The following is a 55,879-nucleotide window of genomic DNA, read 5'->3' on the forward strand; positions in this document are numbered from 1 at the left end:
CCTTTGATCCTGGCGGAAAGATGCCCGGCCCTTCGGGTTGGCTGAAACGGGCCGGCTGATCGACCGGCCGGCTTGGCCGTAGAGCCGGGCTACGACGCGCGCCGGCCGGTCGACCATCCGACTCCGTTTGAGCCAACAGAATGCTTCAATCTAACCCGGAAAGGCTCTATTGCATGTCGCCCAAAAGTGTGCAGCGGTTTTGGGAGAACGACATGCACAAAAGGAAACATTGAAAGACGCCGCATCGATCAGGTCGATGCGGCGTCTTTCAAGCTCTATTTCGCAAGCTTGCCGATTGCCTCGATCTCGTTCGTCCATATGCCCGCCGCATAGTTTGGCTGCAGCCGCGCCAGTTGCGCGGGGTCATCGATGCCGGTGGAAAAATCGCTGCCGCGATAGGGGCCGAGCACGAAGACCTCGGTCCCGGCATCCGCCATCCGGTTGAGAAAACGGTCCGGCCAGCCCCAGAGCCACGGGGCGATATTGATCGGCACCAGCATCATCGCATGTTTGCATTCGTCCGGCAGCAGGCCGGTCCAGCCATAGCCGATATAGCCGAACAGGCAGCCCTTCAGGCTCTTGCGCGAGGCGGTCTTGATATCGGGTGCCATCCGGCGCAGCACGTCGATCGGCTCGTCACCGCCATAGACAATGATCTCGGCCCGTCTTTCCTGGGAAAGTCCGTTGAGCACGGTGGCGAGCTTTTCGCCCTCGGAAGGATCGCGGCTCTTGACGTTGATGAGGAAGCGCCGATCCGGAAAGGTCGACAGCACCTCGGCAAGGGTCGGCATCATGCCGATGCCCCTGCCGCGAAAGGGAAAGGTCTTGCCGCCATCGGCGGTATAGCCATAGCCGATGTCGAGCCTCTTCATGTCAGCCATCGAATGCTCACGGGTGACGCCATGCCCGTCGGTGCGGCAGTCGAGCGTCCAGTCGTGAAAGACGGCGAACTGCCCGTCCGTTGTCGGATGTACGTCGATCTCCACAATATCGGCGCCGGCCGCAAAGCCTGCCTGCATCGAGCGGATGGTGTTTTCGAGATAATCGTGTTTTGGCGGCAGCATGCGGCTCGCCGTGCAGGTGTCGTTCTTGAGATCGGTTTCGTCGAAGCGCTGGGCGATGCCGCGATGGGCGAGCAGCACCGGTTTTCCCGGTCGGTGTTCGGCAATCAGGCTGGTATTGTTGAGGTAGATACCCGCCGCGACGACCGCGATTGCCGCCGCACAATAGAAAAACTTCCTGCCCAATGCTGATCCCCCTGGTTGCATCGCAAGGGCTAGAAAGCGATTCTGGTTGTTCTTGGGCTGTTTTCCGGCTTTTCTATGCCATCGGTCTATTCGCCGGACGGGAGTCTCATCGCTATGGAACCACAAGACGACGAGCTCATCCATTTCGAGACGCATGGCGGCGCCCCATTGCCGCCGGCAGCAGTTGAAGGGCATGTCGCGCGCGACGGTGCCCGCATCTGGTATGCGTCCTACGGTGCAGGTTCCCCTGTCATTCTGCTGCATGGCGGCCTTGGTCACAGCGGCAACTGGGGCTATCAGGTCCCGGCACTGTTGCGCCGCGGCCGCCGCGTCGTGCTGATCGACAGCCGTGGCCATGGAAGAAGCACCCGCGATGCCCGTCCCTATAGCTATGAGCTCATGGCCTCCGACGTGCTCGCCGTCATGGACGCGCTGCATCTCGACAAGGCGGCCGTCGTCGGCTGGAGCGACGGCGCCTGCATCGCCCTGATTCTCGCCATGACGGCGCCGTCACGTGTCGAGGGGGTCTTCTTTTTCGCCTGCAACATGGATCCGAGCGGCACGCTGGAATTTGTTCCGAGCCCGGTCATCGACCGATGCTTCAGCCGGCACGCCAAGGACTATGCCGCATTGTCCACCACGCCTGACGATTTTAATCCATTCGTCGAGGCGGTCAGCCTGATGATGCGGACGGAGCCGAATTATCAGGCCGCCGACTTGGGCCTGATCCGGGTGCCGGTCGCAATCGTCCTCGGCGAGCGCGACGAATTCATCAAGCCCGACCATGCCGAATATCTTGCTCGCAGCATTCCGAACGCTGAGATGATCTATCTCACAGGCGTCAGTCATTTCGCGCCGCTGCAGCGGCCGGGTGAGTTTAATGTCGCTGTGGTCAACTTTCTCGACGGGATAGGGTCATGACATTGCAGTCGTTGAGCCGCGCCCCATTCCATAGTCCGTTCTTCCCGCCCTCTGGCCTCGCGTCCATTTCCCGCTATCTCTCGTTTCATGAGACCTGATGCGCTGCTTTATCCCGCCCCGGAGGGGCTCTATTGCCCCGAGGGCGGCTTCTATGTCGATCCGGTGCGGCCGGTCCAGCAGGCGCTCGTCACCCACGGCCATTCGGATCATGCCCGCCCGGGCCATGTAAACGTGCTTGCCACCCGCCAGACGCTCGACATCATGCGCCTGCGTTACGGCGACGGCTTTTGCGCCAGCGAGCAGGCCGCAGCCTTCGGCGAGGAACTGCTGGTCAACCGCGTCAAGGTAAGCTTTCATCCCGCCGGCCATGTGCTCGGCTCCGCCCAGATCGCCATTGAGAAGAACGGCACACGCATCGTCGTCTCCGGCGACTACAAGCGCCGACCCGATCCGACCTGCGCCGCCTATGTGCCGGTTGCCTGCGATGTCTTCATCACCGAGGCGACCTTCGGCCTGCCGGTCTTCCATCATCCCGATCCAATGGAGGAGATAGCCAAGCTGCTGGCGTCGCTGCGGCAATTTCCCGAGCGCACCCATCTCGTCGGCGCCTATGCGCTGGGGAAGGCCCAGCGCGTCATCCGGCTGCTGCGAGATGCCGGTTATGCCGAACCGATCTATATCCACGGCGCCATGGAAAAACTCTGCGACTATTACATCGAGCAGGGCATCGATCTCGGCGAGCTGCTGCCGGCGACGATCGAAAGCCGCGACAAATCAGTCTTCAAGGGTGCGGTCGTCATCGGCCCGTCATCGGCCTTCGCCGACCGCTGGGCCAGGCGCTTCAACGAGCCGCTGCCGGCCTTCGCCTCCGGCTGGATGATGGTGCGCCAGCGCGCCAAACAGCTCGGCGTCGAACTGCCGCTTGTCATCTCCGATCATTGCGACTGGCCGGAGCTGACCGAAACGATCCGGGAACTGCGCCCGGCCGAGGTCTGGGTGACACATGGCCGCGAGGAGGCCCTGGTGCGCTGGTGCCAATTGCAGGGCATCAAGGCGAAGCCGCTGCATCTGGTGGGTTATGAGGATGAGGCCGATTGAGGAGATGAGCAATATCCCGCGTCAAAACCCCTCCGAAGTCGGGAGGCGCCCATGAAAGCCTTCGCCGACCTCCTCGACCGCCTGGTGCTCACACCCAGCCGCAATGGCAAGCTGAAGCTGCTGACCGACTATTTCCGCGACACGCCCGATCCTGACCGTGGCTATGGCCTTGCCGCCATCGCCGGCACGCTGGAGGTGCGCAACGTCAAGCCCGCCATGCTGCGCGAGCTGGTGCTCGAGCGCATGGACGAGGTGCTGTTCCGCTATTCCTATGATTATGTCGGCGATCTCGCCGAAACCATCTCGCTTGTCTGGGACAATGAGAGGGATATCGACCGCTCGGCGCTCGCCCAGCCGCGTCTCGGCGAGGTCGTCACCGGCATGAACGCACTCGGCCGCACAGAAGTGCGCAGCTTCGTCCGTGACCTGCTCGACCGGCTGGATTCGTCCGGCCGTTTCGCCTTCATCAAGCTGGCGACCGGCGCCATGCGCATCGGCGTTTCCGCTCGCCTTGCCAAGCAGGCGCTGGCCGATCTCGGCGACAAGGACGTCACCGAGATCGAAACCCTCTGGCACGGTCTGCAGCCGCCCTATGAGACGCTGTTTGAATGGCTGGCGAATGGCGGCGAAAAACCGGTGCTGGCCACACCGGCGATCTTTCACTCCGTCATGCTCGCCAATGCGGTGGAGGAGGGCGATCTCACTGGTCTCGATCCGGCCGACTATGTCGCCGAATGGAAATGGGACGGCATCCGCGTGCAGCTCTCCCGCTCCGGCGACAGGCGCAAGATCTATTCCCGTTCCGGCGACGACATATCAGGCGCCTTTCCCGATATTCTCGACGCGATCAGTTTTTCCGGCGTCGTCGATGGCGAGCTGCTGGTCGGCGGCACCGCCCGCTCCAACAGCCCGACCCGGACCTTCTCCGACCTGCAGCAGCGCCTGAACCGCAAGACGGTGACGGCGAAGATGCTCGGCGACTATCCCGCCTTCATCCGCACCTATGACCTGCTCTTCGACGACGAGGAGGATGTCCGCGGCCGGACCTATATCGATCGCCGCGACCGGTTGACCGAGATCATCGACCGCGCCCCCCATGACCGTTTCGATCTCTCGCCGCTTGTGCCGTTCTCGTCGTGGGAAGAGCTCGACCGTCTCCGCGCCGCGCCGCCCGATCCGGTCATCGAAGGCGTGATGATCAAGCGCCGCGACAGCATCTACCAGGCCGGCCGCATGAAGGGCCCCTGGTTCAAGTGGAAGCGCAACCCCTATAATGTCGATGCGGTGCTGATGTATGCCCAGCGCGGCCACGGCAAGCGCTCCAGTTACTATTCTGATTTCACCTTCGGCGTCTGGGCCGATGACGAGGACGGCGAACAGCTGGTGCCTGTCGGCAAGGCCTATTTCGGCTTCACCGATGCCGAACTCGAGGTGCTCGACAAGTTCGTGCGTGACAATACCACTGAGCGCTTCGGCCCGGTGCGCGCCGTGCGCGCCGACAAGGATTTTGGCTTCGTCGTCGAAGTGGCCTTCGAGGGCATCAACCGCTCGACCCGGCACAAATCGGGGGTCGCCATGCGTTTCCCCCGCATCGCCCGCCTTCGCCCCGACAAGCCCTCCTACGAGGCCGACCGGCTGCGCACGCTGATCGCCATGATCGACGCCAAGCCGGAATGAGGTTGCATGCCCTGCGCAACAATGACGCAGGGCAATATTTTCAACATCATGTGTATTGGCGGCAACGATCTTCCGGTGCAGATTCTGCGTGCCGGGGAAATGATGGGTGCGTTATGAGCTCGCTTGAACAAAATTCCTTTTTCCGTCAACGCCGTGCCGTTCTGGCGGGTCTTGCCGGTGCACTCATCCTGCCGCGCATGGCAGCCGCGTTTGATGTCCCGGACGAGCCGCGCCTCGCCAAGCACGACTATGCCAAGGTCCGCCACCATTTCCGCACCAAGCTGTTGCAGAAAGGCCCGGCGCCCGACAAATACGAACCGCTGAATGCGCCTGCCGATGCCGACAGGATCTTCTACCGCTCCGGCTACGGCGAGCTGGAACTGGCGGCCTGGGTTTCCAAATACAAGCGCGAGCGCGCCGCCAAACCGGCCGTGCTCTTCCTGCACGGCGGCAATGCCATGGGCATCGGCCACTGGCAGCTGATGAAGCCCTATATGGATGCCGGTTATGTCGTGATGATGCCGTCGCTGCGCGGCGAAAACGGCCAGATGGGCAATTTCTCCGGCTTCTACGACGAGGTCGACGACGTGCTGGCCGCCACCGAGCGCCTGGCGCATCTGCCGGGCGTCGACCCCGAACGGCTGTTCATCGCCGGCCACAGCATCGGCGGCACATTGACCATGCTGACGGCGATGACCACCCACAAGTTCCGCGCCGCCGCGCCGATTTCGGGCAACCCCAACGCCTTCCGCTTTTTCAGCCGCTATCCCCAGGATATCCGCTTCGACGACAGCAATGAGCATGAATTCGAGGTGCGCTCTGCTCTGTGTTACGCCCAGAGCTTCAAATGCCCGGTGCGTGTCGTCCACGGCACCGAGGAGCCGCATTTCAACGATCGCGCCGATCTGCTTGCCCGTCGCGCCCGCGCCGCCGGCATTCATATCGAGACCGAAACCGTCGCCGGCAATCATACCTCGGCGCTGCCGGCCGAGATCGAACAGAGCATCCGTTTCTTCCACGGGGTGGCGGCCTGAGTTTCGCCGCCACCGGCAATTGCGATTAAGTGCCCTGGACGATTGATCCGCGATCCCGCCACCGATGGCGGCGGGCTGGTCGTTTCCTGACCTTGTGCCTTTTCCACCCCAACGCCAGCCTCGCGCCAGCCGCGGATGCCATCGTCCCGGCAGATGTCGTTGTCTGCCGATCGTTGATAAGGGTGGTTCCATGAATTTTCTGCGCCGGGTCTTCCCGATTGCCGGGCTCGTGATTGCGGTTGCGTCGCTGAGCGGGTGCAACATCCTCATTCCCGATGTCGCCGCCGATTCGCCCGCCCGCTTCGTCCAGGAAACCTCGCCGGTCTTCTATCAGCCGCCCGGTGTCGATCCGCGCCGGGTGCGGCCGATCCCCGATCAGCCGGTGCCGCAGACGCGCGAACTCTACAAGACCCAGTTCCACCAGACCTATGGCCTGCCGGTGACCAATCCCGTGCATATGGCGATGTATGGTGAGCTTCGCGACGCGGATTTCACCCTGCCGGCGATCCCGGTCAGCCGCGTACAGCCGCAGTTCCTGCGCCAGGAGGTCGATTATCAGACGACCGAGCGTGCCGGCACCGTGGTCGTCGATACCAAGGCGCATTTCCTTTATTTCGTCGAGGGCAACGGCAAGGCGATGCGTTACGGCGTCGGCCTCGGCCGCGACGGTTATGCCTGGTCCGGCCGCGGCGTCATCCAGTGGAAGCAGAAATGGCCGCGCTGGACACCGTCGGTCGAAATGGTCTCGCGCCAGCCTGAGGTTCGCCCGTTCGGGGCGGAGAATGGCGGCATGAATCCGGGGCTGATGAACCCGCTCGGCGCGCGCGCCATGTATATCTTCAAGGACGGGCAGGATACGCTCTATCGCATCCACGGCACGCCCGACTGGCAATCGATCGGCAAGGCCACATCGTCGGGCTGCGTGCGCATGCTGAACCAGGACGTCATCGATCTTTACGACCGCGTTCCTGCCAGGGCCGAGATCGTTGTGATGTAGCGCTGCAACAGCGCTGCTCATATCGTCCGCTTCAGGCCGGACACGTCTACGTGAAGCTATGGTTTATTTGGCGCAAGCCGATAGATCTTCTCTAGTTGTTATCGGCATCGGGCGAATCGCTGGTTTATCAGCCCTTTCGTCCGGCTTCCCGCATCAGAGGAAATCAGTCCCGCGTCATGAGCTTCGATAGACATCTTTCCCGCCGCAGCTTTCTTTCCTTTTCGGCATTGACCGCAGCCTCCGCGCTCACCGGCTGCGCCTCCTCAGCCAATACGGTAACATCGGGCGATACGTCGATCATCTATCGTTCGCCCATGCGCCTGTTCCAGTCCCCGGCCGCGTCAAGCGTGCCGAGCGGGCCCGAGCTTGCCGTCATGTATGGCCCGGTTGAGGATGGCGGCTTTCTCATTCCGGCCGTTCCCTACGAGCAGATCGATCCGCGCTATTATCGCCAGCGCGTCGTCGATCCCACTGGCCAGCCGCCCGGCACCATCGTCGTCGATACGCCGTCGCGTTTCCTTTATCTCGTCCAGGGCGACGGCATGGCGATGCGCTACGGCGTCGGCATCGGCCGCGAGGGTTTCGCCTGGCAGGGCTCGGGCGTCATCCAGTGGCGTCAGAAATGGCCGCGCTGGAAACCGCCGAACGAGATGGTCGCCCGCCAGCCGGAACTCGTCAAATATTCGATCGACAACGGCGGCATGGAGCCTGGCCTGAAAAACCCGCTCGGCGCCCGCGCGCTCTACATCTTCTCGAATGGAGAGGACACGCTTTATCGCCTGCACGGCAATCCCGATTGGCGCTCGATCGGCAAGGCCGTCTCATCGGGCTGCGTGCGGCTGCTGAACCAGGATATCATCGATCTCTACGATCGCGTTCCGACAAAGGCGCCGATCGTCGTCTGGCAGTAATTTTCACCCAGGCGGCCGCGATCCGGCCGCCTCGGACCGATCCCTTTGTCCCCGGGCAAGCAGGTTGCTTTCCCCTGGACAAGAGCTTCATATTGCGCCCGCAAGAGAATTATTTTCCGAAATACCATTGCTTAATTCGGTAAATATCCTACATGGTGCGTATCGAATTGCTTGCGACCTTTGTCCACGCGCTTGAGCGCACCGTCAGATATCCTCTCAACATCGATACGGCTTGTCGGATATCTCTCCGCAGGCGAACACAAACGGTTGAAAAGGAGATCGTTATGAATTCAGGCGTCGTCAAGTGGTTCAATGGCACCAAGGGTTTTGGCTTCATTCAGCCGGATGATGGTTCTACGGACGTTTTCGTCCATATTTCAGCGGTTGAACGCGCCGGCATGCGCGAACTCGTTGAAGGTCAGAAGATCCGCTACGATCTCGTCCGCGACAAGAAGTCCGGCAAGAATTCGGCTGATAATCTTCAGGCCGCATGATTTGTCATTCGCCTCTGCTGACCATGAATATGGCAGCGGGCTGGCCATGTGCTGGCGGCAAGCCGACCACGGATGTACTGGCAGCGAGCTGACCAGGGGTGGCGGTGAGCTGACCATACGGGCAGCGGGCTGAGTGACTGGAAGAGGTCGGGTCCGAGCCCGGCCTTTTTGCTTTGATCGCAGGCTTTTCCGGAATGGCCCTCGGTCGTACCTGAATGGCCCCTGGTCGTTCTGATTGACCGATTGAGCAGCCGAAGAGTCGAAGGGACGCTGAAATGGGCAGACCAAACTATAAAGTCGGCGACATGATCGTGCTGAAGTCCGGCCTCACCCGCACGGCGAAAGCCGACAAGCGGTGCCGGATCTCCAGCATCCTGCCCAACGACCATGGGCATGTGCAATACCGCGTCCAGTTCGACGCAGAGAATTTCGAACGCCGCATCACTGAGGCCGACATCGATACCGGGGAAACGCCATCCAGGGTTTCCCCCCAAGCGGCGGCCAAGTCCGATGGCGCCGAGCCCTGGCTGAAGTTTTCGAGCATCAAAATCGGGAAGTAGTTCCGGGTTTTTTATTTTGGACAGTGCGGCCTCGCCGCCGCAACAGGAAGGATATCGTTTTGCAGGTACTCGTCAGGGACAACAATGTCGATCAGGCGCTCCGCGTGCTCAAGAAAAAGATGCAGCGGGAAGGCCTGTTCCGGGAAATGAAGGCGCGCAGCGCCTTTGAAAAGCCGTCCGAGAAGCGCGCCCGCGAAAAGGCCGAGGCCATTCGCCGCCAGCGCAAGCTTGCCCGCAAGAAGCTGCAGCGCGAAGGTCTGCTGCCGGCACCGAAGAAAGTTCTCCGCACCCGCTGATCCCGGCCGGGGAGTCGCGGTCCGGCTGTGGCAGCACGGTCCGACCGCGGAATCATGGTTTCAGCCGTGAGATCACGGCTTTCAGCCGCGGATTCATGGCTTGCGGCGCTGCGCGTCTTTTGAGACGCGCAATGGACGCTGTAACACTTTGAATTTCTGCATAATTCCTTGAGCCAATTCCGATTTAAGGAATTATGCTGTAGCGCCGCCATCACCTGGGAAAGGGGCACATGACCGCCACCAAGGGAGAATTCTTCAATCCCGCCAAGCTCTCGTCTCGCGACAAGGCGGAAGCGACCGATCACACGGCGCGTGCCATCATCGCCGCCGAGGCGTCGGCCCGTGACAAGAAGACGGAGAAGCTGAAGGCGCTGCGTTTGCAGCAGGAGGCCGAGGCCGAACCTAAGGCGGCTCCTGCAAAGAAGCGTCGGTCGCCGGCTAAGCCGCGGCCCTGATCTCTCGGCGCGCACGCTGATGACGGGTGGACGCGTTCAGCCTCCGTCCGCGCCGGCCCGCCCGAGATTACCCCGCAGCCGATGCAGCATGTCGCGCATCTCGGCCATTTCCTTAAGCGTGCAGCCTGCGGCTTGCCCGATCGCCATCATGATCGTATCGATCTCCCCCTTCATAGCCTCACCTCTAGGGGTCAGCGACACAATCACCTGCCGTTCGTCGCGCAGGTCGCGGATGCGCTTGATCAGCCCGCTCTGTTCCAGCCGTTTCAACAGCGGCGACAGCGTGCCGGAATCGAGATCCAACTGCTCGCCGATCGTCTTGACCGGCAATTCGCCGCGTTCCCAGAGCACCAGCATCACCAGATATTGCGGATAGGTCAGGCCGACCTTGTCGAGGATCGGCTTGTAGGCGCGGGTGAAAGCATGCGCCGTCGCATAGACCGCGAAGCACAGCTGTTTTTCCAGCCGCTTCTCCTCTTGCGGTATCTCCATCGTCTTCGTCGTGTGCGCTTTCATATCCATCATCCCTAGAGCATTCCCGTTTTTCTTCGAATCACGAAATGCTCTATCCCTTTGTTTTCACGCAATTCCGGGCGCAAAACCGCTGCGCACTTTTGCTGGAATTGCTCTAGAACATGATGCCGAAAAGTGTCAGCGATTTTCGGGCGACATCATGCTCTAACTCTTTAATTTAGAACAGGATTCAGATTTTAGGCCGGCGCGGCTAAGATCATCCTGTTCTAAGGCCTGATTGTCCTCCTTTCGAATTCGAAATGCAATTTGCAAAATTCACTTGCGTACAATTTAATTGTGCGATACTAAAAAACCAACCCCATCGAAGGGCCAACCAAAGGAGATCGTCATGCCTATTCTCTATACGACCAAAGCCTCTGCCACCGGCGGCCGCGCAGGCCGCGCCGTTTCCGAAAACGGCGTTCTGGACGTGACCCTGACCGTCCCCAAGGAACTCGGCGGCGACGGTGCGACCGGCACCAATCCCGAACAGCTCTTCGCTGCCGGCTACTCCGCCTGCTTCCTCGGTGCATTGAAATTTGTCGCGGGCCAGCAGAAGGTCAAGATTCCGGAAGACACGACGGTCTCCGCCAAGGTCGGCATCGGCCCGCGGGAAGATGGCGGCGGCTTCGGCATCGAAGTGGCACTGACGGTTGACATTCCGGGTCTCGACCGCGAAACGGCTGAAAAGCTCGCAGCCGCAGCCCATATCGTCTGCCCCTACAGCCACGCCATGCGCACCTCGACCGAGGTTCCGGTCACCGTCGCCTGATCGATTTTAAAAAAGTTGGCAGCCGTATCGGCTGCCACCATCTGCCGGCCGGGTAGGGTGCTATCCGGCCGGCTTCGGCGTTTCGGCCGCCATTCATGACAACGCCTGCAGATCCTGCCGCAGCCTTGCGACGCTGCCATCCGGCAGCTTTCCGTCGATCATCGCATGCGTGCTTTCCCAGATCGGCAGCGCTCTCACCAACACCGCCTTGCCCTCAGTGGTGAGGCTCAGCAGCCGGCCGCGCCTGTCCCTCGGGTTCTCCATCACCGTCACCCAGCCCTTGCGCTGTAACGGCTTCAGTGCCGCCGTCAGCGTCGTCTGGTCCATGGCGAGCAGGGCGGCGACCGGCCCCATTGGCGGTGGCTCCGGCCGGTTCAGCGACATCATCAGCGAAAACTGTCCATTGGTCAGCCCGGCCGGCCTCAGTGCGTCGTCGAACAGCCGGGCAAGCGCGCGCGCTGCCCGCTGCACATGCAGGCAGAGGCAGGTGTCGCGCACCATCAGCGTCGTGGAAAAGGGAATCTCGATCGAATTTGACATGCTTCATTTCTATTGATATCAATGTATTTAGTCAAGGAGAAGGAGATGAGCCGGCTTCACCGGCAAGCGCCGGAGGAGGGCGCACTCCATGCAGAATGAGGTTGTTTCCCGCGAAGAGTGGCTGGAGGCCCGCCGTGCCCTGCTGGCAAAGGAGAAAGAGGCGACGCGGCTGCGCGACAGCGTCAACGCCGCCCGTCTGGCGCTGCCCTGGGTAAAGGTCGACAAGGATTATGTCTTCGAAACGCCCGAGGGCAGGAAGTCGCTCGCCGATCTCTTCGACGGTCGCAGCCAGTTGCTGATCTACCATTTCATGCTCGGCCCGGATTGGGATGCCGGCTGCACTGGCTGCTCCTTCCTATCGGATCATGTCGATGGCGCCCTGCCGCATCTGAACCATCATGACGTTACCTGGGTCGCTGTTTCGCGCGCGCCGCTTGACAAGATCGCCGCCTACAAACGGCGCATGGGTTGGAAATTTCCCTGGGTCTCTTCCTTCGGCAGCGATTTCAATTTCGATTATCACGTTTCTTTTAGCCCCGAGGATCTTGCCAAAGATAAGGTCTTCTACAATTTCACGCCTATGCAGCCGGCTGATGCCAATGACGAACTGCCGGGCCTCAGCGCTTTCTACCGCAACAACAAGGGTGAGATCTTCCATACCTATTCGAGCTATGCTCGCGGGCCGGAAGAACTGATCGGCACCCTGATGATCCTCGACCGCGCGCCGAAGGGCCGCAACGAGGACAGCACGATGAATTTCGTGCGCCGCCACGACGAATATGAGGAGGCCGCCAAGGCGCCATCCTGCTGTCACTGAGCCGGAGCATGATGCCGAAAAGTGTAAGCGGTTTTGCGTCCGGAATGCGGAAAACAAGCGCCACCATCACTCAAGGGAGAAGAGGATGATGAAGACCGCTGAAGTGCTGAAGGAACATTCCTTTCTGGAAAGACTGATCGGCGACTGGACCGTCACCGCACCCGACATGAGTGGCGGTGGGCCCTGGACCGAGACCGTCCGCTCGCTGCATGGGATCTGGTTCGTCGCCGAAGGGACCGGCCGCATGCCGGATGGTAAGGAGGCCACCAGCATCCTGACGCTCGGCTACAACGCCGCAAAGGGCAAGTACGTCGGCAGCTGGATCGGCAGCATGATGGACTATATGTGGGTCTATGAGGGCGAGGTCGACGCGTCAGGCAATGTGCTGGACCTTTATACGACAGGGCCCGACTTCAACGGCGAGGGACTTGCCGAGTACCGCGAGCAGATCATCTTCGTCGATGCCGATCACCGCACCTTCGTCTCCAGCGCCAAGCAGCCGGATGGCTCCTGGAAGCAGTTCATGGAAGCGCATTACGCCCGCAGGATCTGACAATCACGGCGCTCACCCTCGAAATAGAGGCCTTGCAAAGAGGCTTCCGAAGAGGAGCGTCGAAAAAGGGAGAGTATGATGTCTGAGACGCATGGAAAGTTCATCTGGTGCGAGTTGATGACCCCCGACACATCAGCTGCCGCGAAATTCTACAGCTCGGTCGTCGGCTGGACGACCTCCGAAATGAAAATGGAGGGCATGCCGACCTACACGATCTTCGAGGCGAACGGCATCGGTGTCGCCGGCCTGATGGAATTTCCGGCCGAACTCGAGGGCAAGGGCATTCCACCGAACTGGACAGGTTATGTCGACGTTGACGACGTCGACCAGTCGGCCAAGGATTTTGCCGCCAATGGCGGTTCGGTCCGCCGTCCGCCGGAAGACATCCCGACCATCGGCCGCTTCGCCGTCGTCGCCGATCCGCATGGCGCGGTGCTCTGCATCATGACGCCGGCGCCGATGGAAAATCCCATGCCGGAACTGGCCTTCGACGCGCCCGGCAATATCGGCTGGCGCGAACTCTATGCTGCCAATGGCGAGGAAGCGCTGGCCTTCTATTCCAAGCGGTTCGGCTGGACGAAGCACAGCGAATTCGACATGGGTCCGATGGGCGTCTATTATCTCTTCGCCCATAACGGCAGGCAGATCGGCGGCATGATGACCAAGCCGGAAAACCTTCCGATGCCCTTCTGGTGCTATTATTTCATCGTGCCGACCCTCGACGCCGCAACCGAACGCCTCACATCGGGCGGCGGCAAGGTCGTCCACGGCCCGATGGAAGTCCCTGGCGGCAGCTGGATCGTCCAGGCCACGGACCCGCAAGGCGCCTTCTTCTGTCTGGTCGCACCGAAGCGGTAGGTTTGGGAGCGACGTTGGCGGTGTGCCGTGCAGCCCCCTCATCCGCCCTACGGGCACCTTCTCCCCGAGGGGAGAAGGGGGGGAATCGAGACGTCGCCACGAGTCTCTTCTCCCCAGCGGGGAGAAGGTGGCGGCAGCCGGATGAGGGGGCCTCACGGCACACCGTCAACAACAATTACGCTCCGGATCCCACCATCCATCACCCTCCAACCGAAGCAAAGAACCCTTCCGGGCTTTCCACCTCTACCAGCCGCTTCTTCTCGATCAGCCAGAACCGGTTTCCCACCGCCCGCACGAAACTGCGGTCATGCGATACCAGCAGGCAGCTCGCCTCGTGCGCCATCAACTCGCTCTCCAGCGCCTCCTGGCCCTCGATGTCGAGGTGGTTGGTCGGCTCGTCGAGCAGGTAGAAGTTCGGCTCCGCAAGTCTCAGTACCAGCATGCCGAGCCGCGCTTTCTGGCCACCGGAGAGCTGGCCGATCGGTTTTGCTTGCATGTCGATCGTCATGCCGGCGCCTGCCAGCAAGGCCCGCGCCCGCTGGTCGCCGACATCGAAGCGGCGGATGATCGTGCCGATCGGCGTATCGCTGTCGGCAAGATCGGCAAGCGCCTGGTCGCCATAGCCGAGCACGAGCGAGGGTGTCGCCTTGATGCTGTCGCGCGCCGTCTCAGGTCTTTCGATCGCCTGTTTCAGCATCGACACCAGCCGCGACTTGCCGGCGCCGTTGAGGCCGAGCAGCACGATTCGGTCGCCCTGGCAGATGAACTGCCGGCCCGTCTTGAACAGCAGCGTTCCATCCGGCGTCGTCACCGCCGCATCCTCCAGCGTCACCAGTACCTTGGCATGGGTGCCGCGGTTGGCGAGCCGGATGGCGCCGGCCGAGCGCTCCAGATGCGCCGGTTTTGCCGCGTCCTCCAGCTTCTCCGCCCGTTGCCTGAGCTGCTTCGTCTTGACGACGAGCAAGTCGCTGCCGGAATTGATGCCGATATTGTTGAGCTTCGCCGCCTGCTTGCGCAGTTGCTCCGCCACCTTCATGTCGCGCTCGTAGCGCCGGGCTTCGGAAGCGTCGGCCTCGTCAAGGGCGGCGCGTGCCCTGGTATAGGGCAGGGCGAAGACCGGCGATTGCTCCGGCCGCAGGAACAGCGTCCGGTTGGTCGTCGCATCGAGGAAGGCGCGGTCGTGGCTGGACAGGATAACCGGCACGTCGCGCGGCAGCGCATTCAGCCAGCCCTCCAGCTGCGCGATCTTTTCAAGGTCGAGATGGTTGGTCGGCTCGTCGAGCAGAAGCACGTCGGGCTCGCTCACCCAGGTGCGGGCAAGCATGGCAAGCCGCTGCCAGCCGCCGCTCAATTGCTTCAGCGGCCGGCTCCGCATGAGCTCCGGCACGTCGAGCGATTCCAGCACGACGTCGACGCGCCAGCTCTCGCTTTCGGCCTGATCGGCCGGCAGCGCCTGCAGCACCGCATCGTAGAACGGCGTGTCGAAAAGGGCAGGCGGCACATTTTGCGCGACATGGCCGAAGGTCAGCCCGCGCGCCTTGGTGATCTCGCCCTCGCTCGGCTCCAGCGTACCGGTGATGCAGGCAAGCAGCGTCGATTTCCCCCGCCCGTTCGCAGCGACGAGGCCGATACGGTCGCCGGCATTGACGACGAGATTGAGCTTGGAAAACAACGGATTGCCCAGCGTCACGCCGAGATTGCGGATATTGATGAGTGTCATGATCGTTCTCTGGTCTTGACCGGGTGGTCGGCACGATCCGGGGCATTCAGCCATCACGGGATTGCGCGGTTCGAGCCCGGGAAATGAGAGGAATGCGCGCTGTCATCTACGGCGCCACATTGGCCACGAAGGGCAGACCAGGAAGAGATGTCGAGAAACGGTCTCTGGTCAGCCCTGCAAACGCATTTGCAGGGCGTTGACGGGACCACGCTGGCGATTAAACCGAAAATAATATTGCATTGCGTGATCCTCCTTTCTCGATAGAGTTGCAGTGTTGAAATACCATTGCCGGCAAAATGAGGCAAGGGCGCCACGGAGCCCAAGGGAGCCTCATCCTGAGGTGCCCCGCAGGGGCCCCGAAGTACGAGGCGGGTGCGCTGGCGGTTGATGACGCAAGACGCGGCGGTGGAGCGTGTCCTTCGAGGCTTCGGCCTTTGGCCTGCACGCGGGATAAGGGAGGTTTGGAGGAGGCCGCGCTCTCATAGGCGGGTAGGGAATGGGAGGTGTCGGTGGCGGAGGGCACGGCTGCTCCCCTGAAATCACCCGCCCGCATCGCCGCCCGCCTCGACCGCTGATATCGAGCCGATGTCGAGATGGTTGGTAGGCTCGTCGAGGATCAGGAGCGTCATCGTGACCAGAAGTGTCGCAATGGCTCACCATATCTGCACCAGCATTGGGCCGTTCAGAAGTCATTGGCGGCAAAGGTTACTTATTGCTCCAACCTTTTGCTGCAGGTCCGCAAGGGCTTTGGCAGCCAGTTCAGTGCCCAATTGTTTGTACGTCGTGGTTTCGGCCATCTTCTCGGTAAAACAGGTGCAATAGGTTTGGATTTGCTGCTGGGTAATAGCTTGGTTGAGTGAGGCCTGCTTCTGAACGCACGCAAACTGGGTGTCAGCTATGAATGATTTTCGAGCTTCGCCACCGATTGCTTCGTCGCGAGAGAACACAAACTCTCCGTAGGTAAAAAGGCCGACGAAAATTGTGACAAAGAGCGCCGCGAACGTGATTGCCCCCCGAATGCCACTTGCGTTCGACTTAGCTTGCGCCCTTATAAAAACGTTTCGTATGGCCGCAATCACAACAAATAATAGTGGTGCGGCGAGAACCTGCCCACCTAAAGCGCTAATCGTTTCCGCACTCCGAGTGTGGGCGTAGTTTGCTAGTTCAAAGCCTCGACCGGTCGCGACCTGAAGTAACAAGGTGACAGCGCTAACGCTAACGCCAAAATTGGCGCTTCTCCAAAGGCTCCATTTTTGAGCTGCAGGATGCTCGATCGCCTCTTCCATAGTCATGCCCTTCTCCACCAAGCCGCCGCGGTGACTGTCATAGGTTGAATGCGTTATATCTTCCAAGTATGGTATCGCTTTCGAACTAGCGGCAGGAAGCCTTTTCATGGCGAAACGGGCTAGTGGAGCAATCGAGATTGAGCGAAGACTTGATGGCAGGCCGAAAGGCAAAATACCCCAGGGCAGCCGTCAGAGCGTCGCTGGCGGGAGGCACCGATGCTCCCCCTAAAATCACTCAACCCCATCGCCCGGTAATTCCAGCCGCCGCTCTATCCCGATACTCTCGAGAAACGTCTCGTCATGGCTGACGACCACGAGCGCGCCGTCGTAAGCGCGCAATCCGGCCTCAACGGCGGCAATCGAGTCGATATCGAGATGGTTGGTCGGCTCGTCGAGGATCAACAGTGGCGGCGGCGCTGAGCCGAGCACACAGGCCAGGCCCGCTCGCAGCAATTGCCCGCCGCTCAGCGTCGATACGGTCTGCAGCGCCGCATCCGCCCTGAACATGAAGCGGGCAAGGGCCGCCCGGCAGGTATTTTCATCGGAAAGTGGATTGATCCGGCGGAAATTGTCGCGGATCGAGGCCGACGGATCGAGAAGGCTGACCGTCTGATCGAGCATCGAGAAGGCAGTCATGACGCTGACCGCGCCGGCCCAGGGTTTTAGATCGCCGGTGATAAGCGCCAGCAAGGTCGTTTTGCCCGAGCCGTTGCGGCCGGTGACGGCGATACGCTCCGGTCCCGTCACATCGAAGGAGAGATCGCGGATGACGGGATCACCCGGCTGGTAGCCCGATGTCACGCCATCCACCCTCAGCACGATCTTGCTGGCGGGCAGCCCGGTCGGCGGCAAGGTGACCGACAAGGGCAGCAGGATCTCGATCTTCTCGCGCGCTGCCCTTGCCTCTTCCAGGGCCTGGGCGCGCCGGCGCTCGGCGAGGCGGGCGTTGTCGCCGCCCGTCGTTTCGCTCCGCTCCTTCATGCCGCCGAGCATGATGCGCGGTATGCCGCCCTTGGCGGCCATCTTCCGCCCGGTGCTGTCCCTCTGCGCCTGGCGCTCCACCGTTGCCTGCGCCTTCTTTGCCACCTCGGCCATGCGTTTTTCGGCTTCAGTGAGATCATGCTGTGCCGCCACGAGCTCGAGGGCCTTGCGCTCGCGATAATGGCTCCAGTTGCCGCCGAAGCGCGTGGCGCCGAGCGAGGTCAGCTCGACGATCGCGTCGACGCTTTCGAGCAGTTCCCGGTCATGGCTGACGATGATGGCGCCGGCCCGCCAGCCTGACATCAGCGCGATCACCGCCTCGCGGCCTTCGCGATCGAGATTGTTTGTGGGTTCGTCGAGCAGCAGGAAATCCGGTTCGGTAAAGATCAGCGCCGCCAGCCCGGCACGTGTGCGCTGCCCGCCGGAGAGTGCCGCAAGCGGGGTTTCCGGTGACGCGTCGAGCCCGGTCCGATGGAGGGCTGCGGCAATGCGCGCCTCCAGCATCCAGTCCGCGGATGCCAGCTCGTCGGCCGTTGCCGCGCCGGCTTCGGCGCGGCGAAGAACAGCGAGCGCATCGGTGACGCCGAAGAGATCGGCAACCGTTTCGTCAGATGCTACCTGAACGCTCTGCCGCAGCACGCCAAGGCTGCCGTTGACGGATACGGTGCCCGAATGCGGCTGGACTTCACCGGAGACGAGCTGCAGCAGCGTCGTCTTGCCGACGCCGTTGCGCCCGACGAGACCGGTACGCTCGGCTCCGAAACTCAGGTCGAGATTCGAAAAAAGCGGCCGCCCGTCAGGCGCGGACCACGAAACTTGGGAGAGGGTGATGGAGGTAGGCATGGATATGGATTTCCCGGTTGGCAAGGCGAACTGGCGTTGCGATCGGGTTAAAATCCATTGCGGCACACATCCTGTTGAAATGGTCGATGGCAGGCAATTTAGGGAATAAAGGCTTTCGGTTCAAGGCGACACAGCCAATTGGGCGGCAGGCAGCGATCCTGCCACCCCTTTTCTGCCTGCCGACAGTCCGCAATCCTATCGCTTCAAGCTACCCAAGATCCCGCGCACCAGCGCCCGGCCGACTTGCGTCGCCACCGTGCGCGCCACGCTCTTCATTGCCGCTTCCACCACTGTTTCGCGCTGGTAGCCGGAAGTCCTGCCGCGCGATTGGCCGCGGCCCTGGTTGTCGTCGTCATTGCCGCCGCCGAAGCCCGGCAGGTTCCAGCCGGAGGTCGTGCCGCCCTGTTGCTGAGGCGCTTCTTCCTGGGCTCGCTTGGCGGCTTCGGCATCGGCCGCCTTCTTCGCCCGTGCGGCCAGCAGCTCGAAGGCGGATTCGCGGTCGATATCCTCGTCATAGATGCCGAGAACCGGGCTCCTGTCCATGATCTGCCGGCGCTCGTCATCCGTCACCGGGCCGACGCGGCCGGATGGCGGGCGGATCAGCGTGCGCTCGACGATCGAAGGCGCGCCTTTGGCCTCCAGCGTCGAGACCAGCGCCTCGCCGGTGCCGAGATTGGTGATGACCGTGGCGCAATCGAAGGCCGGGTTCGCACGGAATGTATCGGCCGCCGTCCTCACCGCCTTCTGCTCGCGTGGCGAATAGGCGCGCAGTGCATGCTGTGCGCGGTTGCCGAGCTGGGCGAGCACCGTTTCCGGCACGTCGAGCGGGTTCTGCGTCACGAAATAGACGCCGACGCCCTTGGAGCGGATCAGCCGCACCACCTGCTCGACGCGTTCGGTCAGCACCTTTGGCGCATCGTTGAAGAGCAGGTGCGCCTCGTCGAAGAAGAAGACGAGCTTCGGCTTGTCGGGGTCGCCCACCTCGGGCAATTCCTCGAACAGCTCCGAGAGCAGCCAGAGCAGGAAAGTGGCGTAAAGCCGCGGGTTCATCATCAGCTTGTCGGCGGCCAGCACCGAGATCTGGCCGTAGCCACTATTGCTGGTGCGCATGATGTCGGTGATCTTCAGCGCCGGTTCGCCGAAGAAGTGCTCGGCGCCCTGCTGTTCGAGAACGAGCAGCGCCCGCTGGATCGAGCCGACCGAGGCCTTGGAGATCAGCCCGTACTGGTTGGAAAGTTGGCTGGCATTCTCGCCCATGTAGTTGAGCAGCGAGCTGAAATCCTTGAGGTCGAGCAGCGGCAGCCCGCCCTGGTCGGCGATCTTGAAGGCGATGTTGATGACGCCTTCCTGCGGTTCGGAGGCATCCATCAGGCGGGCGAGCAGCAGCGGTCCCATCTCGGCGATGGTGGTGCGCACCCGATGGCCCTTCTCGCCGAACAGATCCCAGAAAATCACCGGAAACTGGTCGAATTCGTAATCGGCAAAGCCGATCTGCTCGGCGCGCTTCGTCAGGAAATCCCTGGGCTCGCCCTTGGCGGCGATGCCGGAAAGGTCGCCCTTGATATCGGCCGCAAACACCGGAACGCCGGCCCGGGAGAAACCTTCGGCCAGCACCTGCAGCGTCACCGTCTTGCCGGTGCCGGTAGCGCCGGTGACGAGGCCGTGGCGATTGCCGAATTTCAGGTCGAGATATTCCGGCTTGTTGATGCTGTCATCGGGATTGCGGCTCGCGCCGATGAAAATCTTGCCTTCCTCGATCATTCGGAATGCTCCCTTGGGGCTCTGCCGCCATTTATGAGAAGGCTTGCTTCAGCTACCTTCATCGAACCATCGTTTCCCTGTTATAAGCAGGCAGGCGCATGCGGACAACTGTTTGCATTGAAAGCAAAACCGGACAAAGCGCCGCCCGGGGAGGGCCGGCTTGAGTTGCTGTGGAATTTCGAATAACGTTGACGTTAACGTCAAAAAAACAGGAGGCTGACGATGAATGAAATTGTGACCCAGATCGCCGATCGTGTGGGTATTGCGCCTGATTTGGCCGAAAAGGCGCTCGGCATGATGCTCGGCTTCCTGCAGCGCGAGGCCGCCGATGGCCCGGTTGCCAAGATGATCGAAGCGATCCCCGGTGGCGCCGATCTCGTCGCCCAGTTCAACGGCGCAGGTGCCGGCGGCGGCGGTCTGCTCGGCGGGCTGATGAGCTCGCTCGGCGGCGGCGGCATCATGGGGCTCGGCCAGCAACTGATGGGCGAAGGCCTCGGCATGGGCGAGATCACCTCGCTTGCCAAGGAAACCATCGCGATCGCCAGGCAATATGCTGGCGAGGAAGTCGTCGACGAGGTCGTCGCTTCCGTCCCGGGCCTCAGCCAGTTCGTCTGAGATGAGAGATCAGGAGCCCCGCATTTTGCGGGGCTCATTGTTCTCGCTTCGGAAGCACCGGAGTGAAGAGCATCCGCGGTCCCTTGGATGGAAGGAGAGCCCATGACCATCTGGCGTCCATCGCAGCAGATCAGGGTGAAGGTGATCGGCCTCGCCTGGCGCAATGACCGGCTGCTCGCCGCCGAAGTGGAGGATGACAGTGGTCGCATCAAGGGCGTTCGCCCGCTTGGCGGCGCCATTGAATTCGGCGAGAGCCGCGAAGAAGCCTTGCAGCGCGAATTCCAGGAGGAACTCGAGACCGATATCCGCATCGTCGGCCCCTGGCATCTGCTCGAAAACATCTACGAGCATCACGGCGCGACCGGTCACGAATACATCTTTGCCGCTGATATCGAACTGGCCGATGCGTCGCTCTATGAGCGCGATGAAATCCGCTATTCCGAACTCGACGAGACGGCGGCGACGGCGCGCTGGTTCGGCCGCGACAGGCTGCGCGACGCCGGCATCGATCTCTATCCGACAGGTCTCGACAAACTCCTGGCGCGCTGGCGCGATTGAGCCTGATATCCCCCGCTTTGAGGTGGCTTCGGCCGATCGCCAAACTTTGATCGTCTGCGGCCCGCTTCCGGGGGAACAATGAGCTGGCATGCCTGTTGCTAGAGCAATTCCAGCAAAAGTGTGCAGCGGTTTTGCGTCCGGAATTGCGTGAAACAAAAACGATCGCTGAAACCAGAAGGAATAGCATCATGCGCAGGTTTATTGCAGCAACTTCGATCGCTCTCCTCAGCCTCTCCGCCCCGGTTCTTGCCCAGTCGAACATGGGCATGGATGCCAGCGGCCGGATCGACGGCACGCCGCCGCTCGGCACCGCGCCGGGAGTTGAAACGCAAAGCGGGCTGATAATCCCGCTCGACTCGATCGAAACCGGCAGCATCGACAACGAGCCTCTAAGCGGTCCGGTCGACTGGGCGCGCTGCCCGCCGCGCAAGGCGCGCGGAGCGCTTGCCACCGAAGGCGGCAAGAGCGGCGCCTCGGTCAGCGCCGCATGCCGTGATAACGGAAACCAGTAACACCAGGGGAGGGCGCTATTTGCCGTCCTTCTTGTCGCGATGCAGGATGACGCCGAGTTCATGCCACTGCCGCCTGTCGCGCTGGATCAGTTCGTCGGCTGAGGCCGGTCCCATGCTGCCCGGCGCGTAAGCGTCAGGCACGCTCTGATCCCCGGCCCAGATATCGAGGAAGGGCTGCACCGCCGCCCAGCCGGCCTCGATGCCGTCGGCGCGCTGGAACAGCGTCTGGTCGCCGATGAAGAGATCGTAGAGCAGCGATTCATAGCCGGTCGTCTTGGCGATATCGAATTTGTCGGCATAGCGGAAATCGAGAGAGACCGGCACGGTATCGACGGAAAGCCCAGGCGACTTGATTGAGATTTCCATGCTCATGCCCTCGTCCGGCTGTACCTGGATCACCAGCCGGTTCGGCGGCAGGCGGCTCTTGACATCGGTCTCGCGAAACTGTGCGAAGGGCACCGGCTGGAAGGTGATGACGATCTCGGTGTCGCGCGCCGTCAGCGCCTTGCCAGTTCTGAGATAGAAGGGCACGCCGGCCCAGCGCCAGGTATCGGCATAGAGCTTCAGCGCCACGAAAGTCTCAGTCCTGCTGTCGGGCGAAACGTCCTTGGTGTCGCGATAGGCGGGAAGCTGAGCCCCATTGAGCGGGCCTGCGCCATAGGCGCCGCGCACGCCGTGCGTCTTGGCCTCATCAGGCGTATAGATGCGCAGCGCCTTCAGCACTTTGCTTTTCTCGTTGCGGATTGCCTCGGCATCGAAGCTGTTCGGCGGCTCCATGGCGATCATCGCCAGCAGCTGGAAAAGATGGTTCGGCACCATGTCGCGCAGCGCACCTGTCGCATCGTAGAATTTGCCGCGGCTGCCGACATCGACGATCTCGGCGGCGGTGATCTGCACATGGTCGATGTAGCGGCTGTTCCACAAGGACTCGATCATCATGTTGGCGAAACGCGCCGTCATCAGGTTCTGCACCGTCTCCTTGCCGAGGAAATGGTCGAGCCGGTAGACTTGGCTTTCCCCGACCTGCGCGAGAATCTGCGCATTGAGCGCCTGCGCCGAGGTGAGATCGGTGCCGAACGGTTTTTCGATCGCGACACGGCGGAAGACGCCATTGCTTTCATCGGTCAGCCCGTGGGCGGCGAGCTTCTCGACGATCGTCCCGAAGAAGGATGGCGGCACCGCGAGATAGAAGGCGGCATTGGCATTCGGCCCCAGCCGCTTGCCGATCTCGATGAAAATATCGTCCTTGGTGAAATCGCCTGACGTATAGGAAATACGCCGGCGCAGGCTTTCCCAGGCTTCGTCCTTCACCGTCGGCTCTTCGCCGCTCAGATGGTTGAGGAACTGGTCGAGCCGCCCGCGCAGGAATTCATCGTCACCCGGCTCGATGCCGATGCCGAGAATGTGGAGATCGTCGCCGACGAGGCGGCTGCGCGTTAGATTGATGATCGCCGGCACCAGTAGGCGGCGCGTCAGGTCTCCCGTGGCGCCGAAGATGACGAGGGTGACCGGGGGGGTTGGGGCAGCGTCCATGTGTCATCTCCTTGCAATTCGCGGCCGACTATAATGCGTGCCGGTTTCGCCGCAACATAGGCGGCGAGGGGTAACAGGTATTTGACAGCATCTGACGTGCGCCCGAGGTCGGTTACGCTTTGACCGCCACCATGAAAATCCTCGGAAACCTCAGCAGCACCCGCCCATCCGACATCTTTGGATAGGCCTTTTCCACCCGCCTGAGGTAATCTGCCAGGAATGCCTCGCGATGCTCTTCGCCGGCATGGGCGAGATAGGGCATCAGCCCGGTTCCCCTCACCCATTCGACGATATCAGCCGCATCCGCCATCGGGTGATTGTAGATGGTGTGCCAGATATCGACGCGCGAGGATTTGGCGATCAGCCGGCTGTAGTAAGTGGACGGCGGCGGCAGCCCCTTGCGGCGCACGGTCTTCGCCTCGAAGGCGGATTTCCACGGTCCGGCATGCGCCGTCTCCTCCATCGCCAGGTGCGAGGGTTCGCCGAGATTGTCGGGCATCTGCACCGCAAGCACGCCGCCTTCGGAAAGCCCGTCCATCAGCCGGTCGAAAATATCGAGATGATCGGGCAGCCATTGGAAGACGGCATTGGCAAACAAAAGGTCGGCGGGTTCGTCCGGCTGCCAGCGAGTGAGATCGGCTTCGACGAAGGCAGTGTCCGGAAGTCGCTTGCGCGCTGCCTCCAGCATGTTCATGTCGCTGTCGACGCCGGAGACGCCGGCCGCCCCGTAGCGCTCGATGATCAGATCTGTCGAATTGCCCGGTCCGCAGCCGAGGTCGACGGCATGACGAATGTTTTGCAGCGGCACCTGTGCCAACAGGTCACGCGCTGGTCGCGTGCGTTCGTCCTCGAATTTCACATATTGGTTGGCGGACCATGCCATGGCGATCACTCCTGATATCAGGCCGCATCTTCCATATGGCGGATGCGGATCTTTGATGTTGCGGCCGTCGAGCGTGCCGACCTTCAATCCGCAGACACAAGTATTTTGTCCACGCGCCTCCCGTCGAGATCGACGACTTCGAAGCGCCATCCATCTCGCGTGAAGCTCTCACCCAATTCCGGCAGATGTTTCAACTCTTCCAACACCAGGCCAGCCACAGTCTGATATTCCAAATCGTCATCGAGCTTGAGATTTAAGAACTCAGCAAATTCGTCAATCGGCGTCCAGCCGGACACAAGGTAAGAACCGTCGTCTCGACGAGCGATGGCTTGCTCATCGATAGGTCCCTCCTGGAGAGCTCCCATGATCGCTTCCAAAATGTCACCTGACGAAACAACTCCCTCGAAATGACCGTACTCGTCAAAAACCAGCACCATGTGGACGGGCGATTTCCTGATTGCTTCGATCACATTGATGGCGGTTGAAAGGTCTGAAACCACCGGGACGTCTTGCGTCAGAGCCTTGATGTCGACACTGCCGTGTTCGGACATCGAGTCGTAGAAGTCTTTGACCGGAAGTATGCCGATCACCTCGTCCGAACTGCCTTTCCGAACGGGCAACCGCGACCGCTTCGTCCGGTGCAACTGGGTCCGAATTTCATCAAGGCTGTCGTCAATATCAATAATTTCGACGTCCCGTCGGGGCGTCATAAGCGCTCGGGCGGTGCGGTCCGCCAGTCGCATAACGCCTGATATCATCGCGGACTCTTCGCTTTCGATCACGCCAGCCGACTGCGCCTCGGCCAGTACGGTTTTGATCTCTGCGTCAGAGACATTGTCGCCACCTTTTCCTGATTGGCCCAAAAGTTTAAGCACAAGATTTCCGGAGGCGTTTAGAAGCCACACGAGTGGCAGCGCGATTTTTGAAAGTACCGCCATAGCTGGGGCGACCTTGGCCGCAACCGCTTCGGGTTCTCGCAATGCGATCTGCTTTGGAACAAGTTCGCCGATGATCAACGAAAGATAGGTGATTGCCACAACGACTGAACCTACACCAATGGCATCGGCGGCCGTCGATGACAGCCCCTGGGCTTCCAGCCATCCGCTCAGGCGGCCGCCGAGCGTGGCACCTGAGAAAGCGCCGGAGAGAACGCCGACCAGCGTGATGCCGATCTGAACCGTAGAGAGAAAGCGACCGGGGTTTTCGGCAAGTTTGATTGCCTGAGCTGCACCTTTGCTCCCATTGTCAGAGAGAACCTTTAGGCGGGCTGTTCGAGAAGACACAACAGCCAACTCCGACATGGCGAGCACACCATTTACGATGGTGAGAAACGCCACAATTCCAATTTCCAGAAACACAGGGACCCTATTCGTTGAGGTTTTAATGCCGCATTGATCAGGCGACGCGGCAAGGCGTTCGAAGTGACGCTATATCAGCATCGCCCATCGTCTTTCCATCATCGTGTTAACATCAGTACAGGTTCCATCAGTCCTCAGATTTCCTTGAGGTGGCAAGCCCGACCCAGCCGGAACGGTTGGAAATCCAGTCGGCCTGCAACGGCCGCCCGTCATTCGCGATGGTCTGGAACGCTCTCTGCTGGAACCTGATATGCCTGAGGCGAGGCGGATGTCATCGCACCGCCTACAGTGGTCGCCAGCTTCTTCGGCCGGGAGATCCCGGTTGGAGCGGGCGGAGCTTGTACTGGATGGGTCGCTGTCAGGCATGGCGCAATTTTGGCGGTGAAACGCTTTCGGCGCAAGAGGCGTCGGGCGAAAATCCTTATAGCGTCTTGATGTGACAGTTTTGAAAAGGACAGTAGCACCTTCTTCTGATTGAGGATTTCGGCGGATTTTCCGCGCTTCTGCAACGAACGCTTTATAATGATCGAGCTATTGGCAGATGGAATTTTTAGGGTGTAGCAGCGGCACTGCGGCGCGTCCCATGAGCTGGAATAGCGATCCGGCAAAGAGGTGGTGCCAAGGACAAAATTATGCACAAATTCAAAGCGCTACAGCATTGTTTGCACGTCTGAAAAGACGCGCGGCGCTAGAGCCTATGACAAATCAAGGTGAGCCCGTGAACAGCTGCCCAACTCATAAGTAAAGCTGGCGCAATACACCGTAAATTAACAGCCTCTTCGTATTTTCTTCAAATTGCGAACGATTTCCGCGACGTGCAGCCACGTCCCGGCTCGATCGACGACATGCCCGCTCGAGGAGGTACGCGCATGCAGTTCAAATCGGCTACCGGACGCAACATTTTTTCCGTGGCGGCCTGCGGTGTCGTCGCGACAATCGCGGCATCGGGCGTTCTTTTTTACATCGCCTATAACGATATGCGCAAATCGAGCCTCGATCAGATGCTCCAGATCGCTGCCACCAACGCGCTCAACGTCGAGAAATCCATGAGCGTGGCGCTCGGCATCGTCAATGCGTTGGAGACGTCGCTGTCGACGATGAAGGAAAGCGGAAACGCCAGTCGTGCGACCGCCGACGACCTGCTGAAGAACATGCTGCAGGATAATCCGATGGCGCTCGGTGTTTGGACCGGCTGGGAACCGGATGCCTTCGACGGCAAGGACAAGGATTTCGTCGGCAAGGAAGGCCACGACACCACCGGCCGCTACGTGCCCTATTGGGTGCGCAGTGGCGACAAGATCCAGCACACGCCGCTGGTCGATTATGGCGTGTCGGGCGCCGGCGACTACTACCAGCTTCCCTTTACCCAGAAAAAGACCGTCGTCATCGAACCCTATGTCTACGCGGTCGACGGCAAGGATGTGCTGATGACCTCGGTCGCCAAGCCGATCATGGTCGATGGCAAGGCGCTGGGCGTTGCCGGCATGGACATTTCGCTCGACGACGCCAACAAGGCGATCTCCGCAGTCCACCCGATGGAGACCGGCTATCTCAGCCTGGTGACGGGCGCCGGCAGTATCATCAGCCATCCCTCCGCTGCGCTCGCAGGCAAGAATATCAAGGACGGCGGTGATCTCACCGCCGGCTGGGATCAGTTGATCGCCAGGCCCGGCGTCGAGCAGGAGATCGCAGGCCCGGACGGTCAGAGCTATTTCTCTGTCGCCTATCCGGTAAAGCTCACGAATGACCTCAACTGGTACGCCATTGTTTCGGTGCCCAAATCCACCGTCTTTGCCCAACTCAATAACATGGCCTGGAGCGCCGTTGCGATCACCGCTATCGCTGCCCTCCTGCTCGGTTTCGCCGGCTGGCTCATTGCCCGCAAATTCGTCCGCCGTATAGAGGGCGTGATTGCCGAGACCGATCGCATCGCCCATGGCCAGCTCGACGTGCAATTGAACGACAAGAATGCCAAGGACGAAATCGGCGACCTCTCACGCTCCCTCGCCATCCTGCTGGAAAGCAATCGCCAGAAAATCAGGCTTGAGGCCGATGCGGAAAGCTCCCGGTCCCGCGAAGAGATCGAACGACAGGAACGTTCCGTCCTCCATGCCGCCCGTGAGGATTCGATCAAGTTCGCGGTGAGCGAACTCGGCAACGGCCTGGCCAGCCTTTCCAACGGAGATATGACCATCCGGCTGGAAAAGCCATTCACCGACTCCCTTGACGAAATCCGCGTCGATTTCAATGCGTCTGTCGAAAAGCTCCAGGCAGCCCTGATTTCCTTCTCCGAAAACGCTGCCGTCATTCAGGCCGGTTCCGAAGAAATCCGCTCGGGCGCCGACGATCTCGCCCGCCGCACCGAACAGCAGGCCGCTTCCGTCGAGGAGACCGCCGCTGCGCTGGAGCAGATCACCACCTCGGTCAAGGACTCCACCCTTCGCGCCGAGGAGGCGGGAACGCTCGTCAGTCGCACCAAGGATGGTGCGGAAAAGTCCGGAGAGATCGTGCGCAATGCCGTTGATGCCATGACCGGCATCGAGCAATCCTCGCAGTCGATCTCCAACATTATCGGCGTGATCGACGATATTGCCTTCCAGACGAATCTGCTGGCCCTCAATGCAGGTGTTGAAGCAGCGCGTGCGGGGGAGGCCGGCAAGGGTTTCGCCGTCGTCGCACAGGAAGTGCGTGAACTCGCGCAGCGCTCGGCCACCGCCGCCAAGGAGATCAAGGCGCTGATCACCTCGTCCGGCGACCAGGTCAAGCGTGGCGTCGATCTCGTCGGTCAGACCGGCAAGGCGCTGCAGGCGATCGTTGCCGAAGTCCAGCAGATCAACAGCAATGTCCAGGCGGTCGTCCAGGCCGCCCGTGAACAGTCGACCGGTCTCCTGGAGATCAACACGGCGGTCAACCAGATGGACCAGTCGACCCAGAAGAACGCCGCGATGGTCGAGGAATCGAACGCCGCCTCGCATACGCTGGTGACGGAGGTGTCTGCCCTCTCGGAGCGTCTGGCACAGTTCAATCTCGGCCAGGTGGCAAAGGCGGCCCCCGCCGCCCGGACGACTGGCAAGCCGGTGGCACGCCCGGTCGGGGCGATGCTTTCGATGCGCAGACCGGTTCCCGCCTCGGCCACCGACCATGCCAGGCCCGCTCCGTCACCGGCCCGTGCACTCGGCGGCAAGCTCACAGCCGCCTTCGGCACCTCGGCTGCACCGGCTTCGACCGAGGGCAACTGGGAAGAGTTCTAGACATACGGCGTGCGACGCCGCTGAACGCCGCTCCCCTTGGCAGCAGATAGCACCCGCGCGCGTTTGTTGCCGCCTCAGCTCTGTGTTTGGTTGTATCTCGGTGGTGGAAATTGCCAAAGGACCGCAACAGTAACGAACCGTCAGAGGAGGTCGTAGCCTTTGACGTTCAGGGAGAGCGTGTTGTCGGCACGTTGCGCCTTGCTGCCGGAAAACCACAGCCGGTGATCCTGCTTTTTCCGGGGTTCGGCGGAGTTCGCGATGAGCTTCAGATTCCAAACCAAGGCAAAGGAATTTTCGCCTACATAGCCAGGTCTTTTGCATCCCTAGGGTTTTCCAGTCTTCGGATCGATTTCCGTGGAAGCGGCGAAAGCGACGGCCTGTTTGAGAACACGACATATTCGAACCAAATAGCCGATGGCATTGCCGCCATGGAGTTTCTCAGGTCCGACCCCCGCGTCGATGGACACCGTATCTTCCTGCTGGGATGGAGCCAGGGTGGATTGGTCGCTGCTGCGATAGGCGGCCGAACCAATAGACCGTCCGGGATTGCTCTTTGGGCTGCTATTGGAGAGCCAAGTGTCTCCTTTCCCGCTCTGATCGGTCGGGAAACCTATCTTCGCGGTTTGGCGGAAGAGAGCATTGCGACCGAGATCGTGATGCCGTGGGGCGCCAGGCTCAAGCTCAGGCACCCCTTCTTTCAAGAGGTGGCAACGCACGATCCATTCGATGAAATCAAAGCCTATGATGGCCCGCTTTTTGTGGCGGAAGGGTCCTTGGATACTGCCATTCCGGCGGGCACAGGACGAAAATTCGTGTCGGCCCATAACGGGGACAACGAGCTTCGGATCAGTCCGGTGGACCACGCCTTCAATACATCGCTCGGCACTGAAGCTCTCGATGCGCTGGTGATGGCGACCGCGAATTTCTTTGCTCTGCGGCCAGCTTTCCTCACGCGAACATAACTGCAAGGATGGCCCGCGCTCAATTTTGATTTGAAAGCATTCAATATCTCGCGCTAAGGTCACACAAACCAGCATCAGCGCAAAGTCCTCGGAGTTGCCGATGACGTTTCCCAATCCCTCAGCCACCTTTGACCGCACGCTCATCATGGGCAATGGCGGCGCGGGTAAAACATGGCTCGCCCGTCGTATTGGTGAGCAGCTTCACCATCCGGTTGTCCACCTTGATGACATGCATTGGGAGCCCGGGCGCTACGGCATCGATCGCGACAGAGCGTTGCGGGACGAGATGGTCAAGGCGGCGGCCGAGCGCCACGCCTGGGTCATGGAGGGCGTTTACGGGCAGCTGGCAAACATGGTCCTCAACCGCACGACGATCCTGGTCTGGATTGATCTGCCGGAGGAGGAATGCATCGCCAACATCAAGCTGCGAGGCATCCAAGGCGGCGAGACCGAAACGCAATTCGATGGCCTCTTGAAGTGGGTGGCCGAATACCGGAGTAGAATGAACAACTGGAACTCTTTCGAGACGCACGCGCGCTTGTTCTCGGTCTTTTCCCGTCCGAAGTTCCTGTTATCGAGCCGTGAGGCAGTCACCGATTTTGCCGACCGGTTGTCCACCAGCATCCACGAGGCCGCCGATGAAAGAGCCCAGATTTCCGAATGACGAGGGCGAGGACGCCTGGATGGTCGTCCAGGTGTTTGCGGATGAACACTGGAATGCCTACCACGACATCCGCCGCGCCGTCCTCTTCGAGGCCCGTGGGTTGATTGGCTATGATGCGAACCATCCCGATGATCGAAGAGATGGACATTTCCCTTTGCTGCTTCTGCTTGAAAACACTCCGGTCGGTGCGGCTCGCCTTGATCTGATGAGCGAGCAGACAGCATGGGTGCGGACCGTCGCGATCAGGGCGGAACGCCAGGGAAAGGGGTACGGCCGGATGCTCATGGCAGGCCTCGAAAAATTCGCATCACAACACAGGGTCAAGAGATTGCTTGTGAATGCGGCGCGAGACGCCGTGGGGTTTTACGAAGCGCTCGGATGGGCTGTCATTGAGGCCGGTCATGAAAACCCGGTGCTGACAAAGGAATTGCGAACCAGGCCTCAATGGTGAAGTATTGCGCTGACCGCGAGCTGCTCTGACGTTCTCGTGGAGCCTCTCCAAAAACGACGAGGTCACGATGCTCATTATCTTCGGTGGTCTGCCTGGCAGTGGAAAGACGACGATTGCCCGCGCTTTGGCTGAGCGGTTGAATGCGGTCCATGTGCGCGTCGATACCATCGAGCAGGCAATCCGTGCCTCCGGAATTGCCGATGATGCCGGGCCTGCAGGCTATATCGTGGCCTACGGTATCGCCGGAGACAATTTGACCCTTGGCAGGACTGTTATCGCCGACTCCGTCAACCCGCTTCGGATAACCAGGTCAGCGTGGCTTTCGGTCGCGCAAGCCGCTGGGGTGACGGCGGCGGAGGTCGAGGTCGTTTGCTCGGACAAAGCCGAGCACCGCAACCGTGTTGAAACGCGCCTCACTGACGTCGAAGGTCTCGTGAAGCCGACATGGCAAGAGACTTCCGAAAGAGCCTATGACGAATGGCACGATGCAATCCTCATCGATACGGCTTCGAAAACGGTGGAAGCGGCTTTGGATGAACTGGTGAGCCGATTGAAATCGCTGGCGATGCGATGAAGGATGATCTCACTTCCGAGACGACACGTGAGGCGAGGCGGATCTCATCGCTGCGTCCTATAGCGGCCGCCTTCCTGGGTCGCAATTCCGGTTTTGTCTGCGCGGTGGCCTCGGCGGAGGCTGTCAAGATACGGAAATCAATGTGCGGCGGCGATCGCGCGTCTTTGTTCACCGGCCGGTTTGTGCGCCCAACGTGGCAGATGGTGGCTTTCTACTGAGTGCCGTAAAATCCTACCGTCTGGTAGCCAGGCGTCCTGTCGCCAATTCTGCCCGGCAAGCCTCACCAAAATCGAGGAGAAAGTTCATCGCGCCGGAACGGGCAAGATCCCGGATTTCAGAGAGTGAGCGATTGGGCGTCAAATAGGTCTCGACGATCCTTGCCATCGCCAGTTCGGCTGCGTCCACGACCGAACGGGATGAAATCAGACGCATCTGAGCGACCAGTGCATAAAGCAGCACGAGATCGGAAACGTCGTCCTTCTGGTGGCTTAGTGCGTCACCGTAAAGCCGCGTGGCTTCGGCGATGAAATCCGAAAACAGCTTTTCGCGCTTGGCAATCTCGACCTCGCGTTGTTTTTCCTTCACCTGTGATCGATGCGTCATCCACGTGCTGGCAAATGAGGTCAGGCTGCCAATCGCGATGCCGGCGAGACCCATCAGAGCAGAGATGTATGCGTCCATGAGATTCTCCTCTCGGAACGAGCCGCGCGCGACACGTAAATAACAGGGCGGATCGCCGACCAGCCCCAATGCCCAGGCGTGCTTGTCAAAAATTCAAAGGTTTACCAGCGCGAGGCTTGGGAGGTTCTACTCTGCAAGCGGAGGCCCCACCCACACGCCGACTGGTATTTCCGGGATACAATTCGCCAATCCGTCGAGCATGCCTTGCAACACGCCCTCGCTCAGCTCCTCAATCTTGCCGCTGGGGCCGACGAGGCTGTCTACCAGCAGCAAGGTAAGTCCATGCATTTGCGACCAGAATATTAGAATGGCACCATCGATCGTACGCGTGTTTGCCGCGGTGTTGGGAATGAGGCGCCCAAGAGCGCCGTCGCATATCGCCTCTACCACAACGGCTTTCATGCTGTAGGCCGCAGTTCTTTCGATCGCAGGGCGCCCATTGTCCTGGCCACCAAGGTAGCCGCCGAACATTAATCTGTAGAGCGCTGGATTGTTGACGCCGCCGCAAACGTAAGCGCGCGCTATAGCTGCCAGCCGCTCGCGCGGACTGTCGAGTTCCTTTGTCGCATCGGCCATCCGCTTCGCAAGGAGCTCAAATCCGACTGCCGAGACGGCGGCCAGCAATTCGCGCTTGTCGGCGAAGTGTTTGTAGGGGGCGTTGTGACTGACGCCCGCTCGTCGGGCGAGCTCCCGAAGCGAAAATTCCGTGCTCTGGGATTCGCTGAGGACATCGAGTGCCGCCTCTACGATCGCCCTGTGCAGGTCGCCATGATGATACGGGCGCTGCTCTGTGGTGGAAATATCTTTGGTCATATTCGTCCATTAGGTTTTTAAGTTGCTCGTGTCAACATTTTTGACTGCGCGATGTTGACATTGTCTACTCTCATCTTTAAGTGGGCGTTGTCAACATGTGGCGTGCCCGTTCCGTCTACTATTTCGGCGCAATGCGAGCACGCGATCGGCGCCTACGGACGCTACAACAAAAAAGGTACATTGATGGCTGCTCAACATCCCGTCAAAAACAAGAGGCACCGCATAGCGGAGCGTCCGCCATTCGAGCGTATCGCGCTGTTGTTGCAAGGCGGGGGGGCGCTCGGTTCATATCAGGCCGGCGTCTATCAAGCACTGACCGAAGCCGGACTGCATCCTGACTGGGTCGCCGGCATCTCCATCGGAGCCATCAACAGCGCTCTGATCGCCGGCAATCCGCCTGAAAGACGAGTGGAGGCGCTCAGGAGCTTCTGGGAGACGGTAACCGCCCCGGCTCACGGGATGCCCACGCTGTTTTCGGCGATGCTAGGGGCGATGGGGCTCCAGGGTGATTTCGCGCGTGGCCTGCTCAATCAGGCACATGCCTTCGCCACCCTTATGGACGGCGCCGCGGGCTTCTTCACGCCCCGTCTGGTGCCACCTTTCTTTTCATCCGCCGGCAGCATCGAGGCGGAAAGCTTCTACGACGTCGCACCGCTGAAGGCGACGCTGGAACGGCTGGTGGACTTTGATCGCATCAATACAGGAGCCATGCGTTTCAGCGTCGGCGCCGTCAACGTACGCACCGGCAACTTCGAGTATTTCGATACCACGACCCACGATATCCGCCCCGAACATATCATGGCGAGCGGCTCCTTGCCGCCTGGCTTCCCGGCGACGAGGATCGACGGCGAGTGTTACTGGGACGGCGGCCTCATATCCAACACGCCGCTGCAATGGGTCCTCGATAACGCGCCGCGCCAGGACACGCTGGCCTTTCAAGTCGATCTCTGGAGCGCGAGTGGCGAGTTCCCGCGTGACCTTCTCGGAATCGAACTGCGGCAGAAGGATATCCGCTTCTCGAGCCGCACACGCGCGGCGACCGACCATTTCAAGACGCAGCAGCGGCTGCGCCGCGCACTCGGCCATCTGGTCGAACTCGTCCCGCAGGACGCGCTGCTGCAAGCTGATCCGGAGATCAAGCTGCTCGTCGATCAGGCCGACGAGAAGGTCTACAACATCGTCCAGCTCATATATCGCGCCAAGAAATACGAAGCGAGCTCCAAGGATTACGAGTTCTCCCGGCTGACGATGGAGGAGCACTGGGCCTCCGGCTACAACGACGCCCTTCAAACATTGCGCCACCCCGAGGTGCTGCAGCGTCCCGGCACGCCGGACGGCGTCGCCATTTTCGACTTCGATTGAGATTTCACCAAAGAGAAGAGCACGACCATGAAGATCGCCGCAGTCCGCGAAAATGCCTTCGCGATGCCGCTCAACAATCCGGCCTATCCGAGGCCACCCTACAAGTTCTACAACCGCGAATTTGTCGTCATCAACTATCGGACCGATCCGGAGACCCTGCGCGCCGTCGTGCCGGAGCCGCTGGAAGTGATCGGCGACACTGTCGCCTATGAATTCATCCGCATGCCGGATTCGACCGGCTTCGGGGACTATACGGAAACCGGGCAGGTCATTCCGGTGCGCTTCACGACGCCATCAGGCAAGGTGCAGGAAGGCAGCTACGTGCATGCCATGTACCTTGACGACAGCTCTCCGATCGCCGGCGGCCGTGAGATCTGGGGCTTTCCGAAGAAGCTGGCAACGCCGAAACTGTCGCACGAGCAGGAGACGCTCGTCGGAACGCTGCACTATGGCTCGGTTCTCTGCGTCAGGGCGACCATGGGCTACAAGCATCGGCAACTCCCGCTGGAGCCGCTGGCCAAGGCAATGGCGAAGCCCGCCTTCATGTTGAAGATCATCCCGCACGTGGACGGTTCGCCCCGGATTTGCGAACTCGTGCGCTACTATCTCGAGGATGTGACCCTGAAGGGCGCATGGGCCGGCCCGGCGGCCCTGCAATTGTTCGAACACGCGATGTGCGATGTCGCGCGGCTGCCCGTGCGGGAGGTCACGTCGGCCAGCCATTATATCGCCGACCTGACGCTCGGCCTCGGCGAGGTCGTGTTCGACTACCTCCAAAACGACTGATCTCCCGCAACTGAAAGGAACTATCCATGTCTCGATTTGATGGAAGAGTGGCGATTGTCACCGGAGCCGCGAGCGGCATCGGCAAGGAGATCGCGCTTCGCTTCGCAGCCGAAGGCGGCATTCCCGTGATCGCCGACCTCAATCTTGACGCCGCGAACGCAACGGCCGCCGAGGTCAAAAGCAAGGGCGGCGATGCATTCGCGGTGGCGATGAACGTCGCCGACGAAGAGCAGGTGGAAAAGGCCGTTGGCGAGGTGGTCGCCAGGTTCGGCAAGATCGACGTGCTGGTCAGCAATGCTGGCATCCAGATCGTCAAGCCGCTGGTCGACTTTCCCTTTGCCGACTGGAGAAAGCTGCTTTCGATCCATCTCGACGGCGCCTTTCTGACCACTCGCGCCTGCCTCAAGCACATGTATGCCGCCAATTATGGCCGGGTGATCTACATGGGGTCAGTGCACTCCAAGGAAGCCTCGAAGCTGAAGGGGCCCTATGTCACGGCCAAGCACGGACTGATCGGACTGGCCAAGGTACTGGCAAAGGAGGGGGCCGAGCACAACGTCACGGCCAACGTGGTCTGTCCCGGCTTCGTGCGCACGCCGCTCGTCGACAAACAGATCCCGGAGCAGGCACGGGAGCTCGGCATCAGCGAGGAGCAGGTGGTCAAGACGGTGATGCTCAAGGATACGGTCGACGGCGAGTTTACCAGCACCGATGATGTGGCCGACGCTGTTCTCTATTTCGCGGCGGCCAAGTCCAATGCCGTGACGGGTCAGTCGCTGGTCGTGAGCCACGGCTGGTTCATGCAGTAGGATCGATTGCGGACAGACGGACGACACCCTTTGCGGCGCCGTGCGACAGGAACGCTCCAGCACCCGGACCAACTCTACCTCGCGACGAGCCACAGTGGGCTCGCGCTATCTGGATTAGTATCAAAGGAAATGAACATGGAAGTCTGTAATGGTTTGCGGCGGGCCCTCGCGAAGGCCCGGCGACCTTCGGTGGCAACGAACCGCTCTGTCGACGGCGTAAGCGTGCGTGGAGTGACTGCGATACTGCGGAATGTCGGGCAGACTGTCGCGTTCGGCATTCTTGTGGGATTCGCCACACTGCCGACAGCCCGCGCGGATGAACCGACACCTCCGTTCAAGCCAGCGATCAGCGACGAGGCCGCGACCGCCGTTTCGCAGATGGGAAAGACGCTGCACGCCAGGGACCTGTCGGTCACGGCAAGAACGATCAGCGTCTATCTGGACGAATTCGGACAACCGCTTCACATCTTCCATACGATCAAAATCGCCGCCCGCCGGCCCGATCGGATCGCCGTCGAGTTTATCGGCGATGACGGCAGACACGATCTCTTCTACGACGGCAAGGCGGCCTCGGTCTTCTTTCCCGACAGAAAGAAATACATGACGATCCCCGCGTCGGGCGACATATCGTCCGCGCTCGACGAGATCGCAGACAAGTTGGACCTCGATTTTCCGCTCGGCGTCCTTTTTGCGGGCTCTCCGGACGAAGTGCTGCTGGGCGATGCCATGGCGGCCGAGCAGGTGGGCATGGCTACCATCGACGGGGTCGAGTGCCGGCATCTGCTTTTCTCACAGAAGTCCGGCATCGATGTGGAATTGTGGCTCGAGAAGAATGACGCGGCGACGCCGCATCGCTTGGTCGTCACCTACCCGTTGCTGCAGGGCCAACCAAGCTTTGTTGCCGAATTCACCAGTTGGACGACCGAGCCCCCTCTGTCCGACTCCGAATTCACCTTTGAACCTCCTGCTGATGTGAAAAAGATCGACCCGACACCAGCCGTCGCGTCGGGAACCGAGGGGAGGAAGTGATGAACCATCTCAAGCGCACCTGCCTTGCTTTTCTCGCTTTAACGGCCATCACATCGGACGTTGCCTTCGGTCAGTTTGCGCCGCCCCCTGGCGGCCCGCCGTCCCTGCCGTCTGGAGGGCCACCGCATTTCCCGTCGGGCGGGCCAAGCGGGGGCCTACGTCCGCAGATAGGCCGCACTCCGCGTCCACCAATGGCGAGCCACCGTCGGCCGCCGGTGAGCGCTCAGAACCGCCCTCCGGCGAACCCACGTACTCGTATGCCAGGTGTCGGCGGCGCAAAGGGGCGATTGGCGGAAGGGCCTGGCCGCGGGGGGAGTAATGCGTCTGGAAATATCCGCAACACGCTGAACTCGGGCGGTAACATCAACGGGAACCGCACCTTCATGAACTCCGGCGGCAACATCGCCGCAAAGGACTCGGGCAATGTCACCGTCAACAATTCCGGCGATGTCAAAGTCTCCGGCAACGGCAACGGATACTTTGGCCGTGGATACTATGGTCGTGGAGACCACGGCGTCGGCGACTACGGTGACGGAGAGTATGGCGGTGGGGATTATGGTCGTGGATACTATCGCCGCGGAGCCTATGTTCTGGGCGGGTATGCGGCAGGCGTCGTCACCGGTGCGGCAGCCGCCTCCAGCACCGGCGGAACGACATATTCTTCCGACGGATACCAGTCTGGATCCGCAACAGGTTCCTCTGGCACAGCGTCCTCGGGTTCGTCCCACCGCACCTCTTCGGGTTCTGCCGACGCGTCGTCGTCGGGTTCGTCCCAGGCGGGCTCTTCAGGTTCGTCTCACGCCAGGTCTTCAGGCTCATCTGCCGGGGAATATGCGAGCTCTTCCGATCAGAGCCGCTCCGACCGGCCCGTTGGCAGCGGAGAGGGCGGGTCGAACCAGAGCGGCGGCAATGGCAGGTCCCAGTCTGTCAATCCGCTGATTGCCGGCCTGTTTGAGAGCCTGCCACCGGAGGGCACGGCATGGTCATCGGAAGATGCGGTCGGTTGGCTTCAGGCTGCGGCCGCCAATCTACGGATCGTCTATAAGATCCAGGGAAACATCACGGTCACGGGCGAAGTCCCGCCGTCGGATGACAATCGCGTTCCTAGCGGCAATTAGATTCAGCTCAGCATGGGAAGAGGCAAAGGCCGGATGCCAGCATCGAAAACTGCACAGCTCCGTCCGCTCTCTGACGCACCTCGCCAAATCAGGCCATTCGTTTCGAACGCCGCAGAAGCCCGTTCATAACGAGGCTAATGTGCGCCTCCATAAGCGCCCTGCCGTCGATCGGCTTTCGATCGGCAAGCATGAGATGCCAGACGGCAATCTGAAAAATCGAACTCGCGAGCACGTCAGGCGTATCGGTGGCCGTATCATGTCTCAACTCTCCCGATTTCACGCCTTCCTCGACCAAGGCCGTGAGGGCTGCAAGCGTCGGTGCGATGAATAGCTCATGACGGCAATCGACCATTTCGGGAAGACGAGTTCCTTCGGCGACGGACAAGCGCAGGAGTTCTCTCGTCTTTCGGTCGTTGGCCGTATTTTCATAAGCGATAAGCAGTAGGTCGCGGATCCTATCGGCGCAGGATCCCCGAAGGCTGCCGATGGCGGTCGACAGGTCTGCGGATGACGTCGACGCGTGACGAAACATCTCCTGGAAAAGAACATCCTTGGTCGGGAAATAGAGGTAGACCGTTCCCTTTGTTATCCGCAGTCGGGTTGCGACATCTTCAACTCGCGTTGCCGCATAACCTTTTGCCGCAAACTCCTCGAACGCGGCCTCCAGTATTTCATGGGGACGCCGCGCCTTCCGTTCCCCCCGCGATGTTTTTTTAACAACTCGTTCCATCATCCAATTGGAATTATTCGGCTGTCCGGCGGCTAACCGCATCTGCTTCACCCATGCCCATGTTGCGTGTGTCAACATTTTCTGACGGAGATGTTGACATCGTCTACTTTAGCTATTAAGTGGGCGTTGTCAACATCGGGCGATGGCCTGTTAGGAGCAAAAAATGCAGTCCTTTCGATTGCTGGGAATTGGTCTCGCCTGCGCAGTCCTGGCTGCCTGCGAAGAGAAAGCTGAAGTTGCGCCGCCGCCGCAGCAGGTCCGCGTCGTCGCGGCAGCCGAGGCTCAGTATCAGCCGGGTGCGGAAATCACCGGCGAGGTGAAGGCGAGGGTCCAGACCGAACTCTCCTTTCGCGTCAGCGGCCGGGTTCTTGAGAGAAGGGTCGACGTCGGATCGCATGTCCACGCCGGCGACGTCCTCGCCCGGCTCAACGACACGGAACAGCAGGCGGACGTCAGCGTCGCCCGTGCCGCGCTGGCGTCGGCGCAGGCCGTCGTTGCGCAGAAGACGCTCGCCTTCGACCGGGCGAAGTCACTCCTGCAGTCGCAGGCCGTTCCGAGGGCGGTCTTTGATGATGCCCAGAAGGAGCTGCTGAGCGCACAGGCTTCCCTCGAGGCCGCCGAGGCCGCGCTCGCGACGGCAGAGGACGCTCTGTCCTATACCGAGCTGAAGGCCGCCGCGGACGGCATCATCACGGCGCGCAGCATCGAAGCCGGGCAGGTGGTGTCAGCAGCGCAGTCGGCCTTCACGCTCGCCCATGACGGGCCACGAGACGCAGTGTTCGACGTCTTCGAGGCGTTCTTTCTGGATGGCCGGCCGCTGAACGACGTCGAGGTCGCACCGGTCTCCGATCTTGCGAGCGACGTCCACGCCAGCATTCGCGAGGTCTCTCCCGTCATAGACGCGAAGGCAGGCACGATCCGGATCAAGGTGGGGCTCCAGGACGGCGCGCCATGGCCGCTCGGAACGCCTGTCGTGGGCAAGCTGCGCGCCTCGCCGCGCGACGGAATCGTGCTGCCCTATACCGCGATCGCATCAGCCGGGGGCGAACCTGCCGTGTGGCTCGTCAACACTCAAAACCAATCCGTTTCGCTCCGTAGGATCTCGGTCGACCGATATCGCCAAAGCGATTTCGTCGTCACCGGCGGCGTCGCCGCGCAAGACCTGATCGTCACCGAAGGCGGAAAGTTCCTCAAGGAAGGCCAGGCTGTCGCCTGGGAAGGCAAGTGAGATGACCCTCAATCGCATATGTACCTCTCTCCCGCTTCTTCTGTCAGTGTCGCTGCTTGCAGGCTGCGATCAGAGCTCCGTCGCAGGGGAGGAGACGGTTCCCCGCCCTGTCAAAGTCGTCATGGCCGCGGCCGAACAGGACAAAATCGTAAGTTTGCCCGGCGTGGTGCGAGCTCGCATCGAGACCGACCTGGCGTTTCGGACGCTGGGGAGAATGGTCTCTCGCAAGGTCGATGTCGGTGACCTTGTGCACAAGGGCGATGTCCTGGCGGAAATCGATCCGCTCACTCTGCAACTCGCGGTCACGAGCGCGGAAGCCGATCTGCGCAACGCTCAGGCGCAGTTGGCGAACGCAGCGACGACGGAAACGCGCAAGCGAAGGCTCGTCCAAAGCAATGCGGCGAGCGTTGCCGATCACGATCTTGCCGACCAGCAGCTCAAATCGGCTACCGCCAATGCCGCGAAAGCGACGGCGAGCCTTGCGAAGGCGCGCGAGCAGCTAGGCTACGCCGAGCTGAAAGCCGAGTTCGATGGCGTCGTGACCGCCACGTCCGCAGAAATGGGCCAGACCGTTTCTGCCGGCCAACCGGTCTTGAAACTGGCACGCCTCGAGCAGCGCGACGTGGTCGTCGACATGCCGGAAGCGCAGTTCAGTCGCATTCGCCTGGACGACCGCTTCAACGTCGCCCTCCAGCTCGACAGCAGGATCCAGGCGACTGGCGTGGTCCGCGAGATCGCACCGCAGGCCGATCCCAATACCCGCACCTATCGACTGAAGATCGGGATCGATCAGGCGCCGGATATCTTCCGCCTTGGCGCCGTGGTCACCGCGACGCCGCTTGTCGGAGAAAGGAAGCAGGCGATCACGCTGCCGCTCTCCGCCATTCGCCATGAAGGCGGTACCAGCCAGGTATGGGTGGTAGATCGCTCGACAGCCACTGTCGCTCCGAGAGTGATTGAACTGGAAGGTCCGGCGTCCGCCCCCCGTTCTGTCGTGGTTCAAGCGGGCCTGCGGGAAGGGGAAGAGATCGTCATCGCCGGAGTCGATGAACTCACCGATGGACAGAAAGTGCAACTCGGACAGGAGCCACGCCCGTGAACAAATTCAACCTTTCTGACTGGGCGCTCGAGCATCGTTCTCTCGTCTGGTACTTCATGATCATGTTCGCGGTGGCGGGCGCCTTTGCCTATCTCGGGCTCGGCCGCGAGGAGGATCCGTCCTTCACGATCAAGACGATGGTGATCCAGGCCCAGTGGCCGGGCGCTTCTGCCCAGGAGGTGACGCAGCAGGTTACCGACCGCATCGAAAAGAAGCTCCAGGAACTCGACAAACTGGAACATACCCGCAGCATTACGACTGCCGGTCAAACGATCGTCTTCGTCGATTTGCTGCCGGATACGAACGCGCGGGATGTAAAGCCCACCTGGTCGCGCGTCCGCAACTTGATTGACGATATCAAGCACGAATTCCCCCAAGGCGTGGTCGGGCCTTTCTTCGATGACCAGTTCGGCGACGTCTATGGCAATATCTTTGCCTTCACGGCAGACGGCCTCAGTCAGAGAGAACTGCGCGATTTCGCAGAGGATGCCCGAACACAGATCCTCAACATCCCCGACGTCGGCAAGGTCGACATCGTCGGCGCGCAGGACGAGGTGATCTACCTCGAATTCTCCACCCGCAAGATTGCCGCCCTCGGCATCGACCGCTCCGCCATCATTGCCACGCTCCAGGCGCAGAACGCCGTCACCCAGTCCGGCTTTGTCGAAACGGGGCCGGAGCGGGTCGCTTTGCGGGTCGGCGGGCGTTTCATCTCTGAAGACACCTTGCGGGGGATCAATCTCAGGGTCAACGACCGGTTCTTCCCGTTGACCGACGTCGCCACGATCACCCGTGGTTACGTCGACCCGCCGACGTCGCTCTTCCGCTTCAACGGAAAGCCCGCCATTGGGCTCGCGATCGGCATGAAGCCGGGCGGCAATGTGCTTGCCTTCGGCGAAGCGCTTGACAAGACGATGAGCAAGATCACCCAGGAGCTTCCGGTCGGCGTCTCTGTCGAACAGGTATCCGACCAACCGAAGGTGGTTGAGGAGGCAGTCGGCGGCTTTACGAAAGCCCTGTTCGAGGCAGTCGCGATCGTGCTCGCGATCAGCTTCATCAGTCTGGGGATGAGGGCCGGCCTGGTGGTGGCAATCGCGATCCCGCTCGTTCTCGCCATCACGTTCATGGTCATGTTCTACACTGGCATATCGCTGCAGCGCATCTCGCTTGGAGCGCTGATCATCGCGCTCGGCCTCCTCGTCGACGACGCCATGATCGCCGTCGAGATGATGGTTGCACGGCTGGAAGCGGGCGACAGTCTCACGAAGGCCGCCACCTACGTCTACACATCGACTGCGTTTCCAATGTTGACCGGCACTCTGGTTACCGTCGCGGGCTTCATCCCCGTCGCTTTCAACAAGAGCAACGCCGGCGAGTTCACCTTCACGCTCTTTGTCGTCATTGCGGTTTCGCTCGTCGTTTCATGGGTGGTCGCGGTCGTGTTCACGCCCCTGATCGGGGTGACCATTTTACCAAAGACAGTGAAGAAGCACGCTGAGCACAAGGGTCGGTTTGCGAAGACGTTTTCGAATGTGCTGCAATTCTGCCTGCGCTGGCGCTGGATGACGATCGTCGCAACAGTCCTTCTCTTCGCTGGATCAATCGTTGGCCTGTCTATGGTGCAACAGCAATTTTTCCCGAGCTCTGACCGTCCGGAACTGATCGTCGACTGGAACCTGCCGCAGAACAGTTCGATCGCTGAAACGAGCCGCCAGATGGCCCAGTTCGAGCGTGAGATGCTGACTGGCAACGCTGGCGTCGAACATTGGTCGACATACGTTGGCAGGGGTGCGCCGCGCTTCGTACTCTCCTTCGACGTACAGCCGGCAGTCGCCTCCTTCGGCCAGACGGTCATTGTCACCAAGGGACTGGACGTCAGGGACAAGCTGAAGCAGCAGATGGAAACCTACCTTCAGAAGACATTTCCGGGAACCGACGCTTACGTGAAGCTTCTGGACATCGGGCCTCCCGTTGGCAAGCCGATCCAGTACCGTGTGTCAGGCGAAAATCTGCAGACGGTGCGCGACCTGGCACAGAAGCTGGGCTCGATTGTCGGCACTTATCCTTCCCTCAGGAACATTGCCTTCGACTGGAACGAGCCGGCCCGTGTCGTGAAGATAGACGTGTTGCAGGACAAGGCCAGACAGCTCGGCGTCTCGTCCCAGGACATCGCAATGGCGCTCAACACTGTCGTACAAGGAAATGCCGTAACGCAGGTCCGGGACGACATCTATCTGGTCGATGTCATCGGTCGTGCCGCGGAAAAGGAGCGCGGCTCGATCGACACCCTGCTTGACCTGCAACTGCAAAGCAGCAGCGGTCAATCCGTCCCGCTGTCATCGGTCGCAACCTTCCACTACGAGCTCGAACAGCCGACAATCTGGCGCCGCGACAGAATTCCGACCATCACGATCAAGGCCGGGATCGGCGATGCGACGCAGCCGGCGACGGTGGTGAAGGCACTCTCCGACAAGGTTTCAGCTTTCGAAAAGACGATGCCGGCCGGGTATTCGGTCAAGATCGGCGGCGCGGTCGAGGAAAGCGCCAAGTCGCAAGGTCCGATCGCGAAGGTGGCGCCGGCTATGTTCGTCATCATGGCGACGCTGCTGATGATCCAGCTTCAGAGCTTCCACAGGCTGTTCCTGGTCTTCTCGGTGGCGCCGCTGGCCCTCATCGGCGTCGTCGTGGCACTGCTCGCCAGCAACTCGCCGCTTGGGTTCGTCGCACTCCTGGGTGTGCTCGCGCTGGTCGGAATCCTCATCCGCAACTCCGTGATCCTGATCGTGCAGATCGAGGAGCTGCGTGCAGAGGGAATGTCGGCATGGAAGGCGGTGGTGGAGGCGACCGAACACCGCATGCGGCCGATCATGCTCACTGCCGCGGCCGCGACTCTGGCCCTGATCCCGATCTCGCATGAGATTTTCTGGGGTCCGATGGCTTACGCGATGATGGGTGGGATCGTCGTCGGAACGGCGCTGACGCTTCTCTTTCTGCCGGCGCTTTACGTCGCCTGGTTCCGGATTCCTCGCGAAGCCGAGCAGCACTGAGATGACCACATCCATCTCACCCCCTGGCCGCATTGCTCAGGGTCTCACCGGCTTTGGGTTTGGGTTTGGCAAGGCGATCGCTGCCCACGCGGGTCGAGCTGTCCTGGTCTTTGTGGCCCTGTCACTCGTTACATCGGGTTGCGCCAACCGGGTGCAGGATGTCCTGCAGCCTCTCGCCGTGGCCCCGGCCGGCACGAGCCGGGTCACCATGCTCGTCGCCACGACACGCAAGCCTTCGGAGGATCCCGGCAAACTCTTTTCCGGCGACCGCGGGACGGCGATTTCCCTTAACAGCGTCGACGTATCCATCCCGCCCGATCGGAACCGCAAGATCGGAGAAGTGCAGTGGCCGTCCCACATGCCGCCCAACCCGCAAAAGGAGTTTGCAGTCACGCAGGTTGCCAAGGTTCAATCCGAGGGCCAAGCGTTCGACTGGTACCGGAAGAATCGAAACACGAAGCATCAGGTCATCATTTTCGTGCATGGCTTCAACAACACCTACGCCGATGCTGTCTTCCGCTTCGCGCAGATCGTCCATGACTCGGGAACTGACGCCGCACCGATCCTCTTCACCTGGCCATCAAGGGGCCGTGTCTTCGACTACCTCTACGACAAGGAGAGCGCCAACTATTCGCGTCGCGCTCTGGAGGATCTGATCCTGCAGGCTGTGAACAGTCCCGACGTCTCCGATGTGACGATCCTCGCCCATTCCATGGGCGGCTGGCTTGCGGCCGAGGCGCTGCGCGGCGTCGCCATGCGCGAGAAATCAATCCCGACGAAGGTGAAGAACGTCGTTCTCGCATCGCCGGACATCGACATCGACGTGTTCCGTCGCCAGTTCACCGAGATGGGGCCGAAGCGGCCGCACTTTGTGATCCTGACATCGACACGTGACAAAGCGCTGGAGATGTCGAGCTGGCTATCGGGTGGCGTCAGCCGCGTCGGCGGGTCCGATCTCAGGCCCTATGCGCCTCTTCTCGACCAACTCGGCGTTTCCGTTATCGACACCAGCGCCGTCGCGACGAACGATCCGCTCGGCCACAATGCCTTCGCCGACAGTCCTGAGATCGTGCGCCTGCTCGGGAGGCGGCTGGCAGGGCAGAGTCTCGAGGGCGGAAAGGCAAGCGTTGCCGATGAGATCGGGATGACAGCGGCCAATTTCGCCGGCACGGCAGCGCGCGTAGCGGTTGCGGCTCCAGTCGCGGTGATCAGCCCGGAGGCGCGAGAAATCCTGAAGCGGGAGCTCTCCTCGAATGGAGGAAAGATGGTGGATGGTCAGATTGCGTACTGATCGTCAGCCGCCTCGATCAGAGCGGTCTGAGACCCGTCCAGCATGCGGACTAGATAGGATTGGCAAATGGAAGTTGGCACGACTGTAAAAAACCAGCCGCGAGCTGATTACATCTCCTCGATCGTCGAAGCCGGCACGGCAGCGTGCCGGCTGTACGGGCCCACGAAAACAAACGTCGTCGATATTGCTCGACTGCTCGGGAAGTCGCCGGCAAGTGTGTACAAAATCTTCCCCTCCAAGGCGGCGATTTGGGATGCCATCGCCGGGAATTTTTTCGAAACTGACCTCCGCTTCACTCCGTCTGCCGACGGCGAGCTCACCAGTGCGGCGAGCCGCCTGAAAAAAACCGCGCTCGGGGACACCGCCTGATGCTGCAGGCACGTCTCGGCGACAGCCAGATGTTCGACCTCGTTGTTCTCGCCGCAGACGGCAGTTGGCCATCATTCAGAGACCATCTGAAACGACTTGAGGCGCATGTGAGGGAGCTCGTTTGCGCCGGCATCGCGACTGAAGAGTTCGTTCCGAGGAATGTTGACGCGGCCGCATCCTGCTTTTGCGCCTCAATCATCTCCTTATGGGACCCCAGAATTATTGGCGCCCTGCCTTGGAGCCACTGTGAGCTATCAGCTCATGAACTCGCTTCCTTTGCAGTTGCAGCTCTCCGGCCAAGTTCCCCAGGCGTGGAGAGCATGGCCGCGGAATGACGCCCCCAGATGCGGCCGCTAGGCCGCGAGGATGGTGATCCCGTACGAATTGGCGGCCGCAGTCATGCGAGCGATGGTTTCCGCCGAAGGGCTGACCTTCGGTGGCTCGGTCGTGCCTTCCGCTTCGATAAACTCGGCCATGTCTCGATCGACGACCGCGGAAAAGACCACGGGAACGGTTCCGCGGTTGGAATAGCCGTGCACCATGAAGGGCGGGATGGTGACGATGTCGCCGGCGCTGGCTTCGATCTCTTCGGGGCCGCTGTCGCTCAGGCGCCAGATCGTCAGCTTTCCCTCGATGATGCGGAACACTTCCGGGCTCGCATGCGCATGTTTCGGCGTCCGGCTGCCTGATGGCACGGTGACGTCGAAGATATTGAGCCAGGCTCCGCTGATTCTAAGCCGCCGCTCGACCCGGTCGCCGAGGACGAAAAACCGCTTTGCCTCGTCGCTCGCAGGCATTTTCACAAATGAGTTGGACATCATGTCTCTTTCTTTTTCTTACAGGGCTTCTTCTTATGGGCTTTTTCTTGCGGGCGCAGCCGTTAGACCTTTGCGACGCCTTTGACAACCCGCCCTGTTGTTGGGGGTAACATCGCCGAACGCTTTCAAAGAAGCGCGCTACATCGGCTGAAGCGATGAACAAACGGCTCCGTTGCCAGGGGTTCAGCGCCGCTCGCGCGCCACTGCGTCACGAGACTGTCGGGGCCGATATCGGTACTTTGGGGCGTTTCCGCAAGGTCCGCCAATGCCGCATCAGCTATGCGAAAATGACTGAGGCCAGAGGGTGCGAAAGGCTCGGCGCCTGTAATACCGCCGACACAGAAGGGGCGCATAGAACGCGGCGGCCGTTCTTAGCCGTTCTTTGGGGGGCCGTCATTCCACGCCGTCCCGGCATTCACATTGATCATTCACATTGATGGAGCGCATCCATGTCTTCTCTTCCCGTCGTCGGTGCCGCCATGACGCTCGATGAAGTCGAACTTCACCGTGACTGGCTGTTCGAAAAGTCCCGCGATCTCGAATTGCAGAGCTTCGTCGATGCCGAGATTCTGAACGGTGACTGGGCGCCGCTCGCCGCCCGCGCCAGAAGGCTTCTCGACGGTCATGGTGGCCGCCTCGGCATTCACGGCCCGTTCTGGGGCTTCACCATCGCCTCGGAAGATCCAGATATCCGCGCCATCGTCACCCGGCGTCTGCTGCAGGGGCTCGATGTCTGCGCCGCCATCGGCGCGACCCAAATGGTCATCCACAGCCCCTATACGTCCTGGTCCTACAACAATCTCGACGACAATGCCGGCGCCCGCGAGGCCTTGGTCGAGCGCACGCACATGACCCTGCGCGATGCCGTCAGGCGCGCCGAGGATATCGGCTGCACCATGGTCATCGAGAACATCGAGGACAAGGATCCGCATATTCGCGTGGCGCTCGCCGAAAGCTTCCAATCGCCTGCCGTCGCCGTCTCGATCGATACCGGCCATGCCCATTATGCCCATGGCTATACCGGTGCTCCGCCGGTTGATTATTACGTCAAGGCCGCCGGCAATCGCCTGCAGCATGTCCACCTGCAGGATGCCGACGGATATGCCGATCGCCACTGGAGCCTCGGTGAGGGCTCGATCCACTGGCACGCCGTCTTTAGGGCCCTTGCCAAGCTCGAAAGCAATCCGCGCCTCATCATCGAGATCAAGGATAAGTCCAAGATCCCGGCTTCATCAGCTTTTCTCGCCTCGATCGGCGTAGCTCAATAGGGTCTGTTGCTCGTCCCGCCCTCCCTCATTCCCGTGCTGCCACGGGCGGGGAGGGTGGAATTCACTCATGAAAACCGGGTAATCACGCTGATCCCCGTGGCCTCAGCTTTGTCGAGCGCCATCAGCGCCGGCACCGCCTCCTCGAGGCTGACCCGCCGTCCGATCAGCTTCTGCGGCGCGATCTTGCCGGCCGAAAGCATCGACAGCATGGCGTCGTAACGCCAGGCCTGCATGCCGTGGCTACCGTAGATTTCCAGCTCGTGGCCGATCACCTGCGCCATTGGAATCTCAGGCGTTGCGTGTTCACCGAGCATCAGCCCCACCTGTACATGCCGTCCACGCCGACGCAGATTCTTGATCGAGTTGAAGCAGGTGACAGGATGGCCGAGCGCATCGATCGAGACATGCGCGCCGCCCTTGGTGATTTCGCGCACCGCTTCCGCTACGTCGGCGACGCCTGACGCATTGACCGTCGCCACCGCCCCGCAATCCCGCGCGAAGGCGAGCTTCTCCTCTGAAATGTCGATGCCGATCGCATTCGCCCCGAGTGCGGTGGCGATCATGATCGCCGACAGGCCGACGCCGCCGCAGCCATGCACGGCGATCCATTCGCCGGGCCCAGTGCGCGCCTGGTCGGCGACGGCGCGAAACGAAGTGGCGAAGCGGCAGCCGAGGCTTGCCGCCGTCGCATCGTCGATCGTGTCGGGCAGGTGCACCAGATTGGTGTCGGCATAATCGATCGCCACATATTCGGCGAACGACCCCCAATGGGTGAAGCCCGGCTGGAATTGGTTCGGGCAGACCTGCTGGTTGCCGGAATGGCATTCGCTGCAATGGCCGCAGCCGGAAACGAAAGGCACGGTCACCCGGTCGCCGACCTTGAAGCGCATCACGCCGCGGCCGGTGGCGACGATCCGCCCGGCAAGCTCGTGTCCCGGCACATGCGGCAGGCGGATATCCGGGTCGTGGCCCATCCAGCCGTGCCAGTCGCTACGGCAGAGCCCGCTGGCCCCGACCGCTATGACGACGCCGTCCTCGGTTGGCGTCGGATCGGGCAGGGTGCGGATTTCGGGCGCCTGTTCGAAGGCTTCGTAGAACATGGCTTTCATCGGCGTCTTCCCTTGCTGTCTATCCGTGATTGCGCGCATGATGACATGCGGCAGGTAGCCATTCCAACATTCCATTCCATCATTTTTGCTGATGCACCCATCGATGAAGCCGCCGTGCTGCGCACGAATATTGCGGCCTGCCGCCATTCCCCGGCATTTTCTTGCTTCCGCGTTTCCGCTCGGGATTTGTCCTTGACCCGGCTTGCCGCGGCGGTTTTTCCTTCTCCGGCTTCAGGAGGAAACCATCATGGCCGTCGATACATCACCCCGTTCAACCACCTGGACCCATGTCGACGGGGAGTGGCTCCCTGGCAATCCGCCGCTGATCGGGCCGACCTCGCACGCCATGTGGCTGGGCTCGACGGTCTTCGACGGCGCGCGCTGGTTCGACGGCATCGCGCCGGATCTCGACCTGCACTGCCAGCGCATCAACCGCTCGGCACTCGCCATGGGCCTGAAGCCGGTAAAATCAGCCGAGGAGATTGCCGCACTTGCCTGGGAAGGCGTTGCGAAATTCGACGGTGCGACGGCAATCTATATCAAGCCGATGTACTGGGGCGAACACGGTTCGCCCGGCAGCGTCGTCGCCGTCGACGGGGAATCGACCCGCTTCGCGCTCTGCCTGTTCGAGGCGCCGATGGGCGGCCATGGCGGCACCAGCCTCACCGTCTCGCCCTATCGCCGCCCCTCGCCGGAAACCGCGATGACCGAGGCGAAAACCGGCTCGCTCTATCCAAACAGCGGCCGCATGATCGCCGAAGCGCGCAGCCGCGGTTTCGACAATGCGCTGGTGCGCGACCTGAATGGCAACGTCGTCGAGACCGCTTCCTCGAACATCTTCATGGTCAGGGACGGCGTGGTGATGACGCCGGCCGCCAACCGCACCTTCCTCGCCGGCATCACCCGCGCCCGCGTCATCGGCCTGCTGCGCCAGGCCGGTTTCGACGTGCACGAGGCAACGCTCTCCGTCGAGGATTTCATGCAAGCCGACGAGATCTTCACCACCGGCAACTATTCCAAGGTCGTCAGCGTCACCCGCCTCGACGACCGCAACCTCCAGGAAGGCCCGGTCACACGCAAGGCGCTGGAACTCTACATGGACTGGGCCTACGGCCGCAGCGAAAGCGAGGAGTGAGCCACGATCCCGCGAAGCGGGAGCAAGCGATCCAGTGAATCGATTGCAGTGGCGAACGCCCGAAGCGCAAGCGCAGGGCCGGCGCGGTCGGTGCCAGCCACACCCGAGCCCATTCGCAAAAAAAGTGAGAGCAGGCCTACCCGGGGCGCACCCTCACGTCATCCACTTCCGATGTTCCGCAAATCTCTCCGCCAAGAGATCGATGAACAGCCGCACCTTGGTCGGCAGATGGCTGCGGTTGGGGTAGACGGCGTTGATGTTGAACTCGATCGGCCGGTAGTCCGGCATGATCTTCACCAGCCGCCCTTCGGCGATGTCATCGAACACCACGAAACTCGGCGCCAGGAAGATGCCCCGCCCGGTCAGCGTCAGGAAGCGCAGCATCTCGGCACTGTTGGAGACGACATTGCCGCTGATCTTGACACTCTCCTTTTTGCCCTCGCCATCCTCGAAGCGCCATTCGTCGCCATAGGGGTAATAGGCATATTGCAGGCAATTGTGATCGGCGACCTCGGCCGGCGTCTTCGGCATCGGACGGCTCTCGAAATAGGCCGGCGAGCAGACGAGCATATGGCGCCAGGGCGTCAGCTTGCGCGCGACAAGCGACGAATCCGGCGGCAGTACGGTGCGCATCACCAGATCGTAGCCATCCTCGATCATGTCGACCATCCGCTCGCCGACGCTGAAATCGAGTGAGATCGACGGATAGAGCTCCATAAATTCGCTGACGACAGGCGAGAGGAAACGCACGATGGCGCTGCTGGTATAGACCTTCAACGTGCCGCGCGGCGTCGAACTCAGCGCCCCCGCCGTCCGGTCCGCCTCTTCCAGCTCGGCCAGGATCTGCAAAGAGCGCTCATAGTAATATTTGCCGGTTTCGGTCAGGCTGACCTTGCGCGTCGTGCGGTTGAGCAGCCGCACGCCGAGCCGGTCCTCCAGCGATTGCACGTGGTTGCCGACCATGGTGACGGACATGTTGAGCCGGCGCGCGGCGGCGGAAAAACCACCGCATTCCACCACCCGGCCAAAGACTGTGAGGCTTGTCAGCCGATCCATATTGCCCTCGGATTATCCGCTGAGAGTTGATGATCCTTCCCGATTTAAGCAGATTATCAAAATAAATGTCAGGGTGCATTTTCCTGCGCATCGAACATGGCCTCTCACGGAGGAGGCCAACGGTGAAGGAGAATTGCGATGGTCGAGTTACCCCACAGGCAAGTTTTCGAAAGTGCGAAGCAGGCCGAGCAGATCTTGGCCGAGGAAGCCGCCAGGGCGCCGGCCGCCGAGGCGCCCGCCATGCCTGTCTCTGAAGCGCCGGTCGTCGAAGTACCGGCTGCGGACGCATCAGTCGCGGAAGCGCCCAAAAAGACCGGCCGTCGGATCGTCAAGCGCGCCGTCATTGCCGCCGCGCTGCTTGCCGGCGTCGCTTTCGCGGGCGATTTCGGCTATCGCTACTGGACGGTCGGCCGCTTCATCGAAACCACCGACGATGCCTATGTGAAGGCCGATTACACCACTGTCGCCCCGAAGATCGCCGGCTATATCAGCCAGGTGCTGGTCAACGACAATGACGCGGTCAAGGCCGGCCAGGTTCTCGCCCGCATCGACGATCGCGACTTCCAGGCTGCACTGTCGCAGGCCAGAGCCGATGTGAAGGCGGCCGAAGCCGCCATCACCAATATCGACGCCCAGATCTCCTTGCAGCAATCGGTGATCGAGCAGGCGAGGGCGACGATCGATGCCTCGCAGGCATCGTTGGAATTTGCCGTGTCCGATGCCGCCCGCTCGGCCCGCCTGATCACCAACGGCGCCGGCACCCAGTCTCGCGCCGAACAGACCCAGTCGGCCCGTGACCAGGCCGCTGCTGCCGTCGAGCGCGACCGGGCAGCCCTCGTCACGGCTCAGAATAAGGTGCCGGTGCTGCAGACCCAGCGCGAACAGACCGTTGCCCAGCGCGACCGTGCGGCCGCCGCCGCCCGGCAGGCAGAGCTCAACCTCTCCTATACGGACATCGTCGCTGCCGTCGACGGCACGGTCGGCGCCCGGTCGATCCGCGTCGGTCAGTATGTCACTTCGGGCACGCAGCTGATGGCGGTCGTACCGCTGCATGCGGTCTACGTCGTCGCCAATTTCAAGGAAACGCAGCTGACCTATATCAGCCCCGGCCAGTCGGTCGAGATCAAGATCGACAGCTTTCCCGACATCTCGATCAAGGGTCATGTCGACAGCGTTTCGCCGGCAAGCGGCCTGGAATTCTCGCTGCTGCCGCCGGACAATGCCACCGGCAATTTCACCAAGATCGTTCAGCGCATCCCGGTCAAGATCGTCATCGACGACGAAGCGCTGAGCGGCCTGTTGCGCTCGGGCATGTCGGTCGAGCCTGAAATCGATACCAAGGCTGCCCAAACCCAAGCTGCCGAGACCAAGGTGGGCGAGACCAAGCCTGCCCAAGCCACTGGGGCGGCCGAAGAGGGATTATCCAGCCACGCTGGATGATCCTTCCCTTCTTCGCCCAATGATCCCGATCATTTCCGAATGATCCCGATCATTCCCCAATGATCCCGATCATTCCCCAATGATCCCGATCATTCCCGAATGATCACCCGAACCCCGTCATGAGAAAGTTTCCCGCGAGAGCTGGAAGGAGATAAGCCATGGCCACTCTTCAGATCGCCGCAAACGGCAATTCGCTGGCGCGCCCCGCCGCCGCAGCGCCCGTGGCACCTGCCGTCATGAGCCCTCTGCGCATGTGGGCAGCCGTTGTCGGCTCGACGCTCGGCGCCTTCATGGCCGTTCTCAACATCCAGATCGTCAATGCCTCGCTTGCCGATATCCAGGGCGCGATCGGCGCCGGCACGGATGACGGCGGCTGGATTTCGACTTCCTATCTGATCGCCGAGATTGTCGTCATTCCGCTCAGCGCCTGGCTGGCGCGCGTCTTCTCGGTCCGCAACTATCTGCTTGTCAACGCCATCCTCTTTCTCATCTTCTCCGTCGCCTGCGCCTTCGCGGCCAATCTGCAGCAGATGATCATCCTGCGCGCCATACAGGGCTTTTCCGGCGGCGTGCTGATCCCGATGGCCTTCACCATCATCATCACCCTGCTGCCCAAGGCCAAGCAACCGATCGGCCTTGCCCTCTTTGCCCTGTCTGCCACTTTCGCGCCGGCGATCGGCCCGACGATCGGCGGTTACCTCACCGAGAACTGGGGCTGGGAGCATATCTTCTACGTCAACCTGGTGCCCGGCGCGCTGATGGTTGGCCTGCTCTGGGTCTCGCTCGACCGGGCGCCGATGAACCTGAAGCTGCTCGCCAAGGGTGACTGGCCGGGCATCATCACCATGGCGATCGGCCTTGCCGCCCTGCAGACCGTGCTGGAAGAGGGCAACAAGGAAGACTGGTTCGGCTCCGATTTCATTGTCCGCCTGTCTGTTATCGCCGCCGTCTCGCTGACGCTGTTCCTGATCATTGAGCTGAAGACCGCCAATCCGCTGCTGAACCTTCGCCTGCTGGTGCGCCGCAATTTCGGCTTCGGCATCGTCGCCAATTTCCTGCTCGGCATTGCGCTTTACGGCTCGGTCTTCGTGCTGCCGATCTATTTGACCCGCATCCAGGGCTATAATTCCGAGCAGATCGGCATGGTTCTCGCCTGGACCGGCATCCCGCAGCTGCTGCTGATCCCGCTGGTGCCGCGGCTGATGAAGCATTTCGACGTCCGCCTGCTGATCGTCGTTGGCTTTGCCCTTTTCGCCGCCTCGAATTTCATGAACGTCCACATGACCGGCGATTATGCGAGCGATCAGTTGTTCTGGCCGAACATCGTCCGCGCCATCGGCCAGGCGCTCGTCTTCACGCCCCTCTCGGCAATCGCTACCGCAGGCATCGAGCAGGAAAATGCCGGTTCGGCTTCGGCACTCTTCAACATGATGCGCAATCTCGGCGGCGCCGTCGGCATCGCCTCGCTGCAGACCTTCCTGTCGAAGCGCGAGCAGTTCCACTCGAACATCCTGACCAACTCGGTCTCGGTCTTCGAGGAAGCCACCCGCGATCGTATCGCCAGGCTTACCGGCTACTTCATGAGCCACGGCATCAGCGATCAGGCGCTCGCCGGCCACAAGGCAGTCGTCGCCATCGCGCTGAAAATACGCAAGCAGGCCAATATCATGGCCTTCAGTGACACCTTCTTCCTGCTCGGCGTTGCCCTTGTCGTCGCCCTGCTTGCAACCCTGCTTCTCAGGAAACCCGGTCAACTCTCCGGCGGCGGCGCTCACTAGCGCCCCGCCTCCCTCAAGGAGGAGAAAGCCATGACGTCAGCGATCTATGCTCCCGATACCGACAGGCTCCAAACGAAGACCGCCGGCCATGCCGTCAGCGCCGCTGCGCTGCTCTCCATCATCGAATGGCTTTCCGGCGATGAATGTCACGCGCTCGACGAAGCGGGCCTCGTCTCCGGCCTCGGCCGCAGGCTCCAGGCGCTCGGCCTGCCGGTCGACCGGCTGACCTTGCATCTGATGACGCTGCATCCCGAGTTCATCGGCCGCACCATCGCCTGGGCGCCGGGCGAACCGGTCGAGATCCACGACCGGGAACACGGCGCCCGCGTCGCCATATCAAATACGCCGCTGCGCAAGGTCATGGAAACCCGCGAACCGCTGGTCGTCGATACCAGAGAAAGTGTGCATGGCCGCTGGCAGCATATCGATGTCTTTGCCGATCGCGGCCTGATGCAGCTCGTCATCGCGCCACTTTGCAATGTCGACGGCCCGGTCAGCGCCGCCGTCTTCGGTACGAAGCGGCCGGGCGGCTTTACCGCCTCCGAACGTCAGGTGATCGAGCGCATCCTGCCGGCGCTGCGCAACACCAGCGAACTGCGCATCCTTCGCCAGGTCGAGCTCAGCCTGCTCGATACCTATATCGGCCCGCTGACGGCAAGCCGCATCCTGGCCGGCCGCATCCGCCGCGACGAGGTCGAATCGATGGAGGCAGCCCTGCTGCTCTGCGATCTCAGAGGCTTTACCGAACTGTCGAACCGGCTGCCGGGCAGCACCGTGCTCGGCCTGCTCAACGCCTATTTCGATAAAATCGTGCCGGCCATTACCCGCGAAGGCGGCGAGGTGCTGAAATTCATGGGTGACGCCGTGCTTGCCTTTTTCCCGGGCTATGATGCCGCCCATTCCTGCGGCGCGGCCCTGGCATCGGCCCGCGCCATCCTCGATGAGATCGACCATTTCCAATATGAGGGCATCGGCGTGAAGGCCGGCATCGCCCTGCATTACGGCGAGGTCAGCTACGGCAATGTCGGCTCCGGCCGCCGCCTCGACTTCACGCTGATCGGCGGCGACGTCAACCTGGTCAGCCGCATCCAGACCGCCTGCAGCGAACTGGGAGAGCCCTTGCTGATGTCGGCGCCGTTCCGTGAGGAGGCCGGGGCAGGGGATGCCGTCTCTGTCGGGGCGCACAGGCTGAAGGGTTTTGCCGATCCGGTGGAGCTG

The 55,879-nt window shown here is 61.2% G+C and carries 54 protein-coding genes (1 of these 54 cut by a window edge); 38 read left to right on the forward strand and 16 right to left on the reverse strand.

What is annotated here, in order from left to right:
• Positions 1-275: 275 nt before the first annotated feature.
• On the reverse strand, positions 276-1,247 hold the full coding sequence (locus AC1D2N_RS15335) for a glycerophosphodiester phosphodiesterase family protein (protein WP_028733798.1): 972 nt from the start codon (positions 1,245-1,247) through the stop codon (positions 276-278).
• A 114-nt stretch (positions 1,248-1,361) separates the two neighbouring features.
• Here AC1D2N_RS15335 and AC1D2N_RS15340 point away from each other — a divergent pair, with 114 nt between their 5' ends.
• The 10 genes from AC1D2N_RS15340 (at position 1,362) to AC1D2N_RS15385 (ending at position 9,690) form a co-directional block, all read left to right on the forward strand.
• The gene (locus AC1D2N_RS15340; RefSeq protein ID WP_028733799.1) at positions 1,362-2,168 is read left to right on the forward strand and encodes an alpha/beta fold hydrolase; all 807 of its coding nucleotides are present in this window, start codon (positions 1,362-1,364) and stop codon (positions 2,166-2,168) included.
• Between the two features lie 87 nt (positions 2,169-2,255).
• The gene (locus AC1D2N_RS15345; protein ID WP_130652011.1) at positions 2,256-3,266 is read left to right on the forward strand and encodes a ligase-associated DNA damage response exonuclease; all 1,011 of its coding nucleotides are present in this window, start codon (positions 2,256-2,258) and stop codon (positions 3,264-3,266) included.
• Between the two features lie 51 nt (positions 3,267-3,317).
• Entirely contained in the window at positions 3,318-4,943 is a 1,626-nt protein-coding gene (locus tag AC1D2N_RS15350; protein WP_130728926.1) for a cisplatin damage response ATP-dependent DNA ligase, read from the forward strand.
• 113 nt (positions 4,944-5,056) lie between these two features.
• Positions 5,057-5,977 carry an alpha/beta hydrolase family protein gene (locus AC1D2N_RS15355; RefSeq protein WP_130652013.1) on the forward strand — a complete coding sequence of 307 codons (921 nt, stop codon included), beginning with the start codon at positions 5,057-5,059 and terminating at the stop codon, positions 5,975-5,977.
• 190 nt (positions 5,978-6,167) lie between these two features.
• The gene (locus tag AC1D2N_RS15360; RefSeq protein ID WP_130652014.1) at positions 6,168-6,974 is read left to right on the forward strand and encodes a L,D-transpeptidase; all 807 of its coding nucleotides are present in this window, start codon (positions 6,168-6,170) and stop codon (positions 6,972-6,974) included.
• 176 nt (positions 6,975-7,150) lie between these two features.
• The gene (locus AC1D2N_RS15365; RefSeq protein WP_047619579.1) at positions 7,151-7,885 is read left to right on the forward strand and encodes a L,D-transpeptidase family protein; all 735 of its coding nucleotides are present in this window, start codon (positions 7,151-7,153) and stop codon (positions 7,883-7,885) included.
• Positions 7,886-8,169: 284 nt separating this feature from the next.
• Complete coding sequence (locus AC1D2N_RS15370) at positions 8,170-8,379, forward strand: cold-shock protein (RefSeq protein WP_003546468.1); 210 nt, start codon at positions 8,170-8,172, stop codon at positions 8,377-8,379.
• Positions 8,380-8,654: 275 nt separating this feature from the next.
• Positions 8,655-8,939: a hypothetical protein gene (locus tag AC1D2N_RS15375; protein WP_018241184.1), complete on the forward strand. Its 285-nt coding sequence runs from the start codon at positions 8,655-8,657 to the stop codon at positions 8,937-8,939.
• Between the two features lie 59 nt (positions 8,940-8,998).
• Positions 8,999-9,235 carry a 30S ribosomal protein S21 gene (gene rpsU / locus AC1D2N_RS15380; protein ID WP_018241185.1) on the forward strand — a complete coding sequence of 79 codons (237 nt, stop codon included), beginning with the start codon at positions 8,999-9,001 and terminating at the stop codon, positions 9,233-9,235.
• A gap of 230 nt (positions 9,236-9,465) precedes the next feature.
• On the forward strand, positions 9,466-9,690 hold the full coding sequence (locus AC1D2N_RS15385; RefSeq protein WP_003546479.1) for a hypothetical protein: 225 nt from the start codon (positions 9,466-9,468) through the stop codon (positions 9,688-9,690).
• 36 nt (positions 9,691-9,726) lie between these two features.
• Here AC1D2N_RS15385 and AC1D2N_RS15390 read toward each other — a convergent pair whose 3' ends face one another.
• On the reverse strand, positions 9,727-10,215 hold the full coding sequence (locus AC1D2N_RS15390) for a MarR family winged helix-turn-helix transcriptional regulator (RefSeq protein ID WP_018241186.1): 489 nt from the start codon (positions 10,213-10,215) through the stop codon (positions 9,727-9,729).
• A 337-nt stretch (positions 10,216-10,552) separates the two neighbouring features.
• Between AC1D2N_RS15390 and AC1D2N_RS15395 the strand changes: the two genes are divergently transcribed.
• Positions 10,553-10,975 carry an organic hydroperoxide resistance protein gene (locus tag AC1D2N_RS15395; RefSeq protein ID WP_018241187.1) on the forward strand — a complete coding sequence of 141 codons (423 nt, stop codon included), beginning with the start codon at positions 10,553-10,555 and terminating at the stop codon, positions 10,973-10,975.
• A gap of 93 nt (positions 10,976-11,068) precedes the next feature.
• On the opposite strand, the gene AC1D2N_RS15400 is transcribed toward AC1D2N_RS15395, so the two are convergent.
• Positions 11,069-11,515 carry a MarR family winged helix-turn-helix transcriptional regulator gene (locus tag AC1D2N_RS15400; RefSeq protein WP_028733805.1) on the reverse strand — a complete coding sequence of 149 codons (447 nt, stop codon included), beginning with the start codon at positions 11,513-11,515 and terminating at the stop codon, positions 11,069-11,071.
• A gap of 88 nt (positions 11,516-11,603) precedes the next feature.
• Between AC1D2N_RS15400 and AC1D2N_RS15405 the strand changes: the two genes are divergently transcribed.
• The 3 genes from AC1D2N_RS15405 (at position 11,604) to AC1D2N_RS15415 (ending at position 13,743) form a co-directional block, all read left to right on the forward strand.
• Positions 11,604-12,332, forward strand: coding sequence for a DUF899 domain-containing protein (locus AC1D2N_RS15405; protein ID WP_130652015.1), 729 nt, complete (start codon positions 11,604-11,606; stop codon positions 12,330-12,332).
• Between the two features lie 85 nt (positions 12,333-12,417).
• Complete coding sequence (locus tag AC1D2N_RS15410) at positions 12,418-12,885, forward strand: DUF1579 domain-containing protein (RefSeq protein WP_130652016.1); 468 nt, start codon at positions 12,418-12,420, stop codon at positions 12,883-12,885.
• Positions 12,886-12,963: 78 nt separating this feature from the next.
• Positions 12,964-13,743 carry a VOC family protein gene (locus AC1D2N_RS15415; protein ID WP_028733807.1) on the forward strand — a complete coding sequence of 260 codons (780 nt, stop codon included), beginning with the start codon at positions 12,964-12,966 and terminating at the stop codon, positions 13,741-13,743.
• A 199-nt stretch (positions 13,744-13,942) separates the two neighbouring features.
• Here AC1D2N_RS15415 and AC1D2N_RS15420 read toward each other — a convergent pair whose 3' ends face one another.
• The 4 genes from AC1D2N_RS15420 to AC1D2N_RS15435 all read right to left on the reverse strand — a co-directional run bounded on the left by AC1D2N_RS15420 (position 13,943) and on the right by AC1D2N_RS15435 (position 20,334).
• Positions 13,943-15,463: an ABC-F family ATP-binding cassette domain-containing protein gene (locus tag AC1D2N_RS15420; RefSeq protein ID WP_130652018.1), complete on the reverse strand. Its 1,521-nt coding sequence runs from the start codon at positions 15,461-15,463 to the stop codon at positions 13,943-13,945.
• Positions 15,464-16,152: 689 nt separating this feature from the next.
• Positions 16,153-16,755: a hypothetical protein gene (locus AC1D2N_RS15425; RefSeq protein WP_047619590.1), complete on the reverse strand. Its 603-nt coding sequence runs from the start codon at positions 16,753-16,755 to the stop codon at positions 16,153-16,155.
• 225 nt (positions 16,756-16,980) lie between these two features.
• Positions 16,981-18,573, reverse strand: coding sequence for an ABC-F family ATP-binding cassette domain-containing protein (locus AC1D2N_RS15430; RefSeq protein ID WP_130652019.1), 1,593 nt, complete (start codon positions 18,571-18,573; stop codon positions 16,981-16,983).
• Positions 18,574-18,768: 195 nt separating this feature from the next.
• Positions 18,769-20,334, reverse strand: a complete 1,566-nt coding sequence (locus tag AC1D2N_RS15435; RefSeq protein WP_130652020.1) for a helicase HerA-like C-terminal domain-containing protein — start codon at positions 20,332-20,334, stop codon at positions 18,769-18,771.
• Positions 20,335-20,556: 222 nt separating this feature from the next.
• On the opposite strand from AC1D2N_RS15435, the gene AC1D2N_RS15440 reads away from it, so the two are divergent.
• The 3 genes from AC1D2N_RS15440 to AC1D2N_RS15450 all read left to right on the forward strand — a co-directional run bounded on the left by AC1D2N_RS15440 (position 20,557) and on the right by AC1D2N_RS15450 (position 22,019).
• The gene (locus AC1D2N_RS15440; protein WP_018449432.1) at positions 20,557-20,949 is read left to right on the forward strand and encodes a hypothetical protein; all 393 of its coding nucleotides are present in this window, start codon (positions 20,557-20,559) and stop codon (positions 20,947-20,949) included.
• A gap of 102 nt (positions 20,950-21,051) precedes the next feature.
• Positions 21,052-21,507, forward strand: coding sequence for an NUDIX hydrolase (locus tag AC1D2N_RS15445; RefSeq protein WP_130652021.1), 456 nt, complete (start codon positions 21,052-21,054; stop codon positions 21,505-21,507).
• Between the two features lie 188 nt (positions 21,508-21,695).
• Entirely contained in the window at positions 21,696-22,019 is a 324-nt protein-coding gene (locus AC1D2N_RS15450; protein ID WP_018241198.1) for a hypothetical protein, read from the forward strand.
• Between the two features lie 15 nt (positions 22,020-22,034).
• Here AC1D2N_RS15450 and zwf read toward each other — a convergent pair whose 3' ends face one another.
• The 3 genes from zwf to AC1D2N_RS15465 all read right to left on the reverse strand — a co-directional run bounded on the left by zwf (position 22,035) and on the right by AC1D2N_RS15465 (position 25,793).
• The gene (gene zwf / locus AC1D2N_RS15455; RefSeq protein WP_130652022.1) at positions 22,035-23,552 is read right to left on the reverse strand and encodes a glucose-6-phosphate dehydrogenase; all 1,518 of its coding nucleotides are present in this window, start codon (positions 23,550-23,552) and stop codon (positions 22,035-22,037) included.
• Between the two features lie 112 nt (positions 23,553-23,664).
• Positions 23,665-24,435, reverse strand: a complete 771-nt coding sequence (gene tam, locus AC1D2N_RS15460; RefSeq protein WP_130652023.1) for a trans-aconitate 2-methyltransferase — start codon at positions 24,433-24,435, stop codon at positions 23,665-23,667.
• Between the two features lie 83 nt (positions 24,436-24,518).
• Positions 24,519-25,793, reverse strand: a complete 1,275-nt coding sequence (locus AC1D2N_RS15465) for a hemolysin family protein (protein WP_018241201.1) — start codon at positions 25,791-25,793, stop codon at positions 24,519-24,521.
• Between the two features lie 869 nt (positions 25,794-26,662).
• On the opposite strand from AC1D2N_RS15465, the gene AC1D2N_RS15470 reads away from it, so the two are divergent.
• The 5 genes from AC1D2N_RS15470 (at position 26,663) to AC1D2N_RS15490 (ending at position 31,695) form a co-directional block, all read left to right on the forward strand.
• Positions 26,663-29,044, forward strand: coding sequence for a methyl-accepting chemotaxis protein (locus AC1D2N_RS15470; protein ID WP_130652024.1), 2,382 nt, complete (start codon positions 26,663-26,665; stop codon positions 29,042-29,044).
• A 110-nt stretch (positions 29,045-29,154) separates the two neighbouring features.
• Positions 29,155-30,006, forward strand: a complete 852-nt coding sequence (locus AC1D2N_RS15475; protein ID WP_130652025.1) for an alpha/beta hydrolase — start codon at positions 29,155-29,157, stop codon at positions 30,004-30,006.
• Between the two features lie 100 nt (positions 30,007-30,106).
• Positions 30,107-30,670, forward strand: a complete 564-nt coding sequence (locus tag AC1D2N_RS15480; protein WP_130652026.1) for a P-loop NTPase family protein — start codon at positions 30,107-30,109, stop codon at positions 30,668-30,670.
• Positions 30,645-31,121, forward strand: coding sequence for a GNAT family N-acetyltransferase (locus AC1D2N_RS15485; RefSeq protein WP_130652027.1), 477 nt, complete (start codon positions 30,645-30,647; stop codon positions 31,119-31,121). Before AC1D2N_RS15480 ends, AC1D2N_RS15485 begins: the two co-directional genes overlap by 26 nt.
• A 67-nt stretch (positions 31,122-31,188) precedes the next feature.
• Positions 31,189-31,695, forward strand: a complete 507-nt coding sequence (locus AC1D2N_RS15490; RefSeq protein ID WP_028733818.1) for a P-loop nucleotide/nucleoside kinase family protein — start codon at positions 31,189-31,191, stop codon at positions 31,693-31,695.
• A gap of 231 nt (positions 31,696-31,926) precedes the next feature.
• Here the strand turns inward: AC1D2N_RS15490 and AC1D2N_RS15495 are convergent, their stop codons facing one another.
• Positions 31,927-32,376, reverse strand: coding sequence for a hypothetical protein (locus AC1D2N_RS15495; protein WP_028733820.1), 450 nt, complete (start codon positions 32,374-32,376; stop codon positions 31,927-31,929).
• Between the two features lie 126 nt (positions 32,377-32,502).
• Positions 32,503-33,189 carry a TetR/AcrR family transcriptional regulator gene (locus AC1D2N_RS15500; RefSeq protein WP_028733821.1) on the reverse strand — a complete coding sequence of 229 codons (687 nt, stop codon included), beginning with the start codon at positions 33,187-33,189 and terminating at the stop codon, positions 32,503-32,505.
• A 183-nt stretch (positions 33,190-33,372) separates the two neighbouring features.
• Here AC1D2N_RS15500 and AC1D2N_RS15505 point away from each other — a divergent pair, with 183 nt between their 5' ends.
• From AC1D2N_RS15505 to AC1D2N_RS15525, 5 genes are all read left to right on the forward strand, one after another.
• Positions 33,373-34,551 (forward strand): patatin-like phospholipase family protein, encoded by a 1,179-nt coding sequence (locus AC1D2N_RS15505; protein WP_130653516.1) that lies wholly within the window; start codon positions 33,373-33,375, stop codon positions 34,549-34,551.
• Between the two features lie 27 nt (positions 34,552-34,578).
• On the forward strand, positions 34,579-35,337 hold the full coding sequence (locus tag AC1D2N_RS15510; protein ID WP_130652028.1) for an acetoacetate decarboxylase: 759 nt from the start codon (positions 34,579-34,581) through the stop codon (positions 35,335-35,337).
• A 26-nt stretch (positions 35,338-35,363) separates the two neighbouring features.
• Positions 35,364-36,146: a 3-hydroxybutyrate dehydrogenase gene (locus AC1D2N_RS15515; RefSeq protein ID WP_130652029.1), complete on the forward strand. Its 783-nt coding sequence runs from the start codon at positions 35,364-35,366 to the stop codon at positions 36,144-36,146.
• 129 nt (positions 36,147-36,275) lie between these two features.
• The gene (locus AC1D2N_RS15520; RefSeq protein ID WP_245484538.1) at positions 36,276-37,175 is read left to right on the forward strand and encodes a DUF2092 domain-containing protein; all 900 of its coding nucleotides are present in this window, start codon (positions 36,276-36,278) and stop codon (positions 37,173-37,175) included.
• Positions 37,176-37,558: 383 nt separating this feature from the next.
• Entirely contained in the window at positions 37,559-38,293 is a 735-nt protein-coding gene (locus AC1D2N_RS15525) for a hypothetical protein (RefSeq protein WP_245484452.1), read from the forward strand.
• A gap of 88 nt (positions 38,294-38,381) precedes the next feature.
• On the opposite strand, the gene AC1D2N_RS15530 is transcribed toward AC1D2N_RS15525, so the two are convergent.
• The gene (locus tag AC1D2N_RS15530) at positions 38,382-39,065 is read right to left on the reverse strand and encodes a TetR/AcrR family transcriptional regulator (RefSeq protein WP_245484453.1); all 684 of its coding nucleotides are present in this window, start codon (positions 39,063-39,065) and stop codon (positions 38,382-38,384) included.
• Positions 39,066-39,186: 121 nt separating this feature from the next.
• Between AC1D2N_RS15530 and AC1D2N_RS15535 the strand changes: the two genes are divergently transcribed.
• The 6 genes from AC1D2N_RS15535 to AC1D2N_RS15560 all read left to right on the forward strand — a co-directional run bounded on the left by AC1D2N_RS15535 (position 39,187) and on the right by AC1D2N_RS15560 (position 46,392).
• Positions 39,187-40,251 (forward strand): efflux RND transporter periplasmic adaptor subunit, encoded by a 1,065-nt coding sequence (locus AC1D2N_RS15535; protein ID WP_130652030.1) that lies wholly within the window; start codon positions 39,187-39,189, stop codon positions 40,249-40,251.
• Position 40,252: 1 nt separating this feature from the next.
• On the forward strand, positions 40,253-41,350 hold the full coding sequence (locus AC1D2N_RS15540; protein WP_197728237.1) for an efflux RND transporter periplasmic adaptor subunit: 1,098 nt from the start codon (positions 40,253-40,255) through the stop codon (positions 41,348-41,350).
• On the forward strand, positions 41,347-44,397 hold the full coding sequence (locus AC1D2N_RS15545; RefSeq protein WP_130652031.1) for an efflux RND transporter permease subunit: 3,051 nt from the start codon (positions 41,347-41,349) through the stop codon (positions 44,395-44,397). Before AC1D2N_RS15540 ends, AC1D2N_RS15545 begins: the two co-directional genes overlap by 4 nt.
• A gap of 1 nt (position 44,398) precedes the next feature.
• On the forward strand, positions 44,399-45,688 hold the full coding sequence (locus AC1D2N_RS15550; protein ID WP_130652032.1) for an alpha/beta hydrolase: 1,290 nt from the start codon (positions 44,399-44,401) through the stop codon (positions 45,686-45,688).
• A gap of 66 nt (positions 45,689-45,754) precedes the next feature.
• On the forward strand, positions 45,755-46,057 hold the full coding sequence (locus AC1D2N_RS15555) for a TetR/AcrR family transcriptional regulator (protein WP_245484454.1): 303 nt from the start codon (positions 45,755-45,757) through the stop codon (positions 46,055-46,057).
• Positions 46,058-46,086: 29 nt separating this feature from the next.
• A complete protein-coding gene (locus tag AC1D2N_RS15560; RefSeq protein WP_245484482.1) occupies positions 46,087-46,392 on the forward strand; it encodes a hypothetical protein in 306 nt (101 codons plus the stop codon).
• Between the two features lie 18 nt (positions 46,393-46,410).
• On the opposite strand, the gene AC1D2N_RS15565 is transcribed toward AC1D2N_RS15560, so the two are convergent.
• Complete coding sequence (locus tag AC1D2N_RS15565; protein WP_028733833.1) at positions 46,411-46,878, reverse strand: cupin domain-containing protein; 468 nt, start codon at positions 46,876-46,878, stop codon at positions 46,411-46,413.
• A gap of 446 nt (positions 46,879-47,324) precedes the next feature.
• Between AC1D2N_RS15565 and AC1D2N_RS15570 the strand changes: the two genes are divergently transcribed.
• The gene (locus AC1D2N_RS15570) at positions 47,325-48,143 is read left to right on the forward strand and encodes a sugar phosphate isomerase/epimerase family protein (protein ID WP_130652033.1); all 819 of its coding nucleotides are present in this window, start codon (positions 47,325-47,327) and stop codon (positions 48,141-48,143) included.
• A gap of 65 nt (positions 48,144-48,208) precedes the next feature.
• Here the strand turns inward: AC1D2N_RS15570 and AC1D2N_RS15575 are convergent, their stop codons facing one another.
• Positions 48,209-49,252, reverse strand: coding sequence for a zinc-dependent alcohol dehydrogenase family protein (locus AC1D2N_RS15575; protein ID WP_112906327.1), 1,044 nt, complete (start codon positions 49,250-49,252; stop codon positions 48,209-48,211).
• 247 nt (positions 49,253-49,499) lie between these two features.
• On the opposite strand from AC1D2N_RS15575, the gene AC1D2N_RS15580 reads away from it, so the two are divergent.
• Entirely contained in the window at positions 49,500-50,387 is an 888-nt protein-coding gene (locus AC1D2N_RS15580; protein WP_130652034.1) for a branched-chain amino acid aminotransferase, read from the forward strand.
• A 153-nt stretch (positions 50,388-50,540) separates the two neighbouring features.
• Here the strand turns inward: AC1D2N_RS15580 and AC1D2N_RS15585 are convergent, their stop codons facing one another.
• The gene (locus AC1D2N_RS15585) at positions 50,541-51,443 is read right to left on the reverse strand and encodes a LysR family transcriptional regulator (RefSeq protein ID WP_018446283.1); all 903 of its coding nucleotides are present in this window, start codon (positions 51,441-51,443) and stop codon (positions 50,541-50,543) included.
• A gap of 138 nt (positions 51,444-51,581) precedes the next feature.
• On the opposite strand from AC1D2N_RS15585, the gene AC1D2N_RS15590 reads away from it, so the two are divergent.
• The 3 genes from AC1D2N_RS15590 to AC1D2N_RS15600 all read left to right on the forward strand — a co-directional run.
• Complete coding sequence (locus tag AC1D2N_RS15590; protein WP_130652035.1) at positions 51,582-52,883, forward strand: HlyD family secretion protein; 1,302 nt, start codon at positions 51,582-51,584, stop codon at positions 52,881-52,883.
• 158 nt (positions 52,884-53,041) lie between these two features.
• Positions 53,042-54,661 (forward strand): MDR family MFS transporter, encoded by a 1,620-nt coding sequence (locus tag AC1D2N_RS15595; protein ID WP_130652036.1) that lies wholly within the window; start codon positions 53,042-53,044, stop codon positions 54,659-54,661.
• A 30-nt stretch (positions 54,662-54,691) separates the two neighbouring features.
• Positions 54,692-55,879: the 5' portion of an adenylate/guanylate cyclase domain-containing protein gene (locus AC1D2N_RS15600; protein WP_130652037.1), read on the forward strand. It continues 18 nt past the right edge of the window; only the first 1,188 of its 1,206 coding nucleotides appear in the window; the start codon lies at positions 54,692-54,694; the stop codon falls past the right edge of the window.

This window comes from Rhizobium sp. P1_B8 (assembly GCF_056406515.1).

What these genes read in the sequence shown, in the direction of transcription:
- AC1D2N_RS15440 (WP_018449432.1), top strand. Translation starts at nt 20,557, where the DNA reads ATGAATGAAATTGTGACCCAGATCGCCGATCGTGTGGGTATTGCGCCT.
- AC1D2N_RS15500 (WP_028733821.1), bottom strand. Translation starts at nt 33,189, where the DNA reads ATGACCAAAGATATTTCCACCACAGAGCAGCGCCCGTATCATCATGGC.
- AC1D2N_RS15525 (WP_245484452.1), top strand. Translation starts at nt 37,559, where the DNA reads ATGAACTCCGGCGGCAACATCGCCGCAAAGGACTCGGGCAATGTCACC.
- AC1D2N_RS15555 (WP_245484454.1), top strand. Translation starts at nt 45,755, where the DNA reads ATGGAAGTTGGCACGACTGTAAAAAACCAGCCGCGAGCTGATTACATC.
- AC1D2N_RS15395 (WP_018241187.1), top strand. Translation starts at nt 10,553, where the DNA reads ATGCCTATTCTCTATACGACCAAAGCCTCTGCCACCGGCGGCCGCGCA.
- AC1D2N_RS15415 (WP_028733807.1), top strand. Translation starts at nt 12,964, where the DNA reads ATGTCTGAGACGCATGGAAAGTTCATCTGGTGCGAGTTGATGACCCCC.
- AC1D2N_RS15520 (WP_245484538.1), top strand. Translation starts at nt 36,276, where the DNA reads ATGAACATGGAAGTCTGTAATGGTTTGCGGCGGGCCCTCGCGAAGGCC.
- AC1D2N_RS15400 (WP_028733805.1), bottom strand. Translation starts at nt 11,515, where the DNA reads ATGTCAAATTCGATCGAGATTCCCTTTTCCACGACGCTGATGGTGCGC.
- AC1D2N_RS15370 (WP_003546468.1), top strand. Translation starts at nt 8,170, where the DNA reads ATGAATTCAGGCGTCGTCAAGTGGTTCAATGGCACCAAGGGTTTTGGC.
- AC1D2N_RS15570 (WP_130652033.1), top strand. Translation starts at nt 47,325, where the DNA reads ATGTCTTCTCTTCCCGTCGTCGGTGCCGCCATGACGCTCGATGAAGTC.
- AC1D2N_RS15410 (WP_130652016.1), top strand. Translation starts at nt 12,418, where the DNA reads ATGATGAAGACCGCTGAAGTGCTGAAGGAACATTCCTTTCTGGAAAGA.
- AC1D2N_RS15340 (WP_028733799.1), top strand. Translation starts at nt 1,362, where the DNA reads ATGGAACCACAAGACGACGAGCTCATCCATTTCGAGACGCATGGCGGC.
- AC1D2N_RS15485 (WP_130652027.1), top strand. Translation starts at nt 30,645, where the DNA reads ATGAAAGAGCCCAGATTTCCGAATGACGAGGGCGAGGACGCCTGGATG.
- AC1D2N_RS15565 (WP_028733833.1), bottom strand. Translation starts at nt 46,878, where the DNA reads ATGATGTCCAACTCATTTGTGAAAATGCCTGCGAGCGACGAGGCAAAG.
- AC1D2N_RS15385 (WP_003546479.1), top strand. Translation starts at nt 9,466, where the DNA reads ATGACCGCCACCAAGGGAGAATTCTTCAATCCCGCCAAGCTCTCGTCT.
- AC1D2N_RS15450 (WP_018241198.1), top strand. Translation starts at nt 21,696, where the DNA reads ATGCGCAGGTTTATTGCAGCAACTTCGATCGCTCTCCTCAGCCTCTCC.
- AC1D2N_RS15530 (WP_245484453.1), bottom strand. Translation starts at nt 39,065, where the DNA reads ATGCGGTTAGCCGCCGGACAGCCGAATAATTCCAATTGGATGATGGAA.
- AC1D2N_RS15490 (WP_028733818.1), top strand. Translation starts at nt 31,189, where the DNA reads ATGCTCATTATCTTCGGTGGTCTGCCTGGCAGTGGAAAGACGACGATT.
- AC1D2N_RS15575 (WP_112906327.1), bottom strand. Translation starts at nt 49,252, where the DNA reads ATGAAAGCCATGTTCTACGAAGCCTTCGAACAGGCGCCCGAAATCCGC.
- AC1D2N_RS15445 (WP_130652021.1), top strand. Translation starts at nt 21,052, where the DNA reads ATGACCATCTGGCGTCCATCGCAGCAGATCAGGGTGAAGGTGATCGGC.
- AC1D2N_RS15435 (WP_130652020.1), bottom strand. Translation starts at nt 20,334, where the DNA reads ATGATCGAGGAAGGCAAGATTTTCATCGGCGCGAGCCGCAATCCCGAT.
- AC1D2N_RS15590 (WP_130652035.1), top strand. Translation starts at nt 51,582, where the DNA reads ATGGTCGAGTTACCCCACAGGCAAGTTTTCGAAAGTGCGAAGCAGGCC.
- AC1D2N_RS15360 (WP_130652014.1), top strand. Translation starts at nt 6,168, where the DNA reads ATGAATTTTCTGCGCCGGGTCTTCCCGATTGCCGGGCTCGTGATTGCG.
- AC1D2N_RS15495 (WP_028733820.1), bottom strand. Translation starts at nt 32,376, where the DNA reads ATGGACGCATACATCTCTGCTCTGATGGGTCTCGCCGGCATCGCGATT.
- AC1D2N_RS15480 (WP_130652026.1), top strand. Translation starts at nt 30,107, where the DNA reads ATGACGTTTCCCAATCCCTCAGCCACCTTTGACCGCACGCTCATCATG.
- AC1D2N_RS15515 (WP_130652029.1), top strand. Translation starts at nt 35,364, where the DNA reads ATGTCTCGATTTGATGGAAGAGTGGCGATTGTCACCGGAGCCGCGAGC.
- AC1D2N_RS15405 (WP_130652015.1), top strand. Translation starts at nt 11,604, where the DNA reads ATGCAGAATGAGGTTGTTTCCCGCGAAGAGTGGCTGGAGGCCCGCCGT.
- AC1D2N_RS15375 (WP_018241184.1), top strand. Translation starts at nt 8,655, where the DNA reads ATGGGCAGACCAAACTATAAAGTCGGCGACATGATCGTGCTGAAGTCC.
- AC1D2N_RS15560 (WP_245484482.1), top strand. Translation starts at nt 46,087, where the DNA reads ATGTTCGACCTCGTTGTTCTCGCCGCAGACGGCAGTTGGCCATCATTC.
- AC1D2N_RS15390 (WP_018241186.1), bottom strand. Translation starts at nt 10,215, where the DNA reads ATGATGGATATGAAAGCGCACACGACGAAGACGATGGAGATACCGCAA.
- AC1D2N_RS15430 (WP_130652019.1), bottom strand. Translation starts at nt 18,573, where the DNA reads ATGCCTACCTCCATCACCCTCTCCCAAGTTTCGTGGTCCGCGCCTGAC.
- AC1D2N_RS15425 (WP_047619590.1), bottom strand. Translation starts at nt 16,755, where the DNA reads ATGACTATGGAAGAGGCGATCGAGCATCCTGCAGCTCAAAAATGGAGC.
- AC1D2N_RS15535 (WP_130652030.1), top strand. Translation starts at nt 39,187, where the DNA reads ATGCAGTCCTTTCGATTGCTGGGAATTGGTCTCGCCTGCGCAGTCCTG.
- AC1D2N_RS15550 (WP_130652032.1), top strand. Translation starts at nt 44,399, where the DNA reads ATGACCACATCCATCTCACCCCCTGGCCGCATTGCTCAGGGTCTCACC.
- zwf (WP_130652022.1), bottom strand. Translation starts at nt 23,552, where the DNA reads ATGGACGCTGCCCCAACCCCCCCGGTCACCCTCGTCATCTTCGGCGCC.
- AC1D2N_RS15365 (WP_047619579.1), top strand. Translation starts at nt 7,151, where the DNA reads ATGAGCTTCGATAGACATCTTTCCCGCCGCAGCTTTCTTTCCTTTTCG.
- tam (WP_130652023.1), bottom strand. Translation starts at nt 24,435, where the DNA reads ATGGCATGGTCCGCCAACCAATATGTGAAATTCGAGGACGAACGCACG.
- AC1D2N_RS15355 (WP_130652013.1), top strand. Translation starts at nt 5,057, where the DNA reads ATGAGCTCGCTTGAACAAAATTCCTTTTTCCGTCAACGCCGTGCCGTT.
- AC1D2N_RS15580 (WP_130652034.1), top strand. Translation starts at nt 49,500, where the DNA reads ATGGCCGTCGATACATCACCCCGTTCAACCACCTGGACCCATGTCGAC.
- AC1D2N_RS15505 (WP_130653516.1), top strand. Translation starts at nt 33,373, where the DNA reads ATGGCTGCTCAACATCCCGTCAAAAACAAGAGGCACCGCATAGCGGAG.
- AC1D2N_RS15595 (WP_130652036.1), top strand. Translation starts at nt 53,042, where the DNA reads ATGGCCACTCTTCAGATCGCCGCAAACGGCAATTCGCTGGCGCGCCCC.
- AC1D2N_RS15585 (WP_018446283.1), bottom strand. Translation starts at nt 51,443, where the DNA reads ATGGATCGGCTGACAAGCCTCACAGTCTTTGGCCGGGTGGTGGAATGC.
- AC1D2N_RS15350 (WP_130728926.1), top strand. Translation starts at nt 3,318, where the DNA reads ATGAAAGCCTTCGCCGACCTCCTCGACCGCCTGGTGCTCACACCCAGC.
- AC1D2N_RS15345 (WP_130652011.1), top strand. Translation starts at nt 2,256, where the DNA reads ATGAGACCTGATGCGCTGCTTTATCCCGCCCCGGAGGGGCTCTATTGC.
- AC1D2N_RS15540 (WP_197728237.1), top strand. Translation starts at nt 40,253, where the DNA reads ATGACCCTCAATCGCATATGTACCTCTCTCCCGCTTCTTCTGTCAGTG.
- AC1D2N_RS15510 (WP_130652028.1), top strand. Translation starts at nt 34,579, where the DNA reads ATGAAGATCGCCGCAGTCCGCGAAAATGCCTTCGCGATGCCGCTCAAC.
- AC1D2N_RS15420 (WP_130652018.1), bottom strand. Translation starts at nt 15,463, where the DNA reads ATGACACTCATCAATATCCGCAATCTCGGCGTGACGCTGGGCAATCCG.
- AC1D2N_RS15470 (WP_130652024.1), top strand. Translation starts at nt 26,663, where the DNA reads ATGCAGTTCAAATCGGCTACCGGACGCAACATTTTTTCCGTGGCGGCC.